The organism is Mycobacterium sp. GA-1285, from assembly GCF_001499905.1.
Taxonomy (GTDB): domain Bacteria; phylum Actinomycetota; class Actinomycetes; order Mycobacteriales; family Mycobacteriaceae; genus Mycobacterium.
This window is the reverse complement of record NZ_LQIS01000012.1, coordinates 114,045-170,769: the sequence shown is the minus strand read 5'-3', so window position 1 is coordinate 170,769 and position 56,725 is coordinate 114,045. Positions and strand designations below refer to the sequence as shown.

Genomic DNA, 56,725 nt, shown 5'->3' with positions numbered 1-56,725 from the left:
GGCGACATGCCGCCGTTCGGTGTGCAAAAGGGGTCGCTCGCGGGCTTGCGTGTGTGGGCGCCGGCAGGTGTTCGTGGGCGCAGGCGGTGTGAAGTGCCCCGCAGGATTAGGAACACGTTCCAGTCCTCGATTAGCCTGGCGAACTAACAGTTGTCAGGAGGTCTGTAATGGTCGATCCCCGGACCCCGGTCATCGTCGGCGTCGGGCAATTCACCGAGCGAATCGACGACCCCGGTTACCGAGGGATGTCGGCGGTCGACCTCGCGACCGAGGCGGTGCGGGCGGCGCTTGCCGACACCGGGGTCGACGGCGGGGCGGCGGCAGGGGCCATCGAGACGGTGTACGCGCTGCGCCAGTTCGAGATCTCCGGGCCGATGCCCGCGACGCTGGGCAAGTCGAACAACTATCCGCGTTCGGTGATGCGGCGCGTCGGCGGCGATCCCGCGCGTGTCGTGCTCGAACCGGTCGGTGGGCAGGGGCCGCAGAAACTCGTCACCGAGGCGGGCAACGCCATCGCGGCGGGTGAGTTCGACGTGGCGATGGTGATCGGTTCGGAACCGGGGTCGACGGCACGCTACTGGCGCCGTGCCGCCGAGCAGGGCCAGGCCAAGCCCGACTTCACCGAACACGTCGACGGTCAACTCGAGGACCGCGGGCACCAGATCCACCAGTACTTCACCGAGTACACCGCCTCGCACGGATTGACCGGCGCGGCAGTGCAATACGGGCTGCTGGACAATGCGCGTCGCAGCCGGCTCGGCCTCGGCGTCGCCGACTACCGCAGGCAGATGGCCGAGCTGTTCGCGCCGTTGTCGAAAGTCGCTGCCAAGAACCTGTTCTCGTCATCGCCGGTCGAACGGTCGGTGGAGGAGATCGTCACCGTCACCGACGACAACCGGATGATCTGCGATCCCTATCCCCGCCTCCTGGTGGCTCGCGACCAGGTCAACCAGGGCGCCGCCGCGATCATGATGTCGGTCGAGGCCGCGCGTCGACTCGGGGTGCCCGAGGAGAAATGGGTGTACCTGCACGGACACTCGGACCTGACCGAGCAGGGACTGCTCGACCGTGTCGACCTCGGTGCCAGCCCCGCGACCGTACACGCCTTGCGAGAAGCATTGCGGGTGGCGCAGATCGGCGTCGACGACATCGCCACCTTCGACCTCTACAGCTGCTTTCCCTTCCCCGTCTTCGTCGCCTGCGAGGCGCTGGGCATTGACGGCGACGATCCGCGGGGCCTGACGGTGACCGGCGGGCTGCCGTACTTCGGCGGCCCGGGGAACAGCTACTCGCTGCACGCCATCGCCGAGACGGTCACTCAGATGCGCGATCAGCCAGGGCGATTCGGTCTCGTGGGTGCCAACGGCGGAACGATGAGCAAGTACTCGGTCGGCATCTATTCGACGCTGCCCGCCGACTGGCGGACGAACAACAGCGCGACCCTCGACGCGGACGTCGCGGCACTGCCGACGGTTCCGGTCACCGAGCGGCCCGAAGGCCGCGCGACGATCGAGACCTACTCGGTGCGCTACGACTGGCCCGTCCGCACCGGAATCATCGTCGGCAGACTCGATTCGGACGACTCACGGTTCCTGGCCATCTCCGAGGAGGAGAATCTCGTCGCGTTGATGTCCGACGGAGATCCGCTCGGTGCGGCGATCACGGTGCGCGCGACCGATGAGATCAACCGCGCCAGCCTGGCCTGACCACGCAAGGAGCATCGTGAGGCCTCTTTCGCTTCTGGTCGCAGTGCTCCTCACGCTGACCGCCGGATGTTCCCAAGGGGCAGCACGTGATTCGCTCCTCGTGTTCGCCGCGGCGTCCCTGAAGGGCGCGTTCACCGAGATCGGCGCACAGTTCGAAAGGCAGCATCATGGCACTCGGGTGGAGTTCTCCTTCGCCGGTTCCTCCGACCTCGCCACACAGTTGACGCAGGGCGCCTACGCCGACGTCTTCGCCTCCGCCGACACCGCGAACATGGACAAGGTCGCCGCCGCGGGGCTGCTCGGCGGTGATCCGGTGAACTTCGCGACGAACACGCTGACCATCGCGGTGACACCGGGAAACCCCAAGGGCATCAAAACGATACGCGATCTGACCCGGCCGGGGATCGGCGTCGTGGTGTGTGCCCCGCAGGTTCCGTGCGGGTCGGCGACACGGAAGGTGGAAGCGGCCGCGGGGGTCGAACTGTCCCCGGTGAGCGAGGAGTCCTCGGTCACCGACGTGCTGAACAAGGTGACCAGTGGGCAGGCCGACGCCGGAATCGTCTACGTCACCGATGCCCGCGGTGCTCGGGTCACCACCGTGCCCGTCCCCGAAGCCGCCGATGTGGTCAACGTCTACCCCATTGCGACGCTGAAGGATTCGTCGCATCGCGCCCTCGCGCAGTCGTTCGTCGACGCGGTGACCGCCGAAGCGGGACAGCGAGTGCTCGGCGCAGCGGGCTTCGGCAAGCCCTGATCAGACCAGCGCGGCCAGCTTGCCGGCCAGCCGTTCGACGTACGCGGCGACCTCGTCGGCCGACTTGTCGGGGAGGCCGAAAAGCACTTCGGTGACACCGAGATCCGCCCAGCGGGCGAGCTTGTCGGGGTCGGGCTTGAAGTCGAGAGCGACGATCTGCGGAGCCCCGTCGCGCCCCGCGGACGCCCACGTGTCCTGAAGCAGCTTGACCGGTTCGTCGATGTCGAAGTCACGCGGTGTGGTGATCCAGCCGTCGGCGGACCGGGCGATCCATTTGAAGTTCTTCTCGGTGCCCGCAGCGCCGACGAGGACGGGGATATGCGCCTGGACGGGTTTGGGCCATGCCCAACTGGGGCCGAAGTTGACGAACTCGCCCTCGTACGACGCTTCCTCCTGCGTCCACAGCGCCCGCATCGCTTCCAGATATTCGCGCAGCATGGTGCGCCGCCGTCCCGGCGGCACGTTGTGGTCGGCCAGTTCGTCTGTGTTCCAGCCGAACCCGACCCCGAGGCTCACGCGGCCACCCGACAGGTGGTCGAGCGTGGCGATCGACTTCGCCAACGTGATCGGGTCGTGCTCCACCGGCAGGGCCACCGCGGTCGACAACCGGACGCGCGAAGTCACCGCCGCCGCGGTGCCCAAGCTGACCCACGGGTCGAGGGTGCGCATGTAGCGATCGTCGGGTAGCGACTCGTCGCCCGTCGTGGGATGCGCGGCCTGCCGCTTGATCGGGATGTGGGTGTGTTCGGGCACGTAGAACGTGGTGAAGCCGTGGTCATCGGCGAGCTTGGCCGCCGCGGCGGGAGTGATGCCGCGATCACTGGTGAACAGAACGAGCCCGTAATCCATGCCCAGGATTAGAACGTGTTTCAGTCTGGGGGGCAAGCACGGGGTTTTCCCTCAGCGCGAGCGATACCGGCGACGGGATGGCCCTGCACTGTTGTCATGTCAGACCATGACGACCGAACGCATCGCCGATCACGTGAAGTTCGCCTACTGGGTGCCCAACGTCAGTGGCGGATTGGTGACGAGCGATATCGAGCAGCGCACCGACTGGAACTACGAGTACAACGCGAAGCTCGCCCAGACCGCGGAGAACAACGGGTTCGAGTACGCGTTGAGCCAGGTGCGCTATGAGGCGAGTTACGGCGCGGAGTACCAGCATGAGTCGACCAGTTTCTCGCTGGCGTTGCTGCTGGCCACGCAGAGGCTGAAGGTGATCGCCGCGGTGCATCCCGGACTGTGGCAGCCGGCGGTACTGGCCAAGCTCGGCGCCACCGCCGATCACCTCAGCGGTGGCCGGTTCGCGGTCAACGTGGTGTCGGGTTGGTTCAAAGACGAGTTCACCCATCTGGGCGAGCCCTGGCTCGAACACGACGAGCGTTACCGGCGCAGCGCGGAGTTCCTCCAGGTGCTGCGCAAGATCTGGACCGAGGACGACGTCGACTTCCGCGGCGACTTCTACCGCATCCACGACTTCACGCTCAAACCCAAACCGCTCAACACCCCCGAGCGGCCCAATCCTGAACTGTTCCAGGGCGGCAACTCCACCGCCGCGCGGCGCAACGGCGGTCTCCATGCCGACTGGTACTTCTCCAACGGCAAGGACTACGACGGCGTGACCGAGCAGATCGTCGATGTGCGCGAGCACGCCCGCGGGGTCGGCCGCGAGGTGCGGTTCGGGCTCAACGGGTTCATCATCGCCCGGGACACCGAAAAAGAAGCGAAGGAGACGCTGCGCGAGATCGTCGCCAAGGCCAACAAGCCCGCCGTGGACGGTTTTCGCGCCGCGGTTCAACAGGCCGGCAACTCGACCGCGGACAAGCGCGGCATGTGGGCGGATTCGACGTTCGAGGACTTGGTGCAGTACAACGACGGCTTCCGCACGCAGCTGATCGGCACACCCGAACAGATCGCCGAACGCATTGCGGCCTACCGCAAACGCGGAGTCGACCTGATCCTCGGGGGCTTCCTGCACTTCCAAGAAGAGATCGAATACTTCGGCGCGAAGGTGTTGCCGCTGGTCCGCGAGATCGAACAGTCGGAACAGGACACTGTGGGCGAACCGGTGCTGGTCTCCGCATGAGCCGCCGTGCGCTAGCGTGGTTTCGAAGCCCGCCCGAGCACAGGAGAGGCCATGTCGTACCCCCAAGGACCACCCGGTAGCCCGGGATACCCGCAATCACAGCAGCCGACCACCCAGTTCTCCGCGCCGACGCAGCAGTTCGGCAGGGCGCCGGAGAGCTCACGACCGTCGGCTTCCGACGTCGCGAGCAAGCTGCCGATGTACTTGGCCCTCGCCGTGGCCCTGCTGGGTCTGGCGGTGTACCTGGCGAGCTTTGCGCCGTTGTTCACCATCTCCGCCTCGGACTTCCCGGGGCTGGGCAGCATCAGCGGAAGCTCGTTCGGTCTGGTGCTCGCCGTCGCGGCGTCACTCATCGCGGGGCTGCTCGCCGCAACGGCGCTTCTGCCGAGGCAGGGCGTCTCCACGTCGGTGTACGCGGTGCTGGCGCTCGCAGCGTTCCTGCTCGTCATCGCCGAGGTGATCAACCGGCCCAGCGGCGCCGCGATCGATTGGGGCCTGTACCTGATCATCGCGTTCTCGCTGTTCCAGGCGATCACCGCGGTGGCGGCTTTGTTGTTCGAGTCGGGCATCATCACTCCGCCTGCGCCGCGGCCCAAGTACGACCAGTCCTACGGCCAGCAGTACGGGGCACTGGGCCCGTACTACGGTCAGCAGGGCCAGTCGCATCAGGGCGGACCGCAGCAGCGGCCGGGTTATCCGTCGACGTATCCGGGCGGCTATCCCGGCGGTCCGTCGACCGGCGGCTACCCCGCAACCCAGCAACAGGGCCATCCCCAGGGCCAGCAGGGTCAGCAGGGTCAGCAGGGCCCCCCGACACCGCCGACCGGGTTCCCCGCGTACGGCCAACCGCCGTCGTCGTCGTCTCAGGGGTCCACACAGACTGCTCAGACTCCGGAACAACCGTCGTCTTCCTCGCAGTCAGGTCCGCCGCCTTCCTGAGGTGAGCCAGTAGTCTGAGCCGCGCGTGCGTCACCGCCGCACGGCAGCCTGACTGAGGAGCGGCTCAACCAGTGGATCAACGGCCAGTCGGCGCACGCCAGGCGCGTGAGCTGCTTCGGGTCGCGTTCGGGCCGTCGTTGGTGGCGCTTGTCGTCATCGCGGCGATCGTGTTGCTGCAACTGCTGATCGCCAACAGCGACATGACCGGCGCGCTGGGCGCGATCGCGAGCATGTGGCTGGGCGTTCACCTGGTGCCGGTGTCCATCGGCGGCGCCGAACTCGGGGTGATGCCGCTGATGCCCGCGCTCGCGATGGTGTGGGGCACCGCCCGCACGACCGCCGCGGCCACCAGTGCGAACGCCTCGTGGTTCGTGACGCGCTGGGTGGTGGCCTCGGCGTTGGGCGGGCCGCTGCTGATCGCCGCGATCGCGTTGGCCGTCGTCCACGACGCCGCTTCGGTGCTCACCGAATTGCAGACCCCGCACGCGTTGCGCGCCTTCGGTGGCGTGCTGGCCGTGCACGCGATCGGCGCGTTCTTCGGGGTCGGGGCGCGGGTCGGCAGGCGGTTGATGGCTCCGACCTCGTTGCCGACCTCGCTGCCGACCCGGGTGCCGACCTGGCTGCCGGCCTCGCCGCCCGCCTGGCTGCCGGCCTCGCCGCCCGCCTGGCTGCCGGACGCGTTCCGCGCCGCGCTCGCGGGTGTGCTGGCGCTCGCCGGCCTGTCGGGCGTGGTGATGACCGGGTCGCTGATCGTGCACTGGTCGACGATGGACGAGCTCTACTCGATCACCGACTCGATATTCGGCCAGCTCAGCCTGACCGTGCTGTCCATCCTGTACATCCCGAACGTGCTGGTCGGAACGGCCGCGGTCGCCGTCGGGTCGAGTGCACACGTTGGACTCGCCACCTTCAGCTCGTTCACGGTGTTCGGCGGCGACATTCCGGCGCTTCCGGTGCTGGCGGCGGTGCCCTCGCCGCCGTTGGGACCGGTCTGGGTGGCGTTGCTGATCGTCGCGGCGGCGTCGGCGGTCGCGGTTGGGCAGCAGTGCGCACGGCGCCCGCTTCCGCTGGGCCCGGCGTTGGCCAAGCTGCTCGTCGCATCGTTGTTGGCGGCGCTCACCATGGCGCTGTTGGGCTACGCCGGCGGCGGGCGGTTGGGCAACTTCGGCGACGTCGGCGTCGACCAGGCGACGTTCGGGCCCGCGGTCTTCCTGTGGTTCGCCGGAATCGGGGCGTTGACGGTGGTGATGGCCGGCGGCATCGCGCGCAGGCCGCGCGCGCCCAAGGCGCTCGTCGACCCGGACGTGGAGCCGGGCGTGGCGCCGGGCGTCGACCCGGACGTCGGGCCTGACGTGGCGCCGGAACCCGAACCCGAATCCGAGAACCTCGCCCAGGCGTCCGCCGAAGCCGAATCTGCAGGCCCTGCGGACACCGAGGCCGAACCCGACGTCCCGGCCGACCACGTCGAAACCCCCACGGATCCGCCGAACGACCCGCCGAACGACATCGTCGAGGACCCCGAAGAACACTTCATGGCGGACGACGACGGCCCGCCCGGCACCCATTAGGCTGCCAGGCGTGCAGCAACCCCTCCGCGTACCGCCGAAGGTTCCTGCACGGGTCGTCGTGCTGGCGTCGGGGACCGGGTCGCTGCTGCGGTCGCTGCTGGAGGCCACCGCGGGCGAATACCCCGCATCGATCGTCGCCGTCGGGGTGGACCGCGACTGCCCCGCCGTCGACATCGCCGCGGCCGCCTCGATTCCTGCCTACACCGTGCGCCTGCGCGACTATCCGGACCGCGAGGCGTGGGACGTCGCGATCACCGAGGCCACCGCTGCGTACGAGCCCGACCTGATCGTCTCCGCTGGTTTCATGAAAATCCTTGGGCCACATTTCCTCTCGCGATTCATGGGCCACATCATCAACACGCATCCGGCGCTGCTGCCGGCCTTCCCCGGTGCCCATGCGGTGGCCGATGCGCTCGCATATGGCGTCAAGGTGACCGGATGCAGCGTGCATCTGGTCGACGCGGGAACCGACACGGGGCCGGTTCTGGCGCAGGAGGCGGTGCCGATCCTCGAGGACGACGACGAGGCGACCCTGCACGAACGGATCAAAGTCGTCGAACGGCGGCTTCTGGCTGACGTATTGGCCGCGGTGGCTGTCCGCGGTGTGACCTGGACCGGACGAAAGGCAACACTGGGATGACCGAGGGCAAGCGGCCGATTCGGCGGGCGCTGATCAGCGTCTACGACAAGACCGGCCTCGCCGAGCTGGCTCGCGGGCTGCACGAGGCGGGCGTCGGCATCGTCTCCACCGGATCGACCGCGAAAACCATTGGCGCGGCTGGTGTTCCAGTGACACCGGTGGAAGAGGTCACCGGCTTCCCCGAGGTGCTTGACGGTCGGGTCAAGACGCTGCACCCGCACGTGCACGCCGGACTGCTCGCCGATCAGCGCAAGCCAGAACATGTCAAGGCCCTGGGCGAACTCGGCATCGGGGCCTTCGAACTCGTCGTGGTCAACCTGTACCCCTTCTCCGAGACCGTCGACTCCGGCGCGAGCATCGACGAATGCGTCGAGCAGATCGACATCGGCGGTCCGTCGATGGTCCGGGCCGCAGCAAAGAACCACCCCAGCGTCGCGGTGGTCGTCGACCCGCTGGGCTACGACGGTGTGCTCGCCGCCGTCCGGGCGGGCGGTTTCAGCCTCGACGAGCGAAAGAGGCTGGCGTCGTTGGCATTTCGCCACACAGCGGAGTACGACGTGGCGGTCGCGTCCTGGATGGGCTCGGTGCTGGCGCCCGAGCAGTCGCGAAGCCCGCTGCCCGAATGGGTCGGCGCCACGTGGCGGCGCAGCGCCGTGCTGCGCTACGGCGAGAACCCCCATCAGCAGGCCGCGCTCTACCGCGACGACGCCGCATGGCCGGGTTTGGCCCAGGCCGAGCAGTTGCACGGCAAGGAGATGTCCTACAACAACTACACCGACGCCGACGCCGCGTGGCGCGCCGCCTTCGACCACCCCGAGATCTGTGTGGCGATCATCAAGCACGCCAACCCGTGCGGTATCGCGATCTCATCGCAGTCGGTGGCCGATGCACACCGGAAAGCTCACGAGTGCGATCCGCTGTCCGCGTTCGGCGGTGTGATAGCGGCCAACACCGCGGTGTCGGTCGAGATGGCCGAGACCGTCGCCGACATCTTCACCGAGGTCATCATCGCGCCCGCCTATGAAGCCGGCGCGGTGGACGTGCTCACCCGTAAGAAGAACATCCGGGTGTTGTTGGCGTCCGAACCGCAGCCAGGGCGCAGCGAGTTCCGCCAGATCGGCGGCGGCCTGCTGGTGCAGCAGCGCGACGAGTTCACCGCTGCCGGTGACGACCCGCTCAATTGGACGCTGGCCACCGGCGAACCCGCCGATCCGGCGACATTGGCGGACCTGAAGTTCGCGTGGCGGGTGTGCCGGGCGGTCAAGTCGAACGCGATCGTCGTCGCTGCGGGCGGCGCCACCGTCGGCGTCGGTATGGGCCAGGTGAATCGCGTCGACGCGGCCCGGCTGGCGGTCCAGCGCGCGGGTGACCGGGTCCGCGGTGCGGTGGCCGCCTCGGACGCGTTCTTCCCGTTCCCCGACGGGCTCGAGGTGCTGACCGAAGGCGGAGTCAAGGCCATCGTCCACCCGGGCGGTTCGGTACGCGACGAGCAGGTCACCGAAGCCGCTGCCAGAGCGGGCATCTCGCTCTACCTCACCGGTGCGCGTCACTTCGCGCACTGATGTCTGGTTGAAGCCCGCCGAACCCGGCGGGAGGCGGATATGTTGCACACCATGGTCACTGCGTGGCGTGCTGCCGCCGTCCTCCTGCTGGCAACGGTTCCGATGGTCGCGTGCACCCGGACCGTCGACGACGCGCGCGCTGTCGCCGGTGCCGACCTGTCGACGTCGGCCGATTCCGGTGAGCTCGACGCATCGCGGTGCGAGGTCGTCGACGAGCCCTTGACGACGATTCCGGCGAAGAACGACAACGAGCCGGTGCTGAAGATCCCGACGCCGCCGGGATGGGTGCGGACCACGATGATGGATTCGGAACTGATCCGCTTCGCCATGCGCAACGACGAGCTGACCACGCAGGGGTTCACGCCCAACGTCGTGGTGACGCTCGAGAGCGCGCCGGGCATGCAGGATGCCGACGTGGTCTTCGCCAACATGCGCGACGCGCTCGAGTCGGGTATCGGCGCCACGGACGTTCGCGAGACCGAGCGCACGCTGTGCGGGGCGCCCGCCAGGACGTTCGACTACCAGATGCCCGCGATGGGTAGCGTCGCGGCGCATCCGGCCGTCGCGCTGGGCGCAGTACTGCGCACCGAGGGCCAGACTTTCGCGATCAGCGTGACCGCCCAGACCCTGGACCCCGAGGACCCGACATATCAGCGGGACAGCGAGACGATCCTCGACGGGTTCCAACTGCTGCCGCCCTCGGATGGTTGAGCCGACGCGCACGCTCGAGCGTCGCGAGCGTGCAGGAAATCTGACGGAATCGCGGCGTGTTCACGGCAAACCCGCACTCTCGCGGGACAAGTCGTAGCGTGGAGTGGTGACTCAACCCCAAGATCTACCCCGCACCGTCGGCGAGCTGAGGGCCTCGGGCCATCGCCAGCGGGGCGTCAAGCAAGAAATCCGGGAGAACCTGCTGGCCGCTCTGGCGGACGGACGTGACGCGTGGCCGGGGATCCTCGGCTTCGAGGACACCGTCATTCCGCAACTGGAGCGGGCGCTGATCGCCGGCCACGACGTGGTGCTGCTGGGCGAACGTGGGCAGGGCAAGACGCGGTTGCTGCGCGCGCTGGCGGGTCTGCTCGACGAGTGGACCCCGGTGATCGCCGGTTCGGAGTTGGGCGAGCACCCGTATGACCCGATCACCCCCGAGTCGATCCGGCGCACGGCCGATTCGGGCGACGACCTGCCGATCGCGTGGCGGCACCGCAGCGAGCGTTACACCGAGAAGCTGGCCACCCCCGACACCAGCGTGGCCGACCTGGTCGGCGACATCGACCCGATCAAGGTGGCCGAGGGCCGCAGCCTCGGCGATCCGGAGACCATCGCCTACGGCTTGATCCCGAGGGCGCATCGGGGCATCGTCGCGATCAACGAGCTGCCCGACCTCGCCGAGCGCATCCAGGTGTCGATGCTCAACGTGATGGAGGAGCGCGATATCCAGGTCCGCGGATACACGTTGCGGTTGCCGCTCGACGTCCTCGTGGTCGCCAGCGCCAACCCGGAGGACTACACCAACCGCGGCCGGATCATCACCCCGCTCAAGGACCGGTTCGGCGCCGAGATCCGCACGCACTACCCGTTGGAACTCGACGCGGAAGTCGGAGTCATCACACAGGAGGCGCACCTGTCCGCCGAGGTGCCCGAGTACCTGATCCAGGTGCTGGCACGATTCGCCCGCTATCTGCGCGAGTCGCGGTCGATCGACCAGCGCTCGGGGGTTTCGGCGCGCTTCGCGATCGCCGCCGCCGAGACCGTCGCCGCAGCCGCGCGCCACCGGGCGGCGGTGCTCGGCGAACAGGAGCCGGTGGCCCGGGTGGTCGACCTGGGCACGGTGATCGACGTGCTGCGCGGCAAGCTCGAGTTCGAGTCCGGCGAGGAGGGTCGCGAGCAGGCCGTGCTCGAGCATCTGCTGCGGCGGGCCACTGCGGACACCGCGCAGCGGCTGCTCGGCGGCATCGACGTCGGACCGCTGGTGGTCGCGATCGAGAACGGCTCGGCCGTCACCACCGGTGAGCGGGTCTCGGCGCGCGACGTGCTGGCCGCCGTTCCCGAAGTGCCCGCGATCGCCGAGATCCAGAAGCGGCTCGACGCGAAATCCGACGGACAACGCGCCGCGGCGGTCGAGTTGGCGCTCGAGGCGCTGTATCTGGCCAAGCGGATCGACAAGGTGTCGGGCGAAGGCGAAACGACCTATGGCTGAACGGAAGCGGCGCAGCACGGATTGTGAATCTGACGACGGAAATCGCCCCAAAGCGTCGTCGGATTCACATTCGACGCGAGTTGGAGAGCGTGGGCATGGCTAAACACGTCTCGCGGTATTCGCGATACACCGGCGGCCCCGACCCGCTGGCGCCCCCGATCGACCTGCGCGAGGCGCTCGAGCAGATCGGTCAGGACGTGATGGAGGGCAGCTCACCGCGGCGGGCGCTTTCGGAGATGTTGCGTCGCGGAACCAAGACCATGCGCGGTGCCGACAGGCTCGCGGCCGAAGCCAACCGTCGTCGCCGGGAGTTGTTGCAGCGCAACAACCTCGACGGCACGCTGGCGGAGGTCAAGAAGCTGCTCGACGAGGCCGTGCTGGCTGAGCGCAAGGAGCTGGCGCGCGCGCTCGACGACGACGCCCGGTTCAACGAGATGCGCATCGAGTCGTTGCCGCCGTCGCCCGCGAAGGCGGTGCAGGAGCTGGCCGACTACCAGTGGCGAAGCCCCGAGGGGCGCGAGAAGTACGAGCAGATCAAGGACTTGCTCGGCCGCGAGATGCTCGATCAGCGGTTCGCGGGCATGAAGCAGGCGCTGGAGAACGCCACCGACGAGGACCGGCAGCGGGTCAACGAGATGCTCGACGACCTCAACGAGCTGCTGGACAAACACGCCAGGGGCGAGGACTCCCAAGAAGACTTCGACAACTTCATGAACAAGCACGGCGAGTTCTTCCCGGAGAACCCGCGCAACGTCGACGAACTGTTGGACTCGCTGGCTCAACGCGCAGCGGCCGCCCAGCGCTTCCGCAACAGCCTGAGCGCCGAGCAGCGCGCCGAACTGGATGCGTTGGCGCAACAGGCATTCGGCTCACCGTCGCTGATGAACGCGTTGAACCGCCTCGACGCCCATCTGCAGGCCGCACGGCCCGGGGAGGACTGGTCCGGTTCGTCGGAGTTCTCCGGAGACAACCCGCTCGGCATGGGCGAGGGCGCTCAGGCGATGGCCGACATCGCCGAACTGGAGCAGTTGGCCGAGGCGTTGTCGCAGAGTTATGCCGGCGCCACGATGGAGGACGTCGACCTCGACATGTTGGCCCGCCAGCTGGGCCAGGACGCCGCCGTCGACGCGCGCACGCTCGCTGAGCTGGAGCGCGCGTTGATGGACCAGGGGTTCCTGGACCGCGGCTCCGACGGCCAGTGGCGCCTGTCGCCCAAGGCGATGCGTCAGCTCGGCCAGACCGCACTGCGCGATGTGGCACAACAGCTTTCGGGTAGGCACGGTGAACGTGACACTCGCAGGGCGGGTGCGGCGGGTGAGCTGACCGGCGCGACCCGGCCGTGGGCGTTCGGTGACACCGAACCGTGGAACGTGACGCGCACCCTCACCAACGCGGTGCTGCGTCAGGCCGGGTCGGGGGTGGCCGAGCGGCCGATTCGCATCACGGTCGAGGACGTCGAGATCTCCGAGACCGAGACGCGCACCCAGGCGGCGGTGGCGTTGCTGGTCGACACCTCGTTCTCCATGGTGATGGAGAACCGGTGGCTGCCGATGAAGCGCACCGCGCTGGCGCTCAACCATCTCGTCAGCACGCGGTTCCGGTCGGACGCGTTACAGATCATCGCGTTCGGGCGCTATGCCCGAACCGTGACGGCCGCGGAGCTCACCGGGCTGGAGGGCGTGTACGAGCAGGGCACCAACCTTCATCATGCGCTGGCATTGGCCGGGCGGCATCTGCGTCGTCATTCCAATGCCCAGCCGGTGGTGCTCGTCGTCACCGACGGGGAACCGACGGCGCACCTGGAGGGGTATGGACGCGGTGCAGGACCTGAGTCGGCGGCTCAGCCGCCGGGAGTCTTCTTTGACTATCCGCCGCATCCGCGGACCATCGCCCATACGGTCAAGGGCTTCGACGACGTCGCCGCGCTCGGCGCGCAGGTCACGATCTTCCGGCTGGGCAACGATCCGGGGCTGGCGCGGTTCATCGACCAGGTGGCGCGGCGGGTGCAGGGCCGCGTGGTGGTGCCCGACCTCGACGGGCTGGGCGCCGCGGTCGTCGGCGACTATCTGCGGTCCCGCCGACGCCGCTGAGCGCGGGCGGAAGGCTCAGGCGGCCTTGCGCTTCTTGCGCTTCACCCCGACGCGGCCCCACAGGGAGAAGCCGCTGATGCACACGCACGGTGCGCCGGGCGAGCCCTCGCCCTCCACGGAGCGGTCGAAGGTGCCCATCACGCCGACGCCACGCAGATCGACGTTGACCTCCGGCGGCACCAGGATGGTCTGGCCGCCGAAGATCGAGTACGCGTGGATCTCCACCTCCGGGGAGGTGAAGTCGGCATACCGCAAGTCCACCACCCCGCCACCGAACAGGGCGAACGTGGTCATCCGTCGGGGCACATTCCAGCGGCCGCGGCGCTCGAAGCCGCTCATGATCGCCAGCAGCATCGTCGACGGCGCCGGCCGGCACGGGCCGCCGCTGCGCCCCCGGGTGATCGCGCCGGGCAGATCCGCCGACAACCGGTCCAGCTCGTCATAGGTTTGCGCGGCATAGGCCTTGGTCAGCCGGTCCTCATACTCGCTGAGTTGAAGCCGGCCCTGGGCGGCGGCATCAGTGAGCAGCTGTGCCACCTGAATTCGATCGGTGTCAGCAGCACGCATCGAACCGCTCCGCGACGCTGGATTGCTCATCGGCTACGAGCGTACGACGAACCGTGGCACATGCAAGCAAGTAGGCCAAACTGTGCCCTGACTCGCTACGGCGAAGAATCTAGACGGACAAACTATTGTCTGGCCGCCAGGAATTCGGCGAAGCCGACCGTGCCCACCGGGTTGCCCGGAACCAGGTTCGCGCCCGCCCGCAGCTCGCTGCCGATTCGTCCCGGCACGGGAACCGGAACGACTCGGCGCCGGCTCGCTACTGCATGGAGATACATGCGTGCCAACTCCGTGTGCGTGTGCACCGCTGGACCGCCGATGTCCGGCGCCCGCCCGGTCGGTTCGGCGTCGACGAGTTCCACCAGCCGTGTCGCGACGTCGGCGGTGTGAATCGGCTGAAACCGCACCCCGCGAAACGCCCCCAGCACGGGGAAGTACCGCTGCAGCGAGAAGATCGTGCGGATCAGGTCGTGGAACTGCGTCGCGCGCAGCACCGTGTGGCCGACGCCGGACGCTTCGAGGACCTGTTCAGCGCGCAGCTTCGTGCGGTAGTACGGCAGCGGGATGCGGTCGATGCCGACGATCGACACGTGCACGATGTGGGCGACGCCGGACCGGCGGGCCGATGCGACGAGGTTGCGCATCGCGGTGACGTCCTTGTCGCCGGTCGGTTGCGTCGCGCAGTTGACCACGACCTCGATGCCGTCGACGGCCGCGTCCAGGCCGGTGCCCGTCAGCAGATCGGCCTGGGCCCAGTGCACGCCGGTGTACCCGACATGGCTCTTGCGGCTCAACGCCCGTACGTCGTGGCCGACGTCGATGGCCTCCGGAACCACGCGGCGGCCCAGCGTGCCCGTTGCCCCGGTGACGAGAACCGTACGTGACATCAGCCCACCGCCCACCTCGGCTCGCGCTTCTCGAGGAACGCGAGCATGCCTTCGCGGGCCTGCTCGGAGACGAACAACTCGGCGCTCTGCGCGGTGAGCTCTTCGGCGTGGTGATCGAAGGATTCCAGGATCGGCGCGCTGACCAACGCTTTCGAGGCCGCCAGTCCCTGCGGCGACGCCTTGGCGATCGCGGCGGTCAGCTCGGCGACGCCGGCGTCGACGTCGTCGGAGGCGATCGTGATCAACCCCATCTCGGCAGCCTCCGCGGCGAGGAACTTCTCCCCGGTGACGAAATAGCGGCTCGCCGCGCGGCTGGTCATCCTGGGAAGCAGGGTGAGCGAGATGATCGACGGCGCGACGCCGATGCGGGCCTCGGTCAGCGCGAACGTGCTCTGCGGGCCGGCCACGACGATGTCGCACGCGCCGACCAGCCCGAGCCCGCCCGCGCGCACATGCCCGTCGATGGCGCCCACCATCGGGACCGGCAACTCGAGGATGCGGCGCAGCAGCCGGGTCATCTCACGGGCGCGGTCGACGGCCAGGTCGCTCGGTTCGCGCCCCGCCGCCTCACTCAGATCGGCTCCCGCGCAGAAGGTTCGGCCGGTATGCCCGAGCACGACGACGCGCACATCGGGATCGGCGACGGCGTCGGTGAAGCCCTGGTGCAACTGTTCGACCAGCGCGGTCGACAACGCATTGCGGTTGTCCGGTGAGTCGAGGGTGAGCCGGGCAACGGGCCCGTCGACCGCGAATTTGACGAGTGCGCTCATCGATACCAGCCCATCAGTACGACCGGGGCAGCCCGAGCGAGGTCTGGGCAACGAAGTTGAGGATCATCTCCCTGCTGACGGGCGCGATGCGAGCGAGCTTCGAGGCCGTCACCGCCGCGGCGATGCCGTACTCCTTGGTGAGGCCGTTGCCGCCCATCGACTGCACCGCCTGGTCGACCGCGCGCACCGACGCCTCGCCTGCGGCGTACTTGGCCATGTTCGCGGCCTCGGCGGCGCCGACGTCGTCTCCTGCGTCGTAGAGCGACGCCGCCTTCTGCATCATCAGCTTCGCCAGTTCGATCTCGATGTGGTTCTGCGCCAACGGGTGTGAGAGCCCTTGGTGGGCGCCGATCGGTGTCTTCCACACCTGACGTGTCTTGACGTAGTCGACGGCCTTGTTGATCGCGAACCGGCCCATGCCGACCGCGCTCGCGGCGCCCATGATGCGCTCAGGATTCAGTCCGGCGAACAGCTGCGCGATCGCGGCGTCCTCGGAGCCGACCAGGGCGTCGGCGGGCAGCCGAACCTCATCGAGGAAGAGCTGGAACTGGTTTTCCGGGCTGACCAGTTCCATCTCGATCTTGGTCGCGTTCAACCCTTTTGTGTCGGTGGGCACGATGAACAGCGCCGGTTTGAGGTTACCGGTCTTGTGGTCTTCGGTGCGGCCGACGACGAGCACCGCCTGCGCCTGGTCGACGCCGGAGATGTACACCTTCTGCCCGGACAGGATCCAGTCGCCTCCGTCGCGGCGCGCGGTCGTGGTGATGCGGTGGCTGTTGGAGCCCGCGTCGGGTTCGGTGATCGCGAACGCCATGGTGATCGAACCGTCGGCGATGCCCGGCAGCCACCGCCTCTTCTGGTCGTCGGTGCCGAATTTGGCGATGATGGTGCCGTTGATCGCGGGCGAGACCACCATCAGCAGCAGCGGGCATCCCGCCGCCGACATCTCCTCCATCACGATGGACAGCTCATACATGCCCGCGCCGCCGCCACCGTACTCCTCGGGCAGGTTCACGCCGATGAACCCGAGTTTGCCTGCCTCCGACCACAACTCGTCGGTGTGCTGATCGGCGCGCGCCTTTTCGAGGTAGTAGTCCTGGCCGAAGTTCGCGGCCATCGCGGCGACCGACTTGCGTAACGCCTGCTGTTCTTCGGTCTCGACGAAACTGCTCACTGTTCTCCTTCGGATCGGGCGACGACTCGGGCGATGACGAAGCCGACGTCGACTTGTTGGCCGGGTTCGGCGTTGAGTTCGGCGAGCACACCGTCGCTGGGTGCGGTGACGGTGTGCTCCATCTTCATGGCTTCCAGCCACACCAGCGGTTGACCGGCGGTGACGGTGTCGCCGACCGCGGCACCGACGCGCAGCACCGAACCGGGCATCGGCGCCAACAGCGAGCCGTGTGCAACGGCGTCGTCGGGGTCCCCGAATCGCGGTTTCACGGTGAGATGAACCGGACCCGATGGCGAGTCGACGAACACGTCGTGGCCGTGACGTGCCACCTCGAAGGGCCGGTCCACTCCCGCCACCGTCAACACGATCCGCGTCGGTGATGCCGAGAGGAGCGAGACGTCGTCGTGGTCCGGCAACTCCAGGCCCGAGCGGGTGAAGCGGTAACGCACGTCGTGTTCGACGCCCGAGGCGTCGGCGTACCGCGTGCTCTGGTGGCCCGACGCCAGATTGCGCCAACCGCTGGGGGCGGCGGCGAACGCCGTGGCGCTGCTGCGGTTCTGCGCCGCATCGGCGAGCGCGGCGGCCACCGCCGACAACGCGATTGTGCGGTCGTCGGCGAGCGGTGCGGCCAACGACGCGAGGCCGTGCGTGTCGAAGAACGCGGTATCGGTGGCACCGTCGAGGAACGCCGGATGCCGCAGCACGTTGACCAGAAGATCGCGGTTGGTGCGCACCCCGTGAATGTGGCTGCGGGACAACGCGTCGGCGAGTACGGTGGCCGCCTGCCGACGGTTGGGTGCGTGGGAGATCACCTTGGCCAGCATCGGGTCGTAGAAGATCGACACCACCGACCCGTCGACGATTCCCGAATCCACCCGCACGTTGGCGGGGACCTCGAAGCGGTGCACGGTCCCGGCCTGCGGCTGCCAATCCTTCGCCGGGTCCTCGGCGTAGAGCCGCGCCTCGATCGCGTGGCCCCGCGAAGGCGGCGGTTCGGCGTCGAGTCTGCCGCCGTCGGCGATCAGCAGTTGCAGCTCAACCAGATCCAGGCCGGTGGTCTCCTCGGTGACGGGGTGTTCGACCTGCAACCGGGTGTTCATCTCGAGGAAGTAGAAGTCACCGGACCCGTCCGCCATGAACTCGACGGTGCCCGCTCCGGTGTAGCCGATTGCGGTCGCGGCCAGCCGCGCGGCGTCGAAGAGCTTGGCGCGCATGCCCGGTGTGCGTTCGACGAGCGGCGAGGGCGCCTCTTCGATGATCTTCTGGTGGCGCCGCTGGATCGAGCACTCCCGCTCGCCGACCGCCCAGACGGTGCCGTGTTCGTCGGCGAGCACCTGAACCTCGACGTGGTGGCCGCTGGCCAGGTAGCGCTCGCAGAACACGGTCGGGTCGCCGAACGCCGACGCCGCCTCCCGGCGCGCGGCTTCCACTTGGCCCGGCAGCGCGGACAGCTCGCGTACGACGCGCATCCCGCGGCCGCCGCCGCCCGCCGAGGCCTTGATCAGCACCGGCAGTTGGTCGGCGGTCACGCCGTCGGGGTCCAGCTCATCGAGTACGAGCACGCCCGCGGCGGCCATCAACTTCTTCGCCTCGATCTTGCTGCCCATCGCGGCGACCGCGGCGGGTGGCGGTCCGATCCACGTCAGACCCGCCTGGTGTACCGCGGTCGCGAATTCGGCGTTCTCCGACAAGAACCCGTATCCCGGATGGACGGCGTCGGCGCCTGCGGCCGCAGCCGCGGCGATCAGCTGATCGGCGTCGAGGTATCCGGTGCGCCCGTCCAGGCGTACCCGCGCGTCGGCCTCGCCGACGTGGGGGGAGTGCCTGTCGGGGTCGGTGTAGACGGCCACGGTGCCGATGCCGAGCCTCCTGCACGTCGCGAACACCCGGCGGGCGATCTCTCCGCGGTTGGCGACCAGAACTCGAGTGATCATCGCTGACATCGGGACGCTCACATCCGGAAGACGCCGAAGTTCGACGTCCCCTCGATCGGGCCACTGGCGATGGCGGACAGGCACATTCCGAGAACGGTGCGGGTATCGCGGGGATCGATGACCCCGTCGTCGTAAAGCCTGCCCGACAGGAACATCGGAAGAGACTCGGCGTCGATCTGCGCTTCGACCGCTGCCCGCAGCGCGGCATCGGCGTCCTCGTCGACGGCCTGCCCGCGGGCCTCGGCGGCGGCACGGCTGACGATCGACAGCACTCCCGCCAACTGCGTCCCGCCCATCACCGCGGACTTGGCGCTCGGCCAGGCGAACAGGAATCGCGGGTCATACGCCCGGCCGCACATCCCGTAGTGGCCCGCCCCATAGGAGGCGCCGATCAGCAGCGAGATGTGGGGCACGGTCGAGTTCGAGACGGCGTTGATCATCATCGAGCCGTGCTTGATCATGCCGCCTTCCTCGTACTTGCGCCCGACCATGTACCCGGTCGTGTTGTGCAGGAACAACAGTGGTGTGTTCGAGCGATTCGCCAACTGGATGAACTGGGTGGCCTTCTGCGACTCCTCGCTGAACAGCACGCCGCGAGCGTTGGCCAGGATGCCGATGGGGTAGCCGTACAGCCTTGCCCAGCCGGTCACCAGCGACGAACCGTACATCGGCTTGAATTCGTCGAACTCCGAGCCGTCGACGACGCGTGCGATCACGTCGCGCGGGTCGAACGGGATGCGCAGATCCGCGGGCACGATGCCGACCAGTTCTTCGGCGTCGAAGAGCGGTTCGACCACTGGCGCGGGCGTCGGACCATGCTTGCACCAGTTCAACCGCGCGACGATGCGGCGACCGATCCGGATGGCGTCGGGCTCATCGAGCGCGAAGTAGTCGGCCAGACCGGAGGTGCGGGCATGCATCTCGGCGCCACCGAGCGACTCGTCGTCGGACTCCTCGCCGGTGGCCATCTTCACCAGCGGCGGCCCGGCCAGGAACACCTTGGACCGTTCCTTGATCATCACGACGTGGTCGGACATGCCCGGGATGTAGGCGCCGCCGGCGGTGGAGTTGCCGAACACCAGCGCGATCGTCGGGATTTCCGCCGCCGACAACCGGGTCAGGTCGCGGAACATCTGCCCGCCGGGGATGAAGATCTCCTTCTGCGTCGGCAGGTCGGCACCGCCCGATTCCACCAGCGAGATCAGCGGGAGCCGGTTCTGCAGCGCGATCTGGTTGGCGCGCAGGATCTTCTTCAGCGTCCACGGGTTGCTCGTGCCGCCCTTGACGGTCGGGTCGTTGGCGACGATCAGGCATTCGACGCCCTCTACCGCGCCGATGCCGGTGACCACGCTGGCACCGACGGTGAAGTCGCTGCCCCACGCCGCCAGCGGGCTCAACTCGAGAAACGGCGAGTCGGGGTCGATCAGCAACTCGATGCGCTCGCGAGCGGTCAGCTTGCCGCGGTCGTGGTGGCGTTGCACGTACTTCGCACCGCCGCCCGCCAGCGCCTTGGCGTGTTCGGCCTCGAGTTCGGCGAGTTTGGCGGTCATCGCGGCACTCGCCTCGCCGAACGCGGGCGATGCGGCGTCGAGCGTGGAGCGCAGAGCGGTCACGACTGGAATCCCAACGTCTTGGCGGCCAGGGAAGTGAGTATTTCGGTTGTGCCGCCGCCGATTCCGAGGATGCGCATGTCGCGATACTGGCGTTCGACCTCGGACTCGGCCATGTAGCCCATGCCGCCGAACAACTGGACGGCCTGGTTGGCCACCCACTCGCCGGCCTCGACGGCGGTGTTCTTGGCGAAGCACACTTCGGCGATCAGGTTGGTCTCACCATGGATCTGTCGTTCGACGACGTGACGTGTGTACACCCGAGCGACGTCGACGCGGCGCGCCATCTCGGCCAACGTGTTCTGTACCTGCTGTCGCGAGATCAACGGCCGGCCAAAGGTTTCCCGGTTGCGGCACCACTCGACGGTGAGGTCCAGGCAGCGTTGCGCGCTGGCGTAGGCCTGCGCGGCGAGTCCGACGCGTTCGGACACGAACGCCGCCGCGATCTGCAGGAAGCCGGAGTTCTCGGTACCCACCAGATTGGCCGCGGGCACCCGCACATCGGTGTAGGAGAGTTCGGCGGTGTCCGACGAGCGCCAGCCCATCTTGTCGAGCTTGCGGGTGACCTGAAATCCAGGCGTGCCCTTGTCCACCACGAGCAACGAGATTCCTGCCGCCCCCGGTCCGCCGGTGCGCACCGCGGTCACGACGTAATCGGCGCGCACGCCCGACGTGATGTAGGTCTTGGCGCCGTTGACGATGTAATCGTCTCCGTCGCGGAGCGCCTTGGTCGTCAGGTGCCCGACGTCGGAGCCGCCGCCGGGTTCGGTGATCGCGAGGCTGCCGATCTTCTCGCCGCGCAGGGTCGGCCGCACGTATGTGTCGATCAATCGCTCGTCGCCCGAGGCGATCATGTGCGGCACCGCGATGCCCGAGGTGAACAGTGAGGCGAACACCCCGCCGGGGGCACCGGCGTAGTGCATCTCCTCGCAGATCACCACCGCATCGACGCCGTCGCCGCCGCCACCGCCGACCGGCTCGGGGAATCCTGCGCCCAACAGCCCGGCGGCGCCGGCCCTGAGGTGTAGCTCGCGCGGCAGCTCGCCGGTGCGTTCCCATTCGTCGACGTGCGGAAGCACCTCGCGCTCGGCGAACGTCCGCACGGCCTTACGGAGTTGTTCGCGTTCGGGGGTGTGCCACATGCTCACGGCATCAACTCCTTTGGTATGTCTCCACACAGTTCGACAGGGATGTCGACATGGCGGCTGCGCAGCCATTCGCCGAGACCTTTCGCCTGTGGATCGAACCGGGCCTGGTAGGCGACGCCCTCACCGAGAATGTCTTCGATGAAGAAGTTGACCGCGCGGAGGTTCGGCAGTAGGTAGCGCGAGACCGGTAGATCCGTTGTCTCGGGCAGGAGTTCGCGCAACTTCTCGATGGTCAGCATGTGCGACAGCCAACGCCACTGCTCGTCGGTTCGCACCCAAACGCCGATGTTCGCGCTGCCACCCTTGTCCCCGCTGCGGGCGCCGGCGATGACGCCGAGCGGCGCGCGCCTGGTCTCACCGAATGCAAGCGGCTCGGGCAGGGCGACCGGCGACACCGGCGCCAGGTCCAGAGTTTCCGCGGCGGGGGGTACCTCGACTCGGGAACCGTCGGCACGCACGGCGACGTGGGGCACCTCGGCGGCGGCGACGAAGGCCGGTTTGAAGACGCCGTAAACCTGGCCCTGACCCGGCGGGCTGGTGGCGTGGAAGCCGGGATAGCTGGACAGCGCGAGTTCGACTGCCGCAGAGGAGAACTGGCGACCCACCTTTTCCGGATCGGAGTCACGGACCACGCAGCGCAACAGGGCGCTGGCTGCCTCTTCGGTGTCGGCGTCGTCGTGGTCGGTACGTGCCAGGGTCCACTCGAGCTGGGCGGGTTCGACCGTCATGGCCGCCTCGAGTTGGCGCCGCACCAACTCCGCCTTTGCCTCGATGTCGAGTCCCGTCAGGACGAGCGCCATCTCGTTGCGGAAGCCGCCGATGGCGTTGAGCGACACCTTCAGCGTCGGCGGCGGCGGCTCACCGCGTACGCCGGAGATCCGCACGCGATCCGGCCCTTCGTCGGACAGCTCGATGCTGTCGACGCGCAGCGTCGCGTCGGGATTGGCATAGCGCGCCCCGGCGATCTCGTACAGCAGTTGCGCGGTGACGGTGTCGACGCTGACCGCGCCGCCGGTGCCCGGGTGTTTGGTGATGACCGACGAGCCGTCCGAGTGGATCTCGGCGAGCGGAAACCCCGGCCGGATCAAGGCACTCAGATCCGGGAAGTCTCTGGCGAAGAACGCGTAGTTGCCGCCGGTGGCCTGGGCGCCGCATTCGATGACATGGCCGGCCGCGACCGCACCGGCGAGCCGGTCGTAGTCGGAGCGACTCCAGCCGTGGTGCGCGGCGGCCGGCCCGACCGTCACCGACGCGTCTGTCACACGTCCGGTCACCACCACGTCGGCGCCCGCTTGGAGACAGTCGACGATCCCCCAGGCGCCGAGGTAGGCATTCGCCGCCAGAACCGAGCCGAACCCGAGTTCGCCCGCACGCGCGATCAGGTCGTCGCCCTCGACGTGTGCGACGTTGACCGTCAACCCCAACCGGTCGGCGAGTGCGCGCACCGCGCCGGCAAGTCCCGCAGGGTTGAGCCCTCCGGCGTTGGTGACGATCCGCACACCCCGGTCGCGCGCGAGGCCGAGGCACTCTTCGAGCTGGGTCAGAAACGTCTTGGCGTAGCCGCGGTCGGGCGACTTCGCGCGGTCGCGCGCCAGGATCAACATCGTCAGCTCGGCGAGATAGTCGCCGGTCAGGTAGTCGAGATCACCACCGGTGAGCATTTCGCGCATGGCCGCGAGCCGGTCGCCGTAGAACCCCGAGCAGTTGCCGATACGGACCGGACCACCTGCAGAGGTCACGCGGGCTCCCTTCGTCACGGCCGCCATCAACCAACCGGTAGGTTAACGATGACCAGCGGTACCGCGTCAAGGTTCGGGCCATCGTATTCCGCTGTTTTGGAGGCTACGCAGGTCGTTGGCTATCCTGAAGGACACTTGCCGGCGCCTACCCGTGCGCGCGGCGCCAGACTTACCCCCGCAAGAGGAGATCTCCACCATGGCTGTGCCCAAGCGCAGAATGTCGCGCGCCAACACCCGGAGCCGGCGCGCGCAGTGGAAGGCCAAGCGCACGGAGTTGGTGGGCGTCAACGTGGCCGGTCAACAGCACAAGGTGCCGCGCCGGTTGCTCAAAGCCGCCCGTCTCGGGCTGATCGACCTCGACCGTCGCTAGCGCGGCGTCGGGTGCGCCGGCCGCAGCGGGTCCGGCGCGCTTCTCAGGTCAGTCTCAGATAGGGGGTTGACACTGTGGCTGTGCGCATACTTGTCGTCGACGACGATCGCGCCGTGCGCGAGTCGCTGCGCCGGTCGCTCTCGTTCAACGGTTACTCAGTCGAACTGGCCGAGGACGGCCTCCAGGCGCTGGATCGAATCGCCAGCGATCGGCCGGATGCCCTGGTGCTCGATGTGATGATGCCGCGCCTGGACGGCCTCGAGGTGTGCCGTCAACTCCGCAGCACCGGTGACGATCTGCCGATCCTGGTGTTGACGGCGCGCGACTCGGTCTCCGAGCGGGTGGCCGGCCTCGATGCCGGAGCCGACGACTACCTGCCGAAGCCGTTCGCGCTCGAAGAGCTGTTGGCCCGCATGCGAGCGTTGTTGCGCCGCACGGCCCCCGACGACGGTGCGGAGTCGGCCGCGATGACGTTCTCCGACCTGACGCTTGACCCCGTCACCCGTGAGGTCACCAGGGGTCAGCGCCAGATCAGCCTGACGCGCACCGAATTCGCGCTCCTCGAGATGCTGATCGCCAACCCCCGTCGGGTGCTGACCCGCAGTCGCATCCTCGAAGAGGTGTGGGGCTTCGATTTCCCGACCTCCGGTAACGCCCTCGAGGTGTACGTCGGGTATCTGCGCCGCAAGACCGAAGCCGAAGGAGAGCCGCGACTGATCCACACCGTGCGCGGGGTGGGTTATGTGCTGCGCGAAACGCCTCCCTGATGTCCGCGCCGAGTTACGGGGCTGCGCCCCAACCCGAATCGCCCCGACCGCCGTCGAGAACCAGTTCGGTGTCTCTGCGGTGGCGCGTGATGCTGCTGGCGATGTCGATGGTGGCGATGGTCGTGGTCTTGACCACGGTGGCCGTCTGGGCGGTGGTGTCGCGCGCGTTGTACGACGACGTCGACAACCAACTGCGCAACCGGGCCCGGTTGTTGATGGAAAGCGGCTCGCTGCAAGCCGATCCGAGTAAGGCCATCGAGGGCACCGCGTACTCGGATGTCAACGCGATGCTGGTGATCCCGGGCCGGGCCATCTTCACGGCCAACCAGCAGGGAGAGACGCTGCCGCTGGGCGATCCGGAAAAGGCCGTCCTGCGAGGGGATCTGATCATGTCGTTGCGCACCGCCGATCATCAGCGGGTGCTCGCGATGCACTTGTCTAACGACAGCTCCCTGTTGATCTCCAAGAGCATGGCTCCCACCAATGCACTGCTCCGGCGGTTGAGCACGGTGCTGATCATCGTCGGTGGACTCGGCGTTGCGGTGGCCGCGATCGCGGGTGGTGCGGTCGCGCGTGCGGGGTTGCGTCCTGTGGCGCGGTTGACTCAGGCCGCCGAGCGCGTGGCGCGCACCGATGACCTGCGGCCTATCCCGGTGTTCGGCAGCGACGAACTCGCCCGCCTCACCGAGGCGTTCAACATGATGCTGCGTGCGCTGGCGGAGTCCCGCGAACGTCAGGCCCGGCTCGTCACCGACGCCGGCCATGAGCTACGGACCCCGCTGACGTCGTTGCGTACGAACGTCGAACTGCTGATGGCGTCGATGGCGCCGGGCGCGCCGCGGCTGCCGGAGGACGAGATGGCCGAACTGCGTGCCGACGTGATCGCCCAGATCGAGGAATTGTCCACGCTGGTCGGTGATCTGGTAGACCTGACGCGCGACGACGCGGGTGTCACCGTGCATGAGACGGTCGACGTGGCCGAGATCGTGGACCGGTCGCTGGAGCGAGTTCGCCGCCGCCGCAACGACATTCAGTTCGAGGCGACGACGACACCCTGGCTGGTCTACGGTGACGAGGCCGGGTTGGCGCGCGCCGTGCTCAATCTGCTGGACAACGCCGCCAAGTGGAGTCCTCCGGGCGGCCTGGTGACCGTCCGCCTGAGGCAGATCGACCCGATGAACGCCGAGTTGGTGGTCTCCGACTACGGCCCCGGCATTCCGCTCCAGGAGCGTCCGCTCGTGTTCGAGCGGTTCTACCGGTCGACGACGGCCCGGTCGATGTCCGGCTCGGGCCTCGGATTGGCGATCGTGAAGCAGGTCGTGCTCAAACACGGCGGTTCGCTGCGAATCGAGGACACCGTTCCGGGCGCCCAACCACCAGGTACGTCAATGCACGTCGTGCTGCCGGGGCGGCCGGTGCACGATGATGCTGGCGAGCGGGTCGCGCCCCGACACGCCCCCGCCGAGTGATCCCACGCGGGGCGCGTGTCAACGATGATTGAGTCCGGCGGGAATGGGGGAACGAAGTTTGGGTAGGAACCGAACGTTCTCTAAGTGGATTCTCAGCCCGACGGGGCACTGTTGACGCGAGTCCGACGTTGTCCCAGATGTCGGAACACAGAACGAATGAAGGTAAGGAAGATCCCGAGCGACATGACGAACCACCCGAGGTATTCGCCGCCCCCGCCGCCGGGCCGCCGGCCGATGGGCACTGAGCACGGGACGCCCGGTTACCCCGGTGGCGCCCAGCGTCCCGGCCCGTACCAGCAGCAGCCCTACGACTGGCGGTATGCGACGCAGCAGCATGTGGCTCACCAGCATCCGAATCAGCAGTTCCGTGCGCCCTACGACCCCTACCGTGGCGCGGCTCAGCCGCTGCCCGGTCAGCCACCGCAAAAGCGTTCTCGCGCAGGGGCGTTGACGGCTGGAGCACTGGCCGTGGCGGTCGTGTCGGCCGGCATCGGCGGCGGGGTGGCGCTACTGGCGCAGCCGGACCGCCCCGCGGCATCGTCGTCGATCAATGGCGCGGCGCCCAGTGTGCCCGCTGCCAGCCTGCCGGTGGGTTCCGTCGAACAGGTCGCGGCGAAGGTGGTTCCGAGCGTCGTCAAGCTCGAGACGGACATGGGGCGAGCATCCGAAGAGGGGTCGGGCATCATCCTGTCCACCGACGGATTGATTCTGACCAACAACCACGTGGTGTCGGCGGCCCAAGGCGGCCCCGGCGGTCCCGGCGGTCCCGGTGGCTCCTCAACGGGGCCCACCGGCGCGCAGACCAAGGTCACCTTTTCGAATGGTCGCAGCGCCCCGTTCACCGTCATCGGCACCGATCCGAGCAGCGACATCGCCGTGGTGAAGGCTCAAGGCGTCTCCGACCTCACGCCCATCGCCATCGGTTCGTCGGCCAACCTGCAGGTGGGCCAGGACGTGGTTGCGGTCGGTTCTCCGCTCGGCCTCGAAGGCACCGTCACGACGGGGATCATCAGCGCGTTGAACCGTCCGGTCGCCGCCAGCGGCGACGCCCGGAATCAGAACACGGTCCTGGACGCGATCCAGACCGATGCCGCGATCAACCCGGGCAACTCCGGTGGCGCGCTGGTCAACATGAACGGTGAACTGATCGGCGTCAACTCCGCGATCGCCACGTTGGGCGCCGATGCTGGACCTCAGGCACAGAGCGGTTCGATCGGTCTGGGCTTCGCGATTCCCGTCGACCAGGCCAAGAGAATCGCCGACGAGTTGATCAAGAACGGCACCGCGGCGCACGCTTCGCTGGGCGTGCAGGTCGGTAACGACGCGTCGGTCGACGGCGCTCGGATCGTCGAGGTGACCGATGGTGGCGCTGCCGCCGCGGCGGGTTTACCGAGCGGGGTCGTGGTCACCAAGGTCGACGATCGGGTGATCAGCAGCGCCGATGCGCTGGTCGCGGCCATCCGGTCCAGGGCGCCGGGGGAGAAGGTCACGCTGTCGTACCTCGACCCGTCGGGCAAGCCGAGTACCGTCCAGGTCACGTTGGGTAAGGCGCAGCAGTGAGCACACCGACGGACGTGACCACGCTGAGAGTGGCCGCGCCGCTGTCGCGGGCCGCATATACGGTGGCACTCATGGAACAGCCAGCGGAGTTGGTGGGCCGGGCACTGGTCGTCGTGGTCGATGACCGCACCGCACACGGCGACGAAGAGGATCACAGCGGTCCGTTGGTCACCGAATTGCTCGGCGAGGCGGGCTTCGTCGTCGACGGCGTCGTCGTGGTGTCGTCCGACGAAGTCGAGATCCGCAACGCTCTCAACACGGCGGTGATCGGTGGTGTGGACCTGGTGGTGTCCGTGGGCGGCACCGGCGTCACGCCCCGCGACGTCACTCCCGAAGCCACCCGCGACATCCTGGACCGGGAACTGCTCGGCATCTCCGAAGCACTGCGAGCGTCGGGGTTGTCCGCCGGGATGATCGATGCCGGGGTCTCCCGCGGCCTCGCCGGCATCTCGGGCAGCACGCTCGTGGTCAACCTCGCAGGCTCGCGCGCGGCGGTGCGCGACGGCATGGCGACCCTCAACCCCCTCGCGGTCCAGATCATCGGTGAGCTGTCCAGCCTCGACATCTGAGCCGTCGCGTCCGAAGGCGGGAGATGTGATCTTAGTCACAGTAGTGTGTCATCGTGGGTGACCGGTCGAAGCCCAGCCGCAACGCAATCGACGATGTTTTCGGTGAGGCCATTCCACGCGTTTCGGGCGACGAACGCGACGTCGCGACACCCGACGACGACGCCGAGCGTGAGCGTTGGATGCGGGAAAATCGTCCGCCGCATCACAATTGAGTCATCGAGCCCCTACAAGGTGACCACCCGCTGCGCGTCGTGAAGCGCGACGGCGGTCTTCGACGCTGGACCCGACCGACCGGCTCACGTTACGGCCAGGTAACGCCCCGACCGCGTGTGCCACGGCTACCTCCCCGGCAAACCGGCAGGTCCCGTAACGTTCCCCGGTCGTGCGGCGATCTCCCGTTGCCGGGTTCGTGCCCGACCGTTATGTTCCTCGTGTCACAACGATGAGCAGCACGTAACAGCGACATGTGAGATCTCTCATCTGGTCGCAGGGGCCTGGCGCCACTGGGACCGGAGGAGCGCCAGGCGCCAACTGCAGAGCACGGTGAGCCGACAGCTGACCGCCGACATAGCTAGGGGGATTATGAAGGTATTCAGTCGGGTGCTGGTCGCGTTGGTATTGGCGATAGCTGGAGCTGTCGGGTCGTTGTTTGTGGGTACGGGCACCTCACACGCGGGGCTGGACAACGAGGTGAGTCTGGTCGATGGCAAAGATCGGACGTTGACGATTCAGCAGTGGGACACCTTTCTCAATGGGGTGTTTCCTCTTGACCGCAACCGGCTGACTCGTGAGTGGTTCCATAGTGGTCGGGCGAAGTACGTCGTGGCCGGCCCGGGTGCTGATGAGTTTGAGGGGACCTTGGAGCTGGGGTATCAGATCGGCTTTCCGTGGTCGTTGGGTGTGGGGATCAACTTCAGCTACACCACGCCCAATATCTTGTTCGATCAGGCTCCGGCGAACCCTCTGTTGGCGTTCGAGCCTGGTAGCACGAACTTCATCACGACGCCGAACTTGTTTCCCGGGGTGTCGATCAGCGCCGATCTCGGTAACGGTCCGGGTATTCAGGAGGTTGCGACGTTCTCGGTGGACGTGGCCGGTCCCAGTGGCGGGGTGGCGGTGTCGAATGCGCACGGCACGGTGACCGGTGCTGCCGGTGGTGTGTTGTTGCGTCCGTTCGCTCGGCTTATCTCGTCGGCCGGTGACAGCGTCACCACCTACGGCGAGCCGTGGAACATGAACTGACGAAAGCTCTCCCGAGCAACACAACAGCCCCCGGGATCCTCCGGGGGCTGTCCTGTATCTGGCCGGAGATGGAACGGGACATTGCTATCGGGTAAACAGCAGAAGCGCTTTGCTGGTGATCTTGATCACAACGTGTTACAACGACGAGATTGTGATCGAGCTGGCCGCCGAGCTCCAATGTGCTGCAGCACACGGCCGCGGTGGCCTGGCGCGAGTGAACTGCGAGCTCGGGCCCCTACAGTACGTCCGAGATCGCGCGGAATCCGCCTGCTGCAGCGTTATTCGCGCGGTGACAGCAAGCGGGCGATTCGCGCGGATCAGAAGTCCTGCCCGGGCGCAGACCTCACGCTCGCGTTGCCGGTTCTCTCCGGCACCGTTATGTTCCTCCTGTCAACGCACGGGCTCAACGGCAGAGCGGCACCCGAGGTTCTCTCGTTTGCTCAAATTGACTCCTGCGTCGTTTTCGTGGCAGAAGCGCCAACCACGAACTGACACACAGTTGCGTGTTCACAGGGGACGCGCATCGACTCAGCTAGGGAGATCATGAAGGTATTCAGTCGGGTGCTGGTCGCGTTGGTTTTGGCGATAGCTGGGGCCGTCGGGTCGTTGTTTGTGGGTACGGGCACCTCTCACGCGGGGCTGGACAATGAGTTGAGTCTGGTCGATGGCAAAGACCGGACGTTGACGATTCAGCAGTGGGACACCTTTCTCAATGGGGTGTTTCCTCTTGACCGCAACCGGCTGACTCGTGAGTGGTTCCACAGTGGTCGGGCGAAGTACATCGTGGCCGGCCCGGGTGCTGATGAGTTCGAGGGGACCTTGGAGCTGGGGTATCAGATCGGCTTTCCGTGGTCGTTGGGTGTGGGCATCAATTTCAGCTACACCACGCCCAATATCTTGTTCGATCAGGCTCCGGCGAACCCTCTGTTGGCGTTCGAGCCTGGTAGCACGAACTTCATCACGACGCCGAACTTGTTTCCCGGGGTGTCGATCAGCGCCGATCTCGGTAACGGTCCGGGTATTCAGGAGGTTGCGACGTTCTCGGTGGACGTGGCCGGTCCCAGTGGCGGGGTGGCGGTGTCGAATGCGCACGGCACGGTGACCGGTGCTGCCGGTGGTGTGTTGTTGCGTCCGTTCGCCCGGCTTATCTCGTCGGCCGGTGACAGCGTCACCACCTACGGCGAGCCGTGGAACATGAACTGACTGGAAAACTCTCTCCCGAGCAACGCAACAGCCCCCGGAAACCTCCGGGGGCTGTTCGCTTTCTTCATGACCTGTCAGCGCTGGTGGTCTTGGCGGTGTCTGGCTCGGGACCGGTGCCGGGACCCGCGCTGTGTGCGCCCGAAGATCCGTTGGTCTCGGCCAGGATGTTGCGAATTTCGGTGAGCAAGGACAGTTCGGTGTCCTGGGCCTGCTCGACCTCGCCCTTCTTGCGCAGCCGGTTGTAAGGCAGAACGACGAGGAAGTACACGACGGCCGCGACGAGGATGAAGTTGATGGCCGCGGACAGCAGAACGTTCAGATCGATCGTCTGACCGCCGCCGATGCCGATGCGCAGAATGCCGTAGTCGGATTCGCCGCCCGCGCCGATACGGTTGATCAACGGCTGGATGACGCTATCGGTGAACTTGGTGACCAGCCCGGTGAACGCCGTACCGATGACCACCGCGACCGAAAGGTCGACGATATTGCCCCGGGCGAGGAACTCTTTGAAGCCCTTCAACATGTGTCAGATCCTCCCTGCCGTGGTGTGCGCTCGACAGTTACGCACGGTAACCGTATTGCCGCCGATCAGGGTCGAAATGACCGGTGCGGGAACGGCGCTTCAGTGCAGGGTGAGCGTCACCGTCGACACCAGTGTCGCGGCCGCTACCTCGTTGGCAGCGTGGGCGGGCAGCGCCACCAGAACCACGCGGTCGGTGCCGGCGCCTGTCCCCGAAGGCTTTTCAGAAACCAACACGACGATCGCGTCGCTCGCCACCACCCGCGGGCGGGTATCGGCTTCTTCGCTGGTGGCCAACACGTCGACCACGTCGCCCGGCCGGATCAGATCGAGCACCGCGGTCGCATCGAGCGACAGCGGCACGATGCGCGCTGTAGGACCCGCCGCCGCTTCGGCGAGTCGCGGCGTCAACAGGCGGACGTCGGTGAGCGCTTCGCCGCGGCGGACGGGGCCGGCCAGTGTGGCGCCGACGACTGCGCCGACATCGGTCTGGATGCCGTCGGGAACCGTTGCGGCGTCGCGCTTTTCAACACGAACGTCGCCAGTGCCCAGTTCGCTTCCCGGGCTCAGGTCGCGGGCGGCGACGATTGCGTCGACGTCCCGGTCATCGGGATCGGGACGCACCGCGGCAACTGCGGCGAGCACCACCAGAGCGCCCGCGGCGATGCGGCGGGCGAGCACCGTGCGCGTCCAGTCGGGCCGCACGATCTCGGTGATCCGATGCAGCGCCGACGGGTTGAGTGAATCCCCCATGCGGCCAAGTTAGGCAAGGCAGTGCGAGATCGGGCGGAATACTCGCGCGCCTGTGGATAACTCGGAGCGTCAGCTCGATGCGGCGGCCGCTGCCGGTGCGCTGGACGAGCTCGAGGAGCCGGTCGATGCGCTGGACCCGGCCGTGTCCGACGACTTCTTCTCCGACGACGAGGTCGACTCCGACGACGACGTCGACTCCGATGCGCTGGACCCGTTACCGGAGCCGTTCGACGAGCTCTTGGCGGATTCACGGCTGTCGGTGCGGTAGAAGCCGCTGCCCTTGAACACCACGCCTACGTTGCCGAAGAGTTTGCGCAGGCGGCCGTTGCACTTCTTGCACGTGGTCAGCGACGCGTCGCTGAACGCCTGGATCGCGTCGAACTTGTCGCCGCACTCGGTGCACGCATAGGAATACGTAGGCACGAGACCCCTCCCTGGTGGTCAAAACTGTTAGCACTCTACCGGCTCAAGTGCTAGAACCGCTACGTGGCGTGCGTCATTCCCCGTGGGACATTTCGGCCGAGCGCCACCAACCCGCGCCGCGGCGTCAGCGCGTGGGTCATCGGCACGTCGTGTGCTTCGGCGGGTAACCGGTCGACGAGTTCGTCGTCGCGGACCACCGCCACGAGCCGCGCCGACCCCGCCACCCACCGCAAGGACCGGTCGTAAAATCCTGCACCGCGGCCCAGTCGCACACCGCTGCGATCGACCGCCAGGGCGGGAACCAGCAGCGTGGTGGCGACCGCGATGGTCTCGGGCGCCAGCCATGGTTCTTCGGGTTCCAGGAGGCCGAACCGTCCCTTCGTCAACTCGCCGGGCGCGTATCGGCCCCACTGCAGCGGCTGGGGTACGCCCGCGGCGTCGCGCCTGGCGACCGGCAGCAGCACCCGCACACCGCGCCGATGAAGGGAGTCGACCATCTCGAGGGAGCCGGGTTCGGAGCCGACGGGTACATATGCGCAGACGGTCTCTTCGGCCGAGACGAGCGCCGTCACATGGCCGGTCAACATGTGCGCGTCGGCGTCGTGCTCGTGCGCGGTCTGAGCCCGGCGGGCCACCACAATCGAGGCCCGTAGCTCCGCCTTCGTCGCGCTCACGTCGTCTCCCCAATCGCTCCCAGCACGCCCGACCTCGCAATGTTCCACCTGCCCATGGACGTTAGTGTGTGAACGATGACACGGCCTCTCGTCACGATTCCCCAGACGGCGGTGGTCCCTGCGGCGGGCCTGGGCACGCGATTCCTGCCGGCCACCAAGACGGTCCCCAAGGAGCTGCTGCCGGTCGTCGACACACCGGGCATCGAGCTGGTCGCCGCGGAAGCGGCCGAGGCGGGCGCGGAACGGCTGATCATCATCACGTCGGAGGGCAAGGACGGCGTCGTCGCGCATTTCGTCGAGGACCTCGTGCTCGAGGGCACGTTGGAGGAGCGCGGCAAGAAGTTGATGCTGGAGAAGGTGCGCCGCGCACCGGCACTCATCAAGGTCGAGTCGGTGGTGCAGGCCGAGCCGCTGGGCCTCGGCCACGCCGTCAGCTGTGTGGAACCGAAACTGGGGCCCGATGAGGACGCGATCGCGGTGCTGCTGCCCGACGACCTCGTGCTGCCGACCGGCGTGCTCGAGACGATGTCGAAGGTGCGGGCCAAGCGCGGCGGTTCGGTGCTGTGTGCGATCGAAGTGCCGCCCGAGGAGATCAGCGCCTACGGCGTCTTCGACGTCGAACCCGTCACCGATAGCAACAACCCGAACGTGCTGCGCGTGAAGGGCATGTACGAGAAACCCAAGGCCGAGGACGCCCCGTCGCCGTACGCCGCGGCCGGTCGGTACGTGCTCGACCGGGCCATCTTCGACGCGCTGCGGCGGGTTCCGCGCGGCGCGGGCGGGGAGATCCAGCTGACCGACGCCGTCGCATTGCTCATCAACGAGGGCCACCCCGTGCACGTAGTCGTCCACCGCGGCTCTCGACACGACCTCGGAAATCCCGGAGGCTACCTCAAGGCTGCGGTTGACTTTGCGTTGAAGCGCGATGACTACGGGCCGGAACTCCGGCGGTGGTTGGTGGAGCGATTGGGGCTGATCGACTGCTGACAGCCCCGACGCATAGATAGGGGTGCGGTGCGTTCGGTCGAGGAACAGCAGGCACGAGTCGCGGCTGCGGCGGTGGCGCCGCGGCCGGTACGGGTGGCCATAGCCGAGGCGCAGGGTTTGATGTGCGCCGAGGAAGTGGTCACCGAGCGTCCGTTGCCCGGATTCGATCAGGCCGCGATCGACGGGTACGCGGTCCGCAGCGTCGATGTGCTCGGTGTCGGCGAGGACGGCAACGCGGCGGACGGGGAAGAGGCGTCCGATGCTGAAGTGAGCCTGCCGGTGATGGGACTGATCGAGGCCGGCGCCCGCACGCCCAGCAGGCTGCAGCCGCGCCAGGCCGCGCGCGTCCAGACCGGCGCCCCGATGCCGACGCTGGCCGACGCGGTGCTCCCGCTGCGCTGGACCGACGGCGGCAATGCCCGGGTCAGGGTGCTGCGTGGCGTGCGGTCGGGCGCCTATGTGCGGCGCACCGGCGACGACGTTCAACCCGGCGACGTCGCGGTGCGGTCCGGCACGATCATCGGACCGGCGCAGGTCGGCCTCCTGGCCGCGGTCGGCAGGGAGCGAGTGCTGGTGCATCCGCGGCCGCGGTTGTCCGTCATGTGCGTGGGCGGTGAACTCGTCGACATCTCCCGCACGCCCGGCAATGGTCAGGTCTACGACGTGAACTCCTACGCGTTGGCCGCCGCCGGGCGCGACGCGGGTGCCGAGGTGAACAGGGTCGGCATCGTCGACACCGATCCCAAGCGGCTGCGTGAAGTGGTCGAGGGTCAGCTCAACCGCGCCGAGGTGGTCGTCATCGCCGGGGCGGTAGGCGGGGCGGCCGCCGAGGGGGTCCGTTCGGTGCTCGCCGAGCTCGGGGAGATGGAGGTGACCCGCATCGCCATGCACCCCGGGTCGGTGCAGGGGTTTGGCCAGTTGGGCCGCGACGGCGTGCCGGTGTTCCTGTTGCCCGCCAACCCGGTCAGCGCCTTGGTGGTGTTCGAGGTCATGGTGCGTCCGCTGATCCGGCTGTCGCTGGGCAAGCGGCAGGCGCACCGCCGCATTGTGCAGGCCCGCACGTTGTCGCCGATCGAGTCGGTCGCGGGTCGGACGGGCTATCTGCGCGGTCAACTCCTGCGGGATCAGGACACCGGCGAATACCTCGTCCAGGCGCTCGGCGGAGCGCCCGGCGCGTCGCACTTGCTAGCGACGCTGGCCGAGGCGAACTGTCTCGTCATCGTGCCGACCGAAGCCGAATCGGTTCGCACCGGCGAGATCGTCGACGTCGCATTTCTGGCACAACGCGGCTGATCCGCGCGGGTGTCGACGTGAACCTGTGGCGGTCGAGTTCGGCACATCCGGGCTGGCCGATGTCCGCGGGACCGCTACGTGTGGCGGGCGGCGTGGTGCGGTTGCGTCCCGTCCGGCTGCGAGACGGTGCGCAATGGAGCCGCATCCGGCTGGCCGACCGCGCCCACCTGGAACCGTGGGAACCGGCTGCCGGGGTGGACTGGGAGACGCGCCACGCGATCACGTCGTGGCCCTCGGTGTGTTCGGGGCTGCGGTCTGAGGCGCGCAAGGGTCGGATGGTGCCCTTCGTGATCGAGTTGGACGACCAGTTCTGCGGTCAGCTCACGATCGGCAACGTCACCCATGGCGCGCTGCGCTCGGCCTGGATCGGGTACTGGGTGGCCAAGGCGGTGAACGGTGGCGGCGTCGCGACCGCTGCCCTGGCGTTGGGCGTCGACCATTGTTTCGGTCCGGTAGGCCTGCACCGGGTCGAAGCCACCGTACGCCCGGAAAACGCCGCCAGCCGTGCGGTTTTGGCGAAGGTCGGTTTTCGCGAGGAGGGGCTGTTGCGCCGGTATCTCGACGTCGACGGCGCCTGGCGCGATCACCTGCTGGTGGCCATCACGATCGAAGAGCTCAACGGATCGGCGGCCGCCACGCTGGTGCGCAAGGGGCGCGCCGAGTGGGCGTAGACGCGTGATTTCGCGAGACGTACAACAGGGTCGCGAACCGCGGCGAAGCACCACCCTGGTGTACGTCTCGAGAAAGGCGAACGCTCTTGGCTGTTACGAATGTGACATTTGTGACTGTTGGTGCTTGTCTTGGGTGAATTACAGGTGTGTAATTGCTTCGGCGCGCCGCCCACGGATGCGCAGGTCACAGACCTAGCCTTTAGGGGAAAGGAGCAGGCGACATGCCAAGCATCCCCCAATCTCTTCTGTGGATATCCCTCGTCGTCCTCTGGCTCTTCGTGCTCGTGCCGATGCTGATCAGCAAGCGCGACACCGTGCGCCGGACCAGTGATGTCGCGTTGGCGACGCGCGTGCTCAACAGCGGCCGCAACGCGCGACTGCTGAAACGTCGCGGCCCGGCAGCCGGCCATGCCAGCGATCCGGACTGGCGCCCGTCCGAAGAAGACCTCGACGAGGAGATCGAACCGGAACCCGTGGGCCGAGCGGTGGTGCGCGTCGCGGCCGTCGACGTCGAAGAAAGCGCGGAACCCGACTACCTCGACGTCGATGTCATCGGCGAAGACTCGGGCGCCCTGCCGGTTGGGGGGTCGGATCGGCAGGAACCCGAAAAGGACGAGCTCACACTGCAATTCGAGGAGCCGGCCGGCGAGTCCGTCGACGAGGCAGCCGTCGAGGACGACGGCGCCGAACCCGAACACGAACCCGAACCGGAACCCGATGATTCGGACGACGAGTACGACACCGTCGACGATTCATCTGGCCTCGAGGCGCCGTCCGAAACGGACCTGCGGATGGCAGACTCGTTGTCCGAGGCGCGCCGACGCCGGTACGAGTCGAAGACCGCCGCCGCGGTGAGCGAGCGCAAGTACCGGTTTCGCAAGCGGATGCTGACTACGCTCGGCGTGCTGCTGGTGGCGTCGGTTGCCGCGGCGTTCACACTGAGCCCGACGATGTGGTGGCTGTGTGGGGTACTCAGCGGTTTCACGGTGCTGTACCTGGGCTACCTGCGACGGCAAACCCGGATCGAGGAGCGGCTGCGTCGCAGGCGTGCGCAGCGCATCGCCCGCTCCCGGTTGGGTGTCGAGAACACCGATGACCACGAGTTCGACGTGGTACCGGCCCGCTTGCGGCGGCCCGGTTCGGTGGTCTTGGAGATCGACGACGAGGATCCGATCTTCGAGCACCTGGATTACGCACCGTTCGCGCGGCACTTCGACCTGCCGCGGGCCGCGGGCCAGTAGACCGAGGCCGCCCGTCGATTGTCGGCGGCCATCCGATGGCTGGTAGCCTGCTACCGGTATCAGGGGCTATGGCGCAGTTGGTAGCGCGACTCGTTCGCATCGAGTAGGTCAGGGGTTCGATTCCCCTTAGCTCCACAGAGTTTGATCAGGTCAGAGCGGAGGCCTTCACCCAGGCGCGATTGCTCAGCAGGCGCAGCCCGTTCAATGCAACGATGATCGTGGAACCCTCGTGACCTGCCACGCCGAGCGGCAGCGGAAGATGGCCGAACACATCCCACAAGACGAGCGTCGCGATGAAGGTCGCTGCGATGGCGAGATTGGCGATCACGACACGACGCGCACGGCGCGCCAACGCAATGATCGCCGGGATTGTCGCCAGCTCGTCCCGGACGGTGACGACGTCGGCGGTTTCCAAAGTGAGATCCGCGCCGGTGCGCCCCATGGCGACGGACCCGTGTGCGGCCGCCATGGCGGGTGCGTCGTTGATCCCGTCGCCAACGAACAGGACGCGTTCGCCACCGGTTTGGATTTGGCGCACTATGCGGACTTTCTCATCGGGAAGGAGGGCGGCGCGCACATCGGTAATGCCGACTTTCGTGGCCAAGTGTTGTGCTGCTCTCCGGGAATCGCCGGTCAACAGGACTGGCGGCTTCGAAGCGAGCCTGGCGATGTCCCGCACGAGTTCCTCGGCGCCGGGTCGCACGGTGTCGTCCAGGCCGAGCACCCCGATCGGCGTGCCATCGACGGCGACCATGACGGCGGTGGTGCCTCGCCTTTCCAGGTCATCGACGACTGGGGCGGTGGTCGAAAGTGATTGCGCGCTGAGCACTTCGACCGTCTGGCCCGAGAGGCGTGCACGCACACCGCGACCGGGTAGCGCCCGGAAGTCGGTGGCTGGCGCCGGTATGAGAACACGTGTCCGGGCGGCGTCGACGATCGCGCGACCGAGCGGGTGCTCGCTGAACTGCTCTGCGCCAGCTGCGATCCGCAACACGTCGTCCTCGGCGTAGTGGCCGTTGAGCGGCGTGACATGGGTGAGTTGCGGTGTGCCCGTTGTCAATGTGCCGGTCTTGTCGATGGCGACGTGGGTGACGTCGGCGAGGTGTTCCATCGCGACCGCCGATTTGACGAGGACGCCGTTCCTTCCGGCGGTGGCGATGGCCGACAGCAGCGGCGGCATGGTCGCCAGCACTACTGCGCACGGCGACGCGACGATCATGAATGTCATCGCCCGGAGCAACGTGGACGCAAGATCGCCACCGAGTAGCAACGGGATCGCAAACAGCGCGAGGGTCGCGACGACGACTCCGATGGAATAGCGCTGTTCGATCTTTTCGATGAACAGCTGGGTTCTGGCCTTGGTGGCCGACGCCTCGGCAACGAGGGCGACGATCCGAGCGACCACGGTGCCGGACGGGTCCTTGGTTACGCGAATGCACAGTGCGCCCGCCCCATTCAGGGTTCCCGCGAAGACCTCGTCATCGACCGACTTGCTCACCGGCAGCGGTTCACCGGTGACCGATGACTCGTCGACGTCGGATGTGCCGAGGATGACGACCCCGTCTGCGGGAAGCCGCTCACCGGGCCGCACACTCACGATGTCGCCGACGCGAAGATCCTCCGCGTTGACCGTTTCTTCGAATCCATCGGACTCGATGCGGACAGCACGATCCGGTGCGAGATCGAGCAATCCCTTGACCGAATCCTCTGTGCGTTTGGTCGCCGCGTCCTCCAACGCTCCCGAGATGGCGAAAATGACGATCAGCAGCGCACCGTCGAAGGTCTGACCGATACTCGCCGCGCCGACGGCCGCGACCACCATGAGCAAATCCACATCGAGTGTGCGTGCCCGTAACGCTTGCACGCCTTCCCAGGCCGGCGCCCAGCCGCCGGTGAGGTAACAGGCTAAATACGCCGTCCACGACAGCCACGCCGGACCGTCTGCCAGTTGAGTCACCAGCCCCGCCAAGAACAAGCCGAGGGCGGCAGCAGCCCACCGGACGGAACACACCGACCACAGGCCCGCCACACTGAACTGCGTCGTGCGGGCGTCGGATGTGCGCTCGGCCCGCACGGTGGTGGTGGTCATCGACCCGCCTTCCGGTGGCAATTCATCGCTACATCTAAACATGTAGAACTGTACATGTATGTGATCGGTCGAAGAACCGTGCTTCAATTGACGGCATGGGGCACGGAGTCGACGGCAGGGTGACTCCTCCGGCCACACTCGACGCAGCCTCGGCGGGCAAGATCGCCGAGACGTTGCAGGCCCTCGCCTCCCCCAACCGTTTGATGATCCTCACCCGGCTGCGGCGGTCTCCATGCTCAGTCGGAGAGTTGTCGACTGCGGTTGGAATGGAGCAGCCGGCGGTATCGCACCAACTCCGGCTCCTCCGCGCACTCGGGCTGGTCGCGGGTGACCGCAATGGCCGCAGCGTCGTCTACCGGCTCTACGACAATCACGTCGCTCAGCTTCTCGACGAGGCGGTTTACCACATCGAGCATCTACGCCTCGGCGCGACGGACACCACGGCCTGACGGCGAAAGATTGCTCTGTCGCAGCGCGCTGACTGGCCGTTTACAGTTTCGCGAAGCTGGGCACAGTTCGCGGCAGTGGGTGGTGATCGGTGAGGGTTGCGCCGGTGTCGCCCGCGAGGCGGTCAGCGGGGTCAACCTCTTTGTTGAGCAGACAGCTCTGCCTCGCTGAACCGTCGCCGTCGCGTTCGGCTACTTGCTCGCGGTCGTCGCGAGCCCGCCGTCGACGGGGATGACGGCTCCGGTGAGGAACGCACCGGCGCGGCTGGCGAGGTAGACCGCGATCCCCGCCATGTCATCGTCGCGCCCGATCCGTCGCAGCGGCGCCGACGCGGCGATCTCGTCGCCGAACGCATCGAGCGTGGCAGCCATCATCTTCGACGGAAATGCGCCTGGCGCAACGGCATTGACCGTGATGTGTTGCGGCCCCAGTTCGCGGGCCAGGACACGGGTGAGCTGATGAACCGCCGCCTTGCTGGCGCTGTAGGAGTACGTCGGCAGCTCGGGCACCCGGATGCCGTCGACGCTGCCGACGTTGATGACCCGGGCGGGATCGTCCGCTGTGCCCGCGGCGCGAAGGGCGGGCAGCAGCGCTTGCACAAGCCAGAACGGCGATTTGACGTTGACGTTGAGGATCTTGTCCCACGCGGAATCGGGGAAGCTCTCCAGTGGCTCGCCCCATGTGGCACCCGCGTTGTTGACGAGGATGTGCACTGGCTCGCCGGCGCCGGTCACCTCGTCGGCGAGCCGGCGACACTCGTCGTGCCGTGACAGGTCGGCGGGTATGGCTCGCACCTGCCCGAAACGGGACAGCTCGGCCGCTGCGCGCTCGCACGCGTCGGCCTTACGCGAGCTGATCACCACGCTGGCGCCCGCCTGCAGCAGCCCGCGGCTCATCATCACCCCGATGCCGCTCGTGCCACCGGTGACGACGGCGCGCTTGCCGGTGAGATCGAAAAGTTCTGTATGCGTGCTGAACTGACCGTCACCCATTGACAAGCGCCTCCGTGAATTGCGGTGGCGGCACTTGATACCGCCCCGTCGAGACTAGAAGATGAGCCCCGATGCCTTACTGGTGGCGGCGGCGAACTGCGCCTAGAACTTGTCGAACGACCCGAACTGATCGTCGAGGGCGCCAGCCAGGTCGCCAATCGGCTCGTCGCCGCCGTCGGCGCCGGCCTCTTCGAGTTTGGCGATCGCGTCGTTGACGCCCTTCACATAGGTGGCGTGGTGCTTGCTGTGGTGAATCTCGTTGATCTGTCCCGAGATGTGCGGTTCCAGGGCGCCGTAATCGAAAGCTTCGGCGTGCGGAGGGGAGCCTCCGCGCAGCCATGTGCGCGGGGCAATACCTGTCTAAGTGTTCAGATGTTGTGCTAACTTGAGGTTGCGGGCGGCCGTGGAGTACATCGATGCAGCACATCATGTTGCGACTTGTCTTCAGACGGGTGGCGGAGCGCCGCGGCCGGCCCGCGCCAATCCGCACGATTTGCTGATGGGTCGATCCGGTGATTGCCCACCCGACCGGCGCGGCTGACCGGCGACCCGCACCGCTTCTTGCTCGTGGCGACGAGCAGCCCGTAGCCTCGTGAGGTGGCCGGCCTGACCGGCGTTCGCGCCGACGAACTCACTGCGTTGGAAATCTTCGGTGGCTACCGGGTCGAGGACCTTGTGCCACTCGCAGCCCAGCTGACTCCGCTCAACGCCGCCTCCGGTCAGGTGCTCATGCACCAGGGCGAACTCGCGCTGTCATTCCTGTTGATCGGCTCGGGCGCGGCCGAGGTCACGCACGTCGGAGACGACGGGCACGACACCATCGCGAAACTGACGCCGGGCATGATCGTCGGCGAAATCGCACTGCTGCGGGACACGACGCGGACCGCGACGGTGATCGCCACCGAAGCGGTGCGCGGGTGGGTGGGTGGACGCGAGGCGTTCGCGACCCTGCTCGAGATCCCCGGCATGCTCGACCGGCTGTTGAGCACCGCCCGGCAGCGCCTCGCCGCGTACGTCACCCCTATTTCCGTCCGGATGCGTGACGGAAGCGAGTTGCACTTGCGCCCGGTGCTGCCCGGCGACAGCGAACGGACCTCCAAGGGTCCTGTCGAATTCTCCAGCGAGACGCTGTACCGGCGCTTCCAATCGATGCTCGTTCCGAGCAGATCCCTGATGCGCTACCTGTTCGAGGTCGACTACGAACACCATTTCGTCTGGGTGATGACCGACGGTCCCGCCGGTCCGGTGGTCGCCGATGCGCGTCTGGTTCGCGACGAGGCGGATCCCGCCGTCGCCGAGGTCGCGTTCACCGTCGCCGATGCCTACCAGAACAACGGTATCGGGTCATTCCTCATGGGGGCACTCGCGATCGCCGCGAATTGTCTTGGCGTCGAACGCTTCACGGCGCGAGTGCTCACCGACAACTATCCCATGCGCACCATCCTCACCCGTCACGGCGCACGATGGCATCGAGAGGACCTCGGGGTGGTCACCACGACCATCGACGTGCCGCGCCCGACGGATCCGCCGTTCTCGACGGAACTGACCAAGCAGATCCGCAAAATGGCGACTCAGGTAGTGCGGTCGGTCGGCTGATGCGCGTTCCCTTGTCCAAGGACACCCGATTGTGCATCTCGCTGGCGGGCCGGCCGAGCAACATCGGTACCCGGTTCCACAACTACCTCTACGACCTGCTCGGATTGGACTTCATCTACAAGGCTTTCACCACAACGGATCTCGCGGCGGCGATCGGGGGAGTGCGGGCGCTGGGCATCCGCGGTTGCTCGGTGTCGATGCCGTTCAAGCAGGATGTGCTGCCGCTGGTCGACGAGATCGAGCAGTCGGCCCGCTCCATCGGCGCTGTCAACACGATCGTGAACGACGAGGGCCGGCTCACCGCGTCGAATACCGATTATCTTGCAGTGCAGACCCTTATCGCCGAGAACGGATTACAGCCGTCGCAGTCCGTGCTGGTGTACGGCAGCGGTGGCATGGCCAGTGCGGTCGGGGCCGCGTTCCGCGACGCCGGTTTCGACCGAGGCGCAATCGTGGCCAGAAATCCCGACACCGGACGTCCTTTGGCCGACAGGCTCGGCTACGACTACATCGCCGACGTCGGCGCGCGCTCCGCGGACATACTCGTCAACGTCACCCCGGTGGGGATGGCCGGCGGTCCCGAGGCGAACGGAATCGCCTTCGGCGAGCCCATCATCGCCGACGCGCACACCGTCTTCGATGTGGTGGCGATGCCGTCCGAGACGCCGCTCATCAAGGCCGCGCGCGAGGCAGGCGTCGGCGTCATTACGGGCGCCGAGGTCATCGCACTGCAGGCCGCCGAGCAGTTCGAGCGTTATACCGGGGTTCGGCCGTCGGCCGAACAGATCATGGCAGCGTCCGCGGTCGCGCGCGCCTGAGTCACGGTGTGATCCTGGTTTGTTCGTCGATGACGCCCGTCGCGTCCATCAGCGCCGTCATCTGGTCCTCGCGGCCGTCGGCGTTGAGTTGCAGCACGTACAGCCCGTCTTGTCCTGGGATCACGACGGTCTTCTGTGCGATCGCCCTGACGGTGCCGTCTTTCGTGTATGTGCCGCCGATTTGCACCGCTTCGAAATCGGAGAGCGTGGACGGCGAACCTTCCTGTGCGCCATCGTATCCGGGTAGGTTCTTGATCTCCCCGGGCGCGTATTCCAGGATCTTCGCGGGGTCGACGTTGCCGGTCAGCTTCGACACCAACGCGATGATGGTCGGAGGATCCTCCGCCATGGCAGGGTCATCGGAAACGATTGCGCCATAGGCCCATTGGGGTGTGCGTGGTCCGGCGTCGCTCCACCCGGGCGGGAAGGGCAGGTCGATGGTCGGCGAACCGGGGTCGCCGCGCTTGACCGGGGTCTCCGTGATCCCGTTCTCGCGGATGTAGTCGACGATCGTGTAATTGGCGCCCTGGGACTGAGGTGTGGGTGTAGGCGGTGCGGGCGAGGCACTGGTCTCCTCGGAGGTTGTCGCCTCCGACGACTTCGTCGCCTCGCCTTCGGTGTTCGAGCTGCAGCCGGCGAGGCCAAGCCCGAGTGCCACGGCCGCGATTGCGATGACGCCGGCCCTCATAGACGTGCTCATTTGCTCCTCCATCGGTGTGGTCTGCGCCGTAGCCTACGGCCGCCTACGTCATTTTCAGTCGAAAACGCGGGTAACAGCGGTTACGCGGTTGTTACCGTTGGGAAGGACATTTTGCTGTGGGCCTCCAGCGTGGTTAGCTGGGCAGGGTTTTGCGGGGTAACGGCGACGGGGTGGGAGAGAGACGCGATGCAGGGGCAGAGTAGGCGACCGAAGACGACATTGCGTTTGAAGACGACATTGCGTTCGTTGGCAGCGATGGTCTTGGCGGTGTTCGCAGCGATCGCCTTGGCCGTCGCGTGGACGACGGCGACCGCGGTCCAGCTCGCGGCGAGCGCGTTGATCATGGGCGGTACGGAACACCCGTTGACCACCCCGCCCGATGACCCCGCGTACATCAGCGAGTACCTGCAGAACGCCGTCAACGGATTCATCAACCCGGCCTCGGACAGGGTGACGACCAGCCCCGATGTGCCGCCCATCGGCGAGGTGGACGAGAACGTCTACGCCGTTGTCTATCCTGCAGCGTTCTTCCCGGTGTTCGGCACCAAGACCTTCGACCGTTCGGTCGCAGAGGGTGTGACCAGCTTGGAGGGGTGTGTCCGCGGGAATTCGAACTGCCGGTTCAACAAAGATGCCAGCTACAACGTCGACCCGGAAGGGCCCACGCCGCCCCCGTCCGCGGATGAGGACTACGTCATCTTCGGCTACTCGCAAAGCGCGGTGGTGGCTTCGCTGGTCAAGAGGGAACTGATTGCTGATCCCAGAGAAGACGGCGAGACGTCGTTCTTCCTGCTGGCCAACCCGATGCGTCCCAACGGCGGCATCCTGGCACGAGGGCCCGATGGCCTCACGATCCCGATCATCGGCATCACCTTCTACGGCGCAACCCCGACGAACTCCTGCGAGGGGAACGGGCCGTGTATGCCGACAACCGACGTCGCCGCGCAGTACGACGGCCTCGGGGGTGACGCACCCGCCAGCCTCACCAACGTTTTGGCCATCCTCAACGCCGCAGCCGGCTATTACTACCTTCACGGTGACCTGCAGAACGCCGATCTGGACGGGGCGTTGTATCAGGGAACGACCGGTGACACCGACTACTACCTCTACCCGACCAAGCGGCTGCCGATCCTGATGCCATTCGAAGCCTTCGTGCCGTCGCCGATTCTGACGGCTCTGGACGCACCGCTTCGCGTGCTGATCGAGGGCGCCTACGCCCGCGACGTACCACCCGGTGTCGCGACGAAGGTGGGTCTGCTCCCGTTCAGGAACCCGATCAAGACGGCGATCAATCTGGTGAAGTCCATCCCGACGGGTCTCGACGACGGGATCGAGGAGGTCTCTGGAAGTCGCCCCCTGGGTACCGAGAAGACGACCAGCCCCTTCGGCGTCGGCGGACCGGAATTGCCGGACCCACCGGGAGACGACACCGCGACCACGATGATGTGGTCACGCGCGGGAGACGCCGACCGGATCGACCCCGTCGGCAGTGGGACACCACCTGCCGGTCAGGGCGAGTCCTCGGGTGACCCACTTGAACAGAATCCGTTGCAGGGCAATCCCATCCAGGTCGTCCAGAGTCCGGCACAGTCCGGCAACGGAGAAACGACGAAGCTCCCCGAGGAGGCAGTCGACGGTGCGGGCGCCGAGACGCCCGGAACCGGTGTCCTCACCGGCGAGTCCCCGAGGGCCGGCGTTAAGCCCGCGCCTCCCAAACTGCCGAAGCTGCCCAGGTTGCCGAAACTGCGCGAGTCGATCAAGTTCGATCCACCGGTTCGGCTGGGTCAGTCGCCCGCTGCTCGGCCGGATCGAACGGGAACCGGTGGCGCTGAGACGGTTTCGGAGCCCGGCAACCAGCCGGCCGGCGCCGGCCCCGGCGGCGGGTCCGGCGCGGAGGGCGCCGCTGCTTGACGGACGCGGTCAGCGGGAACAGTCGAGCGAGACCATGATCCACCTGCTCACCACGACCGTCGTGGCCGCCGTCGTCGCGGTCCTGATGGTTTGGGCGAGTGCGTGCGGAACCCGGCCCGATCCCTCTCCGGCCGATCATCCGTCATCCGACACCCCTGCCCCGATCAACCCGGCCAGAATCGACCGGGCGCGCACCGTCCTGCCCGCCGGATATGAGGTGACCGACCTGGTCGGCCCCATCGGCCCCGTCACCGCGTGGGGATACGGCGCGCAGTGGACCACCGATCCGCAGACCTGCGCCGCGCTGGCCGACCCCGCCGCTGGCGCGGTGAGCACCGAGGGCTGGTCGGCTTCGGGTCCGGGCGGCATCGTCTACGCCGTCGTCGCCACCGCGCCGGGGGATCTCGACCGGACGGTGGTCGACGAGTGCGGACGCTGGACGATTTCGGGCGGACGCAGCACGGGGAGCGTCAGGCTCGAACCCGCCCCGGCCATCGACGGCGCGTCGAGCATCGCGATGGCGACATCGAGCAGAACCGTCGTCGAAGGCGGCACCGAAACGCTGTCGCACGCCGATACCGTCACCGCATATCTGGGTGACCACGTCGCGTTCGTCGCCGTCGTCACCGACCCCGGTTCGCCCGATCCCCAACTCGGTTCGGATTTCGCCGCGCATCTGCTGACCGAAACGGTGTCCGCGTTGCGGGGCTGAGCCGTCGTCTCCCGGTACATTGTGCGGCGATGTCGAAGAGGGCCATGGTCGCGGTGGTGTGCGTCGCTGCGCTCACCGCGTGTGCGACCGGCGAATCGAGCGACGACCTGTCGCGCGCCGACATCGCCCGCGTCAAGGATGTGCGGACGAGCTTCGGACCCGGCTTCACCGTCACCGACATCGGCCCGACCGGTATCGACCCACGTCTGCTGGCCCGGCAGGAACTGCCCAAGGGGATGAAGTTCGAGCCACCCGACTGCGCGTCGTTCGCCGATCAGCAGATGGTGCCCGCGGGCGCCAAGGGCAATATGGCGGCGACGACGGCCGAGGGTGAAGGCAACCGGTTCATCACGATCGCCGTCGAAACCTCAGAAGCCGCCTCGGTGGATGCGCCTGCCGAGAACTGCCGCAAGGTGGGGTTCGCGGGCGGTGCGATGCGCGGGCTGGTCGAGGTCGTCGAGGCGCCGCAGATCGAGGGCGCGCAGACGCTGGGAACTCATCGAGTGGTGCAGACGACGGTGGACGGTGGGCCTCGCACCGGCGAGCTGTACAACTACCTCGCCAGCTTCGGTCCCTTCCTGGTGATCGTCACCGCGAACCCATTGGTGCTGCCGGACAAACCCGTCGCGAAGGTGGACACCCAGCGTGCCCGCGACCTGCTGGTCGCCGCGGTGAACGCGGTCAGGGCTTAACGCACGTCGTGCGGACGGAACTGGATGCTGATCCGGGCGCCGACGGGCCGCGTCGTCTTGGGGATGGCGTGTTCCCACGTGCGCTGGCACGATCCGCCCATCACGAGCAGATCCCCGTGTGCGTGCTGCAGGCGTAGCGACTTGCCGCCGCCGCGTGGTCGCAGCGCGAACGTTCTGGTGGCGCCGAGCCCGATGATCGCGACCATGGTGTCGTCGGTGCTGCTGCGGCCAATGGTGTCGCCGTGCCAGGCGACGCTGTCGTTGCCGTCGCGGTACAGGCACAGGCCCACGGTGGTGAACGGTTCGCCGAGCTCTCCCGCATAGGCGTCGTTGAGGCGACGCCGAAGTTGCTTGAGCCGTGGATGCGGCGGCGGGTCGTCGACCAGGTTGTGGAAGCTGATCAGTCGGGGAACGTCGACGACGCGGTCGTACATCGGTCGGCGCTCGGCGCGCCACGGGATGACCTCGGAGAGCTCTTTGAACAACGAGTCGGCGTCGTCCAACCACCCGGACCGAAAGTCGATCCAGGCCCCGTTGCCGAGATGGCGGCGTTCGGCGTGCTCGAACAGCGAGCTCTGCAGCGCCGGCTCCATGACGCGATCCTATCGCACAGGCGTTCGATATGTCAGAGCCGCACCGCGCCGGGCCCTTGTTCGGCGAGGACGTCTCCGGGGTTGGTCAGGGCGCATGTCTTCAGGCTCAGGCAGCCGCAGCCGATGCAGCCGGTCAGATTGTCGCGCAACCGCTGCAGATGCAGGATGCGATCGTCGAGGTCTTGGCGCCAGCCCGCCGACAGTCTCGCCCAGTCCTTCCTCGTCGGCACCCGGTCGGTGGGCAGGGTGGCCAGCGCTTCTCGGATGCGGGACAAAGGGATTCCGAGCCGCTGCGACATCCGGATGAACGCGACGCGGCGCAACGTCTCCCGCGCATAGCGACGCTGGTTTCCCGAGGTGCGTCTGCTGTGGATGAGGCCTTGGCGCTCGTAGAAGTGCAGTGCCGAAACCGCGACACCGCTGCGGGCGGACAGTTCGCCGGGAGTCAGCTCGTGAATCAACTCCATAACATCAACCATAGTTGAGGTGGGGTCGCGGGTTACGGTGCTAGATGTGACGTTGGGCTGCGACTCCGAGGTGGGTCGGCTGGCTGCGGTCATCCTGCACCGGCCCGGGGCCGAGTTGCAGCGGTTGACGCCGCGCAACAACGATGCGCTGCTGTTCGACGGGCTGCCGTGGGTGGCCAGGGCGCAGCAGGAGCACGACGCGTTCGCCGCGCTGTTGACCGACCGCGGAGTGGAGGTGATGCTGCTCGCCGACCTGTTGACTGAGGCGCTGTCGCACAGCGGGGCGGCCAGGATGCACGGGATCGCGGCGGCGGTCGACCCGCGACGGCTGGGTTTGCCACTGGCGCAGGAGCTTTCGGCGTACCTGCGCTCGCTGGAGGCGGCGCCGCTGGCGCATGTGCTGATGGCGGGTATGACGTTCAACGAGCTGCCGCTCTCAGGTGCCGAGCTGTCGCTGGTGCGGCGAATGCATCACGGAGCCGATTTCGTCATCGATCCGCTGCCGAACCTGTTGTTCACGCGCGACTCGTCGTTCTGGATCGGCCCCAGGGTGGCGATCACGTCGTTGGCGCTGCCGGCGCGGGTGCGCGAAACCTCGCTGACCGACGTGATTTACGCGCACCATCCTCGATTCCTCGGTGTTCGACGGGCCTACGAGTCACGGTCGGCGCCCGTCGAGGGTGGAGATGTGCTGCTGCTGGCGCCGGGGGTTGTGGCCGTGGGAGTGGGGGAGAGGACCACGCCTGCGGGCGCGGAAGCCTTGGCGCGCAGCTTGTTCGACGACGACCTGGCGCATACCGTGCTCGCGGTGCCGATCGCACAGTCGCGGGCGCAGATGCATCTCGACACCGTGTGCACGATGGTCGACGTCGACGCGGTGGTGATGTACCCGCCGGTCGTCGATTCGTTGGCTGCGTTCACGATTCACCGTGACGGTAGTGGGGGAGTGCGCATCGACGATGCAGTGCCGTTCGTGGACGCGGCCGCGACGGCGATGGGTATCGACCGGTTGCGCGTCATCGCCACGGGATTGGACCCGGTGACCGCCGAGCGTGAACAGTGGGACGACGGCAACAACACGCTCGCGCTCGCGCCGGGTGTGGTGGTCGCGTACGAGCGCAACGTCGAAACCAACGCGCGGTTGACGGACGCGGGCATCGAGGTGCTGCCGATCCAGGCGTCGGAGCTGGGCACCGGCCGCGGCGGCCCGCGGTGCATGTCGTGCCCGGCCGGCCGCGACCCGCTCTGAGTCGCCGCGAGTCAGCGCTCGGGCCGGGTACTTCGCGAGACGTACACCAGGGCAGCGGAATCCGCGCGATCACGACCCTGGTGTACGTTTCGCGAGGGGAAACCACCCGCGACGCTCGGCGGCCTCCCGCAGTCTGTGCAAAATGAGCCCGCGGCTGTGCTCCTTGACCACGTGAATGTCCAGCCAACCGAGACGCTCGACGAGCGCGTTGCGACCGATGTCGTGAACGAATCGGCGCCGCTCCGTCTGATGCTGTTCACCGTCGTAATCCAAAGCGATCATCGGTTCGTCCCAACCCATGTCGAGGAACGCCTCAGCGACGCCGTCGCTGACGCGGATCTGAGTACGAGGCCGCGGATACCCTGCGTCGACGACAAGAAGTCGCAACCACGTCTCTTTGGGCGACTGAGCACCGCCGTCCATCAGATCCAGTGCGATGCGGGCACGCTTCATCCCTCGCGCACCGCGATACCGCTCGAGAAGCGGTGCTACGTCGTCAACTGTCAGGCCGGTCGCCGCTGCCAGTGCGTCGAGATGTCTGACCGCCACGTCGCGACTGAGGTGTCGAGCCAGATCCAGCGCCGTGCGTGCTGGTGTCGTCACCGCGAGGTCGCCGATCGTACAGACCTCGTCCCAGTCAATCCGTTCATTTCGGATGACCACTCCACGCCGTGGACGCTGACGCGGGCCGATCATGTCGATCGGTGTGTCGAGGTTTACCCATTGGGCTCCGTGCAGTGAAGCCGCAGCACGCCCGGCCACGATGCCGCGACGATCCGTCCACAGCCAGGCAGCATGTGCGTCGAGTTCAACCGACGGTGACGCACTGCGGGGCACGTAGACGCGTGGCTTGACGCGCTTGTAGCGCGAGCGCAACTGGCCTCGGGTCAGACCCCTGCCGAGTAGTTCGCGGCCTACGAATGCTTCTTCCATGCCACGGATGCTGTCCGGAAGCGCTGACAATTCTGTCCCCGATTCGCGAGGCGTACACCAGGGTTGTGGATAACTCGCTCACACGACCCTGGTGTACGTCTCGCGAAGGAACGCGACCTCAGCGCCAGGACGGCAGCCAGATCTGCATGTTCCAAGTCGCCTGCGATATCGGGATGCCCGTCAGGATCGGGTATAACCACGCGAAGTTCGTCAACACCAGTGCGACATAACAACTCACCGCGATCAGGCCCAGCGTCCGGCGTTCGGCGTTCTGATTCGGCTTGTGCAGGATGTCGCCGAGAATCAACGCGATCATCATCACCAGGAACGGCGCCATCGTCGTCGCGTAGAAAAAGTACATTTGGCGGTCGACGTCGACGAACCACGGCAGAAAGCCCGCGCTGTAGCCCACCAGCGCGACGCCATAACGCCAGTCGCGCTTGACGAATGCCCGCCACACCGCCCACCCCAGCACCGGTACCGCCAGGAACCACATCGCGGGCGTGCCGACCAGCATCACGGCCTTCACGCACGACTGCGCCCCACAGCCGGGCACATCCTGGTTGTCGATCGCGTAGAGCACCGGACGCAACGACATCGGCCATGTCCACGGCTTCGATTCCCACGGGTGATGGTTACCGTCGGCATTGGTCAAGCCGGAGTGAAAGCTGTACGCGGCGTACGTGTAATGCCACAGCGAGCGCAACGCGTCGGGGATCGGCAATACGCTGTCCGGGCCGATCGACTGCCCGACTTCGTGGCGGTTGATGGCCGTCTCTGACGCGAACCACGGCGTGTACGACGCCAGGTATACGCCGAACGGGATGAGCACCAGCGCGTACAACGACGGCCCCAGGTCGCGGCGGAACGCGCCCAGCCACGGCCGCGGGACGCGGTACTGACGCCGCGCAAGGATGTCGAAAACCATGGTCATGACGCCGAAGAACGCGATGAAGTACAGGCCCGACCACTTTGTCGCGCAGGCCAATCCGAGCAACACGCCCGCGCCGAATCGCCACCAGCGGACCCCGAGTCTCGGCCCCCACAGCGTCTCGCCGATGCGGCCCTCCAGCAGCGCGACGTGCATACGCTCGCGCACCTGGTCCCGGTCGACCATCAGGCAACCGAACGCGGCCACCACGAACGTCACCAGGAATCCGTCGAGCAGCGCGGTGCGCGAGGCGACGAAGCTGACGCCGTCGGCGGTGATCAGCAGACCCGCGATGGCCCCCACCAACGTCGAACGGCTGATGCGTCGCGTGATCCGCGCGATCAGGACCACGACGATCACGCCGCACACCGCGCCGGAGAACCGCCAGCCCAACCCGTTGTAGCCGAACAGCGCTTCCCCGATCGCGATCAGCTGCTTGCCCACGGGCGGGTGTACCACCAGGCCGTAGCCCGGGTTGTCCTCGACGCCGTGGTTGTGCAGCATCTGCCAGGCCTGCGGCGCGTAGTGCTTCTCGTCGAAGACCGGCGTCCCGGCGTCGGTCGGCGATCCGAGGTTCAGGAACCGCGTCACCGCGGCCAGTGCGGCGATGACGGCGGTCATCACCCACCCCTGCAGCCGGTCGACCGGGCCGAAGTCCGCGACGGGCACCTGCGGCGCGGGGCTGATGACCGGGACCGCGCGCGGCGCTTTGGTGGCGGGGGCGGTCACGAGTGCGATCGTAGGCTGTCGGCATGAGCCCCGGCCGACTGCTCATAGGCGCCACGCCGCTGGGCCAGCCCTCCGACGCCTCGGCGCGGCTGGTCACCGCGCTGAAGGGCGCCGACGTCATCGCCGCCGAGGACACCCGCCGGATCCGCACGCTCGCCCAGTCCGTCGAGGTCAAGCTGACCGCGAAAGTGGTCAGCCTCTTCGACCAGAACGAGGCGTTGCGGGTCGCGGGCCTGCTCGACGAGATCCGGACAGGTGCGACGGTGCTGCTGGTCAGCGACGCCGGTATGCCGTTGATCAGCGATCCGGGGTATCGCCTGGTGACGGCCTGCATCGACGCCGGGCTCCCGGTCGCCTGCCTGCCGGGCCCGTCGGCGGTGACGACGGCGCTGGCGGTCTCGGGGCTACCGGCCGAGAGGTTCTGCTTCGAGGGATTCGCGCCGCGCAAGCAGGGCGCGCGCAAGACGTGGTTGACGACGCTGGTAACCGAGCAGCGGACGTGTGTGTTCTTCGAGTCGCCGCGTCGGCTGGCGGGCACGCTCGCCGACGCGGTCGACGTGCTCGGCCCGGACCGCCGCGCGGTGGTGTGCCGAGAGTTGACCAAGACGCACGAAGAGATCGTCCGGGGTTCGTTGGCCGACCTCGCCGACTGGGCCGCCGACGGGGTGCTCGGCGAGATCACCGTCGTGCTGGCCGGCGCCGTCCCGAAGGCGGACCTCGAAATTCTGGTGTCCCAAGTCCAACGGTTGGTCGACGACGGTGCGCGGGTCAAGGACGCGTGCGCCGAGGTGGTCGCGGCGAATCCGGGCTCGCCGTCTCGGCGTGAGCTCTACGATGCGGTTCTGCGGTCCCGACGGTGAGGGGGTCCGGCCATGGCACTGCCCGCACTCGTACTGGTTCACGGCGGGGGACTGGCGGCTGATTCATGGGAACTGACGATCGACGAGATCTATCGCCAAGAGCCGGAGTTGCCCGTGCTCGCAGTCGATCTGCCCGGTCGGCGAGGGAAATCGGGGGACTTACTCACCCTCACCATCGCCGACTTCGTGGAGTCGGTGGTCCGCGACATCGAGAATGCCGGTTTCGATGAAGTCGTCATTGCCGGCCATTCAATGGCGGGACTTACCGTTCCAGGGGTCGTCACCGAACTCGGATCGTCCCGCGTGCGCGAGATGATCCTCATAGCCGCATTCGTCCCACCCGAAGGTCAAGCGTTGGTGGACACGATCACCGGTATGTTCGCACGCATCGCCCGTCGCCGCGCGAAGCGGTCTACCATTGCAGTGACACCCTCCTGGATGGTCAGGATCGGTTTCCTCAACGGGACCACATCCGTCCAACGCCGGTTCATGGCGGGCAAGCTTTACCCGGAATCTCCGCACATCCTCACTGAAAGTGTGTCGCGGGAAGCGATGCCGGACGATATACCTCGGACCTGGGTTATGACCCGACGCGATCGCGCGTTATCGCACGAGTTCCAACGCAACGCCATCGACGCGATCGGCGGTGTACAGACGACCATCGAGATGGGCACCTGCCATATGCCGATGGTCAGTGAGCCGGCACGGCTGGCGGAGATACTCGTCGAGCGCTGCCGCCGGTACCGATGATCGGCGCCGCCTTGTGCAGGCACTCCTCCCACTCGCGATCCGGATCCGAATCGGCGGTGATGCCGCCGCCGACGCCGAGGACCGCATTGCCCGACGCGTCGAATTCCACCGTCCGGATCGCCACGTTGAGTTCGCACCCGGCTGCCGGAGAAGCCAATCCAACTGTGCCACAGTAGATTCCCCGCCGAACCGGTTCCCACTCCGCGAGCAGTTGGCGTGCCCGCGTCTTCGGTGTGCCGGTCACCGACGCCGGTGGGAACGTCGCCTCGAGCACCGTCGACATCGGCACCTCGACCGGCACCCGAGCCGACACCGTCGACACCAGGTGCCACACGCCGGGCGCCGGCTCCACGACCAACAATTCGGGCACCGAGACGGTCCCCACATCGGCGACGCGGCCCAGGTCGTTGCGCACCAGGTCGACGATCATGATGTTCTCCGCGACGTCCTTGACCGAGCACCGGAGCGCTTCCGGATCGGCGGAGCGCGGCAGCGTGCCCTTGATCGGGCTCGACGCGATGTACTCACCTCGCCTGCACAGGAACAATTCCGGCGACAACGACACCACCGCCCCCCAACTTCCGGCAACGTACGCGGCGCGCGCCGGCGCGGTCTGTTGGACGGCGTCGGCGAAGAAATCCAGCGGTGAACCGTGGACTCGGCCGCGGAACTGCGTGCACACGCACGCCTGATAGACCTCGCCGGCGGCTATCGCCTCGAGGCAGTCCAGCATTCCCCGCCGGTGCGCATCGCGATCGGCCTCACCCCACTCGACGCGGAACGACCGCTCCTCGACCGGCACCCGCAGCGCCTCGAGCACCCACTCCGGAATCGTTGCCTCGGAGAGGCTTTCGAACCACCACCGCCCATCGCCGTCCTGGCGCAGCACGCAATCGGACCAGCCGCCCGCGCTCTCGGGTATTCGCGGGCCTGAACCGTCGGCCGCCGCGTCCGGGTACGACAGATAGCCGAACCAGCCACCTCCGACCGCATCCCCCGTCCCTGATCCCACCGGGACGTCGAACGCGCGTGAGCACTCGACCGCAGCGACTTCCACCGAAGGCGCGATGACCGCGCCCGAGCCGAACCAATCACCGATCAGGGCCGCCGGCGGCGCCAGCCCGCGATCGGCGGCGGCGTATCCGACGGCGCGCAGAACCGCTGGGGCGCTGCCCAGGTCGCCGAGCAGGTCGATCCGCACCGACTCAGCTTGTCAGATGGTCCGCGTGACTTCCCGCGGGATGTCCACCCCGGCCAACTTGTCCGGGTTGCGCATCACGTAGAAGTGCGAGATCCGGCCCTCGGTGACCTCGATGGTGATGAGCCCCTCGAAGTGGTCCCCGAGGTAGAGCTTGAGCGCCGGCGCGTTGTTGTACATCGCCGGTTCCACGCGGCCGCCCTCGCCCGCGCCCCGCACCAGCCCGATGACGACCCGGGCAACCTTGTCGGCGCCGACAACCGGGCGCCGCGCCGCGCTGACCTTGCCGGCGGAGTCGGCCGTCCACTGCACGTCGTCGGTCAACATCTCGAGCAGCGCGTCGACGTCACCGGTGGCCGCGGCCGCGAAGAACCGCTGCGTGATCTCCATCGACGCCTTGGGATCGACGGGCTCGAACCGCTTTCGCCGCGACTGGACGTGTTCGCGGGCCCGGTGCGCCACCTGACGCACGGCGGTCGCCGACTTGCCGACGGCCTCGGCGATCTCGTCGTGGCTGAAACCGAACACCTCGCGCAGCACGAACACCGCGCGCTCGTCGGGGTTCAGGGTCTCCAGTACGACGAGCATGGCCATCGAAACCGACTCCGCCAGAACGACATCGGATGACGGATCACGCGTGTCGAGCAGCAGCGGTTCTGGTAGCCACGGGCCGACGTACTCCTCTCGCCTTCGCGACCGTGCCCTCAGCGCGTTTAGTGACTGGCGGGTGACGAGCTGGGCGAGGTAGGCCTTGGTGTCGTGCACCTTCGCAACGGGCACCTCGGCCCAGCGCAGGTAGCTGTCCTGCAGCACGTCGTCGGCTTCGGTTGCGCTGCCGAGGATCTCGTAAGCGATCGTGAACAGGAGCGGACGCAGCAGCGTGAACCGTTCGGCGTGTTCGTCACCCGTGCGCTTCATCGGGCCGGTGCCCGCTCGGCGGTGTGGGCCAGCTGCGGGCTGCGGTCGTGGCCCGTGTAGCGGTCGTATGATCCCGGCCGCCTGGCCTCGGCGGCCATCCACTTCAGCGTCAACCGGCACACCTGTTCCTTGACGAAGGCGCCGGCCCGACCGCCGATGTAGAGGCCGGTGGGGGTGTCGTCCTTGCGATGAAACTGCACCGTGCCCGCGCCGCGTCCCACGCTGATGCACTGGGCGGCCATCGGGACGGTGATGCCGGCGGGTTCGCAACCCTTGATTCGGCTGATGATCGTGTTCGCCGCCACGGCGCCCATCGGCAGGCTGGCCTGGCAGCTCATCCGATAGGGCACGTCCGACGGTGACACCGCGTCGCCGGCACCGACGATGCGGTCGTTGTCGACGCTGGTCAGCGTCTCGTCGGTGAGCAGCCGTCCGAGCCCATCGGTGGTCAGCCCACTTGCCGCGGCCAAGCGCGGCACACCGAAGCCGGCCGTCCACACCGTCACCGCACTCGGCACCGAGCGCCCGTCGGCCAGCACGACCCGATCGACGAGAACCTCGGCGACGGCACTGCCTTCGTGCACCGTGACGCGCAGCTTGGCCAGCCGCTTGGCCACAGACCGACGCCCGCTGGCCGCCAACGACGGCCCGAGCACGTCGGTCACCAGCGTGACCGCCCGGCCGGTTTCGGCCAACTCGGCCGCGGCCTCGATGCCGGTCAACCCGCCGCCGACCACCACCACCGGCGCCGAGAGCGGTACATCGGCCATCCGCACGGTCAGCCGTTGTGCCTGCTCCAATTCACTGAGTGGATAGGCGAACTCGGCGGCACCCGGTACCGCCGCCGGGACGGTGCCCGTGCTGCCGACGGCATACACCAGATAGTCGTACGGCAGTGCCGTGCCGGACGTCAGCGTGACGGTACGGGCGGCGGCGTCGATCCGCGAAGCCCCGTCGACCACGAGCCGCACGGCGGGTGACAGCACGTCCGCGTAGTCGGCGACGGCGTCGTCGTTGCCCGCGACCA

At 67.4% G+C, this 56,725-nt stretch carries 54 protein-coding genes, 1 tRNA gene and 1 pseudogene (1 of these 56 running past the window's edge); 32 read left to right on the top strand and 24 right to left on the bottom strand.

Annotation, left to right across the window (positions count from 1 at the left end; genetic code table 11):
• The first annotated feature begins 167 nt into the window (after positions 1-167).
• Together AU193_RS09645 and modA are read left to right on the top strand one after the other, a co-directional pair.
• Positions 168-1,706, top strand: coding sequence for an acetyl-CoA acetyltransferase (locus AU193_RS09645; protein ID WP_064422132.1), 1,539 nt, complete (start codon positions 168-170; stop codon positions 1,704-1,706).
• A 13-nt stretch (positions 1,707-1,719) separates the two neighbouring features.
• On the top strand, positions 1,720-2,460 hold the full coding sequence (modA, locus tag AU193_RS09640) for a molybdate ABC transporter substrate-binding protein (RefSeq protein ID WP_253867732.1): 741 nt from the start codon (positions 1,720-1,722) through the stop codon (positions 2,458-2,460).
• On the opposite strand, the gene AU193_RS09635 is transcribed toward modA, so the two are convergent.
• Positions 2,461-3,309: an LLM class F420-dependent oxidoreductase gene (locus AU193_RS09635; RefSeq protein ID WP_064422130.1), complete on the bottom strand. Its 849-nt coding sequence runs from the start codon at positions 3,307-3,309 to the stop codon at positions 2,461-2,463. It abuts the gene before it with no gap.
• 106 nt (positions 3,310-3,415) lie between these two features.
• Between AU193_RS09635 and sfnG the strand changes: the two genes are divergently transcribed.
• From sfnG to AU193_RS09595, 8 genes are all read left to right on the top strand, one after another.
• Positions 3,416-4,546, top strand: coding sequence for a dimethylsulfone monooxygenase SfnG (gene sfnG, locus AU193_RS09630; protein ID WP_064422129.1), 1,131 nt, complete (start codon positions 3,416-3,418; stop codon positions 4,544-4,546).
• Between the two features lie 51 nt (positions 4,547-4,597).
• Positions 4,598-5,485 (top strand): DUF5336 domain-containing protein, encoded by an 888-nt coding sequence (locus tag AU193_RS09625; RefSeq protein WP_064422128.1) that lies wholly within the window; start codon positions 4,598-4,600, stop codon positions 5,483-5,485.
• Between the two features lie 71 nt (positions 5,486-5,556).
• Complete coding sequence (locus tag AU193_RS09620; protein ID WP_064422127.1) at positions 5,557-7,053, top strand: DUF6350 family protein; 1,497 nt, start codon at positions 5,557-5,559, stop codon at positions 7,051-7,053.
• 10 nt (positions 7,054-7,063) lie between these two features.
• Positions 7,064-7,693, top strand: coding sequence for a phosphoribosylglycinamide formyltransferase (purN, locus tag AU193_RS09615; RefSeq protein ID WP_064422126.1), 630 nt, complete (start codon positions 7,064-7,066; stop codon positions 7,691-7,693).
• Entirely contained in the window at positions 7,690-9,255 is a 1,566-nt protein-coding gene (gene purH / locus AU193_RS09610) for a bifunctional phosphoribosylaminoimidazolecarboxamide formyltransferase/IMP cyclohydrolase (RefSeq protein WP_064422125.1), read from the top strand. Before purN ends, purH begins: the two co-directional genes overlap by 4 nt.
• A gap of 51 nt (positions 9,256-9,306) precedes the next feature.
• Positions 9,307-9,966 carry a hypothetical protein gene (locus AU193_RS09605; RefSeq protein ID WP_064422247.1) on the top strand — a complete coding sequence of 220 codons (660 nt, stop codon included), beginning with the start codon at positions 9,307-9,309 and terminating at the stop codon, positions 9,964-9,966.
• A 106-nt stretch (positions 9,967-10,072) separates the two neighbouring features.
• The gene (locus AU193_RS09600) at positions 10,073-11,455 is read left to right on the top strand and encodes a sigma 54-interacting transcriptional regulator (protein WP_064422246.1); all 1,383 of its coding nucleotides are present in this window, start codon (positions 10,073-10,075) and stop codon (positions 11,453-11,455) included.
• A 95-nt stretch (positions 11,456-11,550) separates the two neighbouring features.
• Positions 11,551-13,545 (top strand): VWA domain-containing protein, encoded by a 1,995-nt coding sequence (locus AU193_RS09595; protein ID WP_064422124.1) that lies wholly within the window; start codon positions 11,551-11,553, stop codon positions 13,543-13,545.
• A gap of 15 nt (positions 13,546-13,560) precedes the next feature.
• Here the strand turns inward: AU193_RS09595 and AU193_RS09590 are convergent, their stop codons facing one another.
• From AU193_RS09590 to AU193_RS09555, 8 genes are all read right to left on the bottom strand, one after another.
• Complete coding sequence (locus AU193_RS09590) at positions 13,561-14,142, bottom strand: DUF1707 domain-containing protein (RefSeq protein ID WP_064422123.1); 582 nt, start codon at positions 14,140-14,142, stop codon at positions 13,561-13,563.
• A gap of 92 nt (positions 14,143-14,234) precedes the next feature.
• Positions 14,235-14,996, bottom strand: a complete 762-nt coding sequence (locus tag AU193_RS09585) for an SDR family oxidoreductase (RefSeq protein ID WP_064422245.1) — start codon at positions 14,994-14,996, stop codon at positions 14,235-14,237.
• Positions 14,996-15,766, bottom strand: coding sequence for an enoyl-CoA hydratase family protein (locus AU193_RS09580; protein WP_064422122.1), 771 nt, complete (start codon positions 15,764-15,766; stop codon positions 14,996-14,998). Before AU193_RS09580 ends, AU193_RS09585 begins: the two co-directional genes overlap by 1 nt.
• Before the next feature lie 13 nt (positions 15,767-15,779).
• Positions 15,780-16,955: an acyl-CoA dehydrogenase gene (locus AU193_RS09575; protein ID WP_172798262.1), complete on the bottom strand. Its 1,176-nt coding sequence runs from the start codon at positions 16,953-16,955 to the stop codon at positions 15,780-15,782.
• Positions 16,937-18,874 carry a biotin carboxylase N-terminal domain-containing protein gene (locus AU193_RS09570; RefSeq protein ID WP_064422244.1) on the bottom strand — a complete coding sequence of 646 codons (1,938 nt, stop codon included), beginning with the start codon at positions 18,872-18,874 and terminating at the stop codon, positions 16,937-16,939. Before AU193_RS09570 ends, AU193_RS09575 begins: the two co-directional genes overlap by 19 nt.
• 17 nt (positions 18,875-18,891) lie before the next feature.
• Positions 18,892-20,487 carry an acyl-CoA carboxylase subunit beta gene (locus tag AU193_RS09565; protein ID WP_064422120.1) on the bottom strand — a complete coding sequence of 532 codons (1,596 nt, stop codon included), beginning with the start codon at positions 20,485-20,487 and terminating at the stop codon, positions 18,892-18,894.
• On the bottom strand, positions 20,484-21,632 hold the full coding sequence (locus AU193_RS09560) for an acyl-CoA dehydrogenase family protein (RefSeq protein WP_064422119.1): 1,149 nt from the start codon (positions 21,630-21,632) through the stop codon (positions 20,484-20,486). The genes AU193_RS09565 and AU193_RS09560 overlap by 4 nt, the downstream gene beginning before the upstream one ends.
• Positions 21,629-23,371 carry an acyclic terpene utilization AtuA family protein gene (locus AU193_RS09555; protein ID WP_256364333.1) on the bottom strand — a complete coding sequence of 581 codons (1,743 nt, stop codon included), beginning with the start codon at positions 23,369-23,371 and terminating at the stop codon, positions 21,629-21,631. The genes AU193_RS09560 and AU193_RS09555 overlap by 4 nt, the downstream gene beginning before the upstream one ends.
• A gap of 196 nt (positions 23,372-23,567) precedes the next feature.
• On the opposite strand from AU193_RS09555, the gene rpmF reads away from it, so the two are divergent.
• The 8 genes from rpmF to AU193_RS09520 all read left to right on the top strand — a co-directional run bounded on the left by rpmF (position 23,568) and on the right by AU193_RS09520 (position 30,551).
• Positions 23,568-23,741: a 50S ribosomal protein L32 gene (gene rpmF / locus AU193_RS09550; protein WP_064350598.1), complete on the top strand. Its 174-nt coding sequence runs from the start codon at positions 23,568-23,570 to the stop codon at positions 23,739-23,741.
• Between the two features lie 80 nt (positions 23,742-23,821).
• Positions 23,822-24,508 (top strand): response regulator transcription factor, encoded by a 687-nt coding sequence (locus AU193_RS09545; protein ID WP_064422243.1) that lies wholly within the window; start codon positions 23,822-23,824, stop codon positions 24,506-24,508.
• Complete coding sequence (locus AU193_RS09540) at positions 24,508-25,977, top strand: HAMP domain-containing sensor histidine kinase (RefSeq protein WP_064422117.1); 1,470 nt, start codon at positions 24,508-24,510, stop codon at positions 25,975-25,977. The genes AU193_RS09545 and AU193_RS09540 overlap by 1 nt, the downstream gene beginning before the upstream one ends.
• Positions 25,978-26,160: 183 nt before the next feature.
• Positions 26,161-27,537: a S1C family serine protease gene (locus tag AU193_RS09535; protein WP_064422242.1), complete on the top strand. Its 1,377-nt coding sequence runs from the start codon at positions 26,161-26,163 to the stop codon at positions 27,535-27,537.
• Between the two features lie 23 nt (positions 27,538-27,560).
• A complete protein-coding gene (locus tag AU193_RS09530) occupies positions 27,561-28,106 on the top strand; it encodes a molybdenum cofactor biosynthesis protein B (protein ID WP_172798260.1) in 546 nt (181 codons plus the stop codon).
• 53 nt (positions 28,107-28,159) lie between these two features.
• The gene (locus AU193_RS23330) at positions 28,160-28,318 is read left to right on the top strand and encodes a hypothetical protein (protein WP_172798255.1); all 159 of its coding nucleotides are present in this window, start codon (positions 28,160-28,162) and stop codon (positions 28,316-28,318) included.
• Positions 28,319-28,688: 370 nt separating this feature from the next.
• Positions 28,689-29,348 (top strand): MspA family porin, encoded by a 660-nt coding sequence (locus AU193_RS09525; RefSeq protein WP_064422116.1) that lies wholly within the window; start codon positions 28,689-28,691, stop codon positions 29,346-29,348.
• A 543-nt stretch (positions 29,349-29,891) separates the two neighbouring features.
• Complete coding sequence (locus tag AU193_RS09520; RefSeq protein WP_064422115.1) at positions 29,892-30,551, top strand: MspA family porin; 660 nt, start codon at positions 29,892-29,894, stop codon at positions 30,549-30,551.
• A gap of 64 nt (positions 30,552-30,615) precedes the next feature.
• Here the strand turns inward: AU193_RS09520 and mscL are convergent, their stop codons facing one another.
• The 4 genes from mscL to AU193_RS09500 form a co-directional block, all read right to left on the bottom strand.
• Complete coding sequence (gene mscL / locus AU193_RS09515; RefSeq protein ID WP_064422114.1) at positions 30,616-31,074, bottom strand: large-conductance mechanosensitive channel protein MscL; 459 nt, start codon at positions 31,072-31,074, stop codon at positions 30,616-30,618.
• Between the two features lie 99 nt (positions 31,075-31,173).
• Entirely contained in the window at positions 31,174-31,824 is a 651-nt protein-coding gene (locus AU193_RS09510) for an SAF domain-containing protein (protein ID WP_064422113.1), read from the bottom strand.
• 69 nt (positions 31,825-31,893) lie between these two features.
• Complete coding sequence (locus tag AU193_RS22795; RefSeq protein WP_082682903.1) at positions 31,894-32,247, bottom strand: FmdB family zinc ribbon protein; 354 nt, start codon at positions 32,245-32,247, stop codon at positions 31,894-31,896.
• A 59-nt stretch (positions 32,248-32,306) separates the two neighbouring features.
• Complete coding sequence (locus tag AU193_RS09500) at positions 32,307-32,921, bottom strand: 5-formyltetrahydrofolate cyclo-ligase (protein ID WP_064422111.1); 615 nt, start codon at positions 32,919-32,921, stop codon at positions 32,307-32,309.
• Positions 32,922-32,996: 75 nt separating this feature from the next.
• Here AU193_RS09500 and AU193_RS09495 point away from each other — a divergent pair, with 75 nt between their 5' ends.
• The 5 genes from AU193_RS09495 to AU193_RS09475 all read left to right on the top strand — a co-directional run bounded on the left by AU193_RS09495 (position 32,997) and on the right by AU193_RS09475 (position 37,248).
• Complete coding sequence (locus AU193_RS09495) at positions 32,997-33,908, top strand: UTP--glucose-1-phosphate uridylyltransferase (protein ID WP_064422110.1); 912 nt, start codon at positions 32,997-32,999, stop codon at positions 33,906-33,908.
• Positions 33,909-33,935: 27 nt separating this feature from the next.
• Positions 33,936-35,201 (top strand): gephyrin-like molybdotransferase Glp, encoded by a 1,266-nt coding sequence (gene glp / locus AU193_RS09490; protein WP_064422109.1) that lies wholly within the window; start codon positions 33,936-33,938, stop codon positions 35,199-35,201.
• A 17-nt stretch (positions 35,202-35,218) separates the two neighbouring features.
• A complete protein-coding gene (locus AU193_RS09485; RefSeq protein ID WP_064422108.1) occupies positions 35,219-35,872 on the top strand; it encodes a GNAT family N-acetyltransferase in 654 nt (217 codons plus the stop codon).
• A 221-nt stretch (positions 35,873-36,093) separates the two neighbouring features.
• A complete protein-coding gene (gene glpR, locus AU193_RS09480; protein ID WP_064422107.1) occupies positions 36,094-37,113 on the top strand; it encodes a gephyrin-like molybdotransferase receptor GlpR in 1,020 nt (339 codons plus the stop codon).
• A 62-nt stretch (positions 37,114-37,175) separates the two neighbouring features.
• A tRNA-Ala gene (locus tag AU193_RS09475) sits at positions 37,176-37,248 on the top strand.
• Between the two features lie 10 nt (positions 37,249-37,258).
• Here AU193_RS09475 and AU193_RS09470 read toward each other — a convergent pair.
• Complete coding sequence (locus AU193_RS09470) at positions 37,259-39,202, bottom strand: heavy metal translocating P-type ATPase (protein ID WP_064422106.1); 1,944 nt, start codon at positions 39,200-39,202, stop codon at positions 37,259-37,261.
• Between the two features lie 95 nt (positions 39,203-39,297).
• On the opposite strand from AU193_RS09470, the gene AU193_RS09465 reads away from it, so the two are divergent.
• Positions 39,298-39,651, top strand: coding sequence for a metalloregulator ArsR/SmtB family transcription factor (locus AU193_RS09465; RefSeq protein ID WP_064422105.1), 354 nt, complete (start codon positions 39,298-39,300; stop codon positions 39,649-39,651).
• A gap of 189 nt (positions 39,652-39,840) precedes the next feature.
• Here the strand turns inward: AU193_RS09465 and AU193_RS09460 are convergent, their stop codons facing one another.
• Positions 39,841-40,641: an SDR family oxidoreductase gene (locus AU193_RS09460; protein WP_064422104.1), complete on the bottom strand. Its 801-nt coding sequence runs from the start codon at positions 40,639-40,641 to the stop codon at positions 39,841-39,843.
• Positions 40,642-40,746: 105 nt separating this feature from the next.
• Positions 40,747-40,977: pseudogene (locus AU193_RS22790) on the bottom strand (hypothetical protein); the annotation flags it as partial.
• Positions 40,978-41,238: 261 nt separating this feature from the next.
• Between AU193_RS22790 and AU193_RS09455 the strand changes: the two are divergent.
• A complete protein-coding gene (locus AU193_RS09455; RefSeq protein WP_064422103.1) occupies positions 41,239-42,237 on the top strand; it encodes a GNAT family N-acetyltransferase in 999 nt (332 codons plus the stop codon).
• The gene (locus AU193_RS09450) at positions 42,237-43,055 is read left to right on the top strand and encodes a shikimate 5-dehydrogenase (protein ID WP_172798254.1); all 819 of its coding nucleotides are present in this window, start codon (positions 42,237-42,239) and stop codon (positions 43,053-43,055) included. The genes AU193_RS09455 and AU193_RS09450 overlap by 1 nt, the downstream gene beginning before the upstream one ends.
• A 1-nt stretch (position 43,056) precedes the next feature.
• Here the strand turns inward: AU193_RS09450 and AU193_RS09445 are convergent, their stop codons facing one another.
• Positions 43,057-43,755: an LpqN/LpqT family lipoprotein gene (locus AU193_RS09445; protein ID WP_064422102.1), complete on the bottom strand. Its 699-nt coding sequence runs from the start codon at positions 43,753-43,755 to the stop codon at positions 43,057-43,059.
• A 255-nt stretch (positions 43,756-44,010) separates the two neighbouring features.
• Here AU193_RS09445 and AU193_RS09440 point away from each other — a divergent pair, with 255 nt between their 5' ends.
• The 3 genes from AU193_RS09440 to AU193_RS09430 are packed head-to-tail and all read left to right on the top strand — an operon-like array spanning position 44,011 to position 47,070.
• Positions 44,011-45,666, top strand: a complete 1,656-nt coding sequence (locus AU193_RS09440; RefSeq protein ID WP_064422101.1) for a PE-PPE domain-containing protein — start codon at positions 44,011-44,013, stop codon at positions 45,664-45,666.
• A gap of 34 nt (positions 45,667-45,700) precedes the next feature.
• Positions 45,701-46,378: a DUF5642 family protein gene (locus AU193_RS09435; protein ID WP_172798253.1), complete on the top strand. Its 678-nt coding sequence runs from the start codon at positions 45,701-45,703 to the stop codon at positions 46,376-46,378.
• A 29-nt stretch (positions 46,379-46,407) separates the two neighbouring features.
• Positions 46,408-47,070 (top strand): DUF5642 family protein, encoded by a 663-nt coding sequence (locus AU193_RS09430; RefSeq protein ID WP_064422100.1) that lies wholly within the window; start codon positions 46,408-46,410, stop codon positions 47,068-47,070.
• Here AU193_RS09430 and AU193_RS09425 read toward each other — a convergent pair.
• A complete protein-coding gene (locus tag AU193_RS09425) occupies positions 47,067-47,663 on the bottom strand; it encodes an alpha-ketoglutarate-dependent dioxygenase AlkB (RefSeq protein ID WP_064422099.1) in 597 nt (198 codons plus the stop codon). The two genes, AU193_RS09430 and AU193_RS09425, sit on opposite strands and share 4 nt — an antisense overlap.
• 32 nt (positions 47,664-47,695) lie before the next feature.
• Entirely contained in the window at positions 47,696-48,130 is a 435-nt protein-coding gene (gene soxR, locus AU193_RS09420; RefSeq protein WP_064422098.1) for a redox-sensitive transcriptional activator SoxR, read from the bottom strand.
• Between the two features lie 37 nt (positions 48,131-48,167).
• Here soxR and arcA point away from each other — a divergent pair, with 37 nt between their 5' ends.
• Positions 48,168-49,379 carry an arginine deiminase gene (arcA, locus tag AU193_RS09415; protein ID WP_064422097.1) on the top strand — a complete coding sequence of 404 codons (1,212 nt, stop codon included), beginning with the start codon at positions 48,168-48,170 and terminating at the stop codon, positions 49,377-49,379.
• A gap of 69 nt (positions 49,380-49,448) precedes the next feature.
• On the opposite strand, the gene AU193_RS09410 is transcribed toward arcA, so the two are convergent.
• Together AU193_RS09410 and AU193_RS09405 are read right to left on the bottom strand one after the other, a co-directional pair.
• Positions 49,449-50,312 carry a type IV toxin-antitoxin system AbiEi family antitoxin gene (locus AU193_RS09410; protein WP_064422096.1) on the bottom strand — a complete coding sequence of 288 codons (864 nt, stop codon included), beginning with the start codon at positions 50,310-50,312 and terminating at the stop codon, positions 49,449-49,451.
• 118 nt (positions 50,313-50,430) lie between these two features.
• Positions 50,431-51,972 carry a dolichyl-phosphate-mannose--protein mannosyltransferase gene (locus AU193_RS09405; protein WP_064422095.1) on the bottom strand — a complete coding sequence of 514 codons (1,542 nt, stop codon included), beginning with the start codon at positions 51,970-51,972 and terminating at the stop codon, positions 50,431-50,433.
• Between the two features lie 23 nt (positions 51,973-51,995).
• On the opposite strand from AU193_RS09405, the gene rsmI reads away from it, so the two are divergent.
• Together rsmI and AU193_RS09395 are read left to right on the top strand one after the other, a co-directional pair.
• Positions 51,996-52,832 (top strand): 16S rRNA (cytidine(1402)-2'-O)-methyltransferase, encoded by an 837-nt coding sequence (rsmI, locus tag AU193_RS09400; RefSeq protein WP_064422094.1) that lies wholly within the window; start codon positions 51,996-51,998, stop codon positions 52,830-52,832.
• Between the two features lie 12 nt (positions 52,833-52,844).
• Positions 52,845-53,582 (top strand): alpha/beta fold hydrolase, encoded by a 738-nt coding sequence (locus tag AU193_RS09395; protein WP_064422093.1) that lies wholly within the window; start codon positions 52,845-52,847, stop codon positions 53,580-53,582.
• Here AU193_RS09395 and AU193_RS09390 read toward each other — a convergent pair.
• The 3 genes in view from AU193_RS09390 to AU193_RS09380 are tightly spaced (at most 12 nt apart) and all read right to left on the bottom strand, a layout consistent with a single transcriptional unit that may run on beyond the window.
• Positions 53,524-54,783 (bottom strand): aminodeoxychorismate synthase component I, encoded by a 1,260-nt coding sequence (locus tag AU193_RS09390; protein ID WP_064422092.1) that lies wholly within the window; start codon positions 54,781-54,783, stop codon positions 53,524-53,526. The two genes, AU193_RS09395 and AU193_RS09390, sit on opposite strands and share 59 nt — an antisense overlap.
• Before the next feature lie 12 nt (positions 54,784-54,795).
• Positions 54,796-55,698 (bottom strand): RNA polymerase sigma-70 factor, encoded by a 903-nt coding sequence (locus AU193_RS09385; protein ID WP_064422091.1) that lies wholly within the window; start codon positions 55,696-55,698, stop codon positions 54,796-54,798.
• On the bottom strand, positions 55,695-56,725 hold the 3' portion of the coding sequence (locus AU193_RS09380) for an NAD(P)/FAD-dependent oxidoreductase (RefSeq protein WP_064422090.1). The gene runs 142 nt beyond the window's last position; 1,031 of the gene's 1,173 nt are visible here — the last part of the coding sequence; its start codon lies off the right edge, out of view — the gene reads right to left on this strand; its stop codon occupies positions 55,695-55,697. The genes AU193_RS09385 and AU193_RS09380 overlap by 4 nt, the downstream gene beginning before the upstream one ends.

What these genes read in the sequence shown, in the direction of transcription:
- AU193_RS09535 (WP_064422242.1), top strand. Translation starts at nt 26,161, where the DNA reads ATGACGAACCACCCGAGGTATTCGCCGCCCCCGCCGCCGGGCCGCCGG.
- AU193_RS09445 (WP_064422102.1), bottom strand. Translation starts at nt 43,755, where the DNA reads ATGAGCACGTCTATGAGGGCCGGCGTCATCGCAATCGCGGCCGTGGCA.
- AU193_RS09520 (WP_064422115.1), top strand. Translation starts at nt 29,892, where the DNA reads ATGAAGGTATTCAGTCGGGTGCTGGTCGCGTTGGTTTTGGCGATAGCT.
- AU193_RS09645 (WP_064422132.1), top strand. Translation starts at nt 168, where the DNA reads ATGGTCGATCCCCGGACCCCGGTCATCGTCGGCGTCGGGCAATTCACC.
- mscL (WP_064422114.1), bottom strand. Translation starts at nt 31,074, where the DNA reads ATGTTGAAGGGCTTCAAAGAGTTCCTCGCCCGGGGCAATATCGTCGAC.
- AU193_RS09585 (WP_064422245.1), bottom strand. Translation starts at nt 14,996, where the DNA reads ATGTCACGTACGGTTCTCGTCACCGGGGCAACGGGCACGCTGGGCCGC.
- AU193_RS09435 (WP_172798253.1), top strand. Translation starts at nt 45,701, where the DNA reads ATGATCCACCTGCTCACCACGACCGTCGTGGCCGCCGTCGTCGCGGTC.
- AU193_RS09525 (WP_064422116.1), top strand. Translation starts at nt 28,689, where the DNA reads ATGAAGGTATTCAGTCGGGTGCTGGTCGCGTTGGTATTGGCGATAGCT.
- AU193_RS09510 (WP_064422113.1), bottom strand. Translation starts at nt 31,824, where the DNA reads ATGGGGGATTCACTCAACCCGTCGGCGCTGCATCGGATCACCGAGATC.
- purH (WP_064422125.1), top strand. Translation starts at nt 7,690, where the DNA reads ATGACCGAGGGCAAGCGGCCGATTCGGCGGGCGCTGATCAGCGTCTAC.
- AU193_RS09595 (WP_064422124.1), top strand. Translation starts at nt 11,551, where the DNA reads ATGGCTAAACACGTCTCGCGGTATTCGCGATACACCGGCGGCCCCGAC.
- AU193_RS09495 (WP_064422110.1), top strand. Translation starts at nt 32,997, where the DNA reads ATGACACGGCCTCTCGTCACGATTCCCCAGACGGCGGTGGTCCCTGCG.
- AU193_RS09395 (WP_064422093.1), top strand. Translation starts at nt 52,845, where the DNA reads ATGGCACTGCCCGCACTCGTACTGGTTCACGGCGGGGGACTGGCGGCT.
- AU193_RS09425 (WP_064422099.1), bottom strand. Translation starts at nt 47,663, where the DNA reads ATGGAGCCGGCGCTGCAGAGCTCGCTGTTCGAGCACGCCGAACGCCGC.
- AU193_RS09605 (WP_064422247.1), top strand. Translation starts at nt 9,307, where the DNA reads ATGGTCACTGCGTGGCGTGCTGCCGCCGTCCTCCTGCTGGCAACGGTT.
- AU193_RS09465 (WP_064422105.1), top strand. Translation starts at nt 39,298, where the DNA reads ATGGGGCACGGAGTCGACGGCAGGGTGACTCCTCCGGCCACACTCGAC.
- AU193_RS09410 (WP_064422096.1), bottom strand. Translation starts at nt 50,312, where the DNA reads ATGGAAGAAGCATTCGTAGGCCGCGAACTACTCGGCAGGGGTCTGACC.
- soxR (WP_064422098.1), bottom strand. Translation starts at nt 48,130, where the DNA reads ATGGAGTTGATTCACGAGCTGACTCCCGGCGAACTGTCCGCCCGCAGC.
- rsmI (WP_064422094.1), top strand. Translation starts at nt 51,996, where the DNA reads ATGAGCCCCGGCCGACTGCTCATAGGCGCCACGCCGCTGGGCCAGCCC.
- AU193_RS09580 (WP_064422122.1), bottom strand. Translation starts at nt 15,766, where the DNA reads ATGAGCGCACTCGTCAAATTCGCGGTCGACGGGCCCGTTGCCCGGCTC.
- AU193_RS09540 (WP_064422117.1), top strand. Translation starts at nt 24,508, where the DNA reads ATGTCCGCGCCGAGTTACGGGGCTGCGCCCCAACCCGAATCGCCCCGA.
- sfnG (WP_064422129.1), top strand. Translation starts at nt 3,416, where the DNA reads ATGACGACCGAACGCATCGCCGATCACGTGAAGTTCGCCTACTGGGTG.
- glpR (WP_064422107.1), top strand. Translation starts at nt 36,094, where the DNA reads ATGCCAAGCATCCCCCAATCTCTTCTGTGGATATCCCTCGTCGTCCTC.
- AU193_RS09470 (WP_064422106.1), bottom strand. Translation starts at nt 39,202, where the DNA reads ATGACCACCACCACCGTGCGGGCCGAGCGCACATCCGACGCCCGCACG.
- AU193_RS09430 (WP_064422100.1), top strand. Translation starts at nt 46,408, where the DNA reads ATGTCGAAGAGGGCCATGGTCGCGGTGGTGTGCGTCGCTGCGCTCACC.
- AU193_RS09570 (WP_064422244.1), bottom strand. Translation starts at nt 18,874, where the DNA reads ATGATCACTCGAGTTCTGGTCGCCAACCGCGGAGAGATCGCCCGCCGG.
- AU193_RS09625 (WP_064422128.1), top strand. Translation starts at nt 4,598, where the DNA reads ATGTCGTACCCCCAAGGACCACCCGGTAGCCCGGGATACCCGCAATCA.
- AU193_RS09440 (WP_064422101.1), top strand. Translation starts at nt 44,011, where the DNA reads ATGGTCTTGGCGGTGTTCGCAGCGATCGCCTTGGCCGTCGCGTGGACG.
- AU193_RS09460 (WP_064422104.1), bottom strand. Translation starts at nt 40,641, where the DNA reads ATGGGTGACGGTCAGTTCAGCACGCATACAGAACTTTTCGATCTCACC.
- AU193_RS09450 (WP_172798254.1), top strand. Translation starts at nt 42,237, where the DNA reads ATGCGCGTTCCCTTGTCCAAGGACACCCGATTGTGCATCTCGCTGGCG.
- AU193_RS09635 (WP_064422130.1), bottom strand. Translation starts at nt 3,309, where the DNA reads ATGGATTACGGGCTCGTTCTGTTCACCAGTGATCGCGGCATCACTCCC.
- AU193_RS09590 (WP_064422123.1), bottom strand. Translation starts at nt 14,142, where the DNA reads ATGAGCAATCCAGCGTCGCGGAGCGGTTCGATGCGTGCTGCTGACACC.
- rpmF (WP_064350598.1), top strand. Translation starts at nt 23,568, where the DNA reads ATGGCTGTGCCCAAGCGCAGAATGTCGCGCGCCAACACCCGGAGCCGG.
- AU193_RS09385 (WP_064422091.1), bottom strand. Translation starts at nt 55,698, where the DNA reads ATGAAGCGCACGGGTGACGAACACGCCGAACGGTTCACGCTGCTGCGT.